This window comes from Nocardia sp. NPDC047038 (assembly GCF_040644075.1).
Taxonomy (GTDB): Bacteria; Actinomycetota; Actinomycetes; order Mycobacteriales; family Mycobacteriaceae; genus Nocardia; species Nocardia sichangensis.
The window spans coordinates 1-57,671 of record NZ_JBEYVQ010000019.1; the positions used below are offsets into that span (position 1 = coordinate 1).

The window sequence follows — 57,671 nt, forward strand, 5'->3', positions numbered from 1 at the left end:
CCCGAACCACTCACCACCACACCAGCAACAACCAAAGCCGAGACCGTTATCGGAGCAGATACACGCATTCGGCCACACCCAATCCTCGACGTCGTCCGCGTCTCGGGACGGATGCACCGCACGGGACGACGGAGTCCTGCTGCCGGGCCGTAACCACGACCCAGGCCCGCTCCCTCTGACGAAGCGAACCTTCGATAACATAAGGTACACAACACCGAGAACATCGCGGGTGGGATCACGGAAATTCGCAGTAACTTAGCGCTTCTGGCGACAACCCCTGGAACCAGGGTACCGGCCCGAGCCGCCCCATGCCCGTGCCCGTTTCGTCCGTTGCCATCGCAGGCTCGATGAGGTGATCCCTTGGCGCACCGCACTTGTCGGCCGCGGCGGCGTCGCTCGAGCTACTTCTTCGCGAGTCTCCGGCGGCGTGATGCGCGTCGCCTGCACCGAAGTCAGTCTCGCGCCATTCCGGTTCGCGCGACCTCGCTCGGCGCCGCCGCGGTCGCCACGGTGGCCGCGGCGGCACGCTCGGCCTCCTCGACAGTGCAGCGGCCGAGGCCGCACGCCGTCGCCACACCGTAGGCGGATCGACCGGCGGCCGCTTCGAACAAGGCCAGGCTTCGGATACCGTCTTGCGCTTCCGCAGGCGACACGACCCCGGCGATGACGCGCCAGTCCGGGTCCAGCCGGCGCAGCGGCCGGTAGAACGCAGGCTCCAGCGGGGCAGGATGAGCACCGTAGGCACAGGGGATGTGCGCGGGCGGCAGCGGCACGGCGCGAGCGCGCAGGTCTCGTGCGACGGTGTTCAACAGCCGCACCGCCGGCGCGAGACTACGCGGGGCGAGAAGTTCTTTGTGCTGGTAGTCGCCGTAGCACAGATGCAGGACGGTTCGCGCGCCGAGATCGTGTGCCCGCGCGAGGAAATCGGCCAACTGTCGCGCGACCAGACGCCCGACCGGAGCCTGCGCACCGAATCGCGCCGCCTTCACCAGTGCGAGCTGGGCGATCGGCGACTCCACCTGCCAGGTGATCATGTCGCCGTGCTCGGCGGTGACTCGGGCCATCTCGGCCAGCACGGCCTCCACGAAAACCGGCAGGTTGCGCAGCGCGGGAGTCACCGTCCGGAGGTGGCGCAGCGCGCGCCCGAGCGGAAGACCGTCGGCCACCGCGGCGCCTCCGAACACGAACAACGCCAAGTCCAGCGGATTCGGTTGACTGATCTGCAATCTCGTGTCGGCGAGTTCCGGATGTCGATCCCGCAGCGCGCGAAAGGCGGTGACGGCCGCGCCGATACGGTCGGCGCGATCCATCGCCACGTGCCGGGGTTCGAGGGTGGCGCCCCGGCGAATGCCGTACACGCGCATGTCGGCGTAATCGGCGAAGTCCCCGCTGCGCACCACTTCGAAGACGTCGTCGTGTTTCTCCCGCTCCCGCAGGTACTCCACGACCCAGGTGGGATCCAGTTCCCGCGGTACGCCGGTGAGCCGGTGGCCCTGGCTGCGCTGGACGAACCACTCCAGCACGTCACCGTCACCGGTCGTCAATGGTGCGGGCAAGCTGCCCACGAAGTGCACGAGTCGGGTCATCGCCTGTCCAACACGTAGTCCACCCGAACGGATCAGGTGTTCACCTACCGCTCAGGGCCCCGATCCGGCGGCCGCCAAGCAGGATAGGACGATCGATAGCCAGAAGTTCGCCACTGCTGGGAAGCCGGCGCTGGACTACTGCGGCGGCATTTCGGAAACGCACCGCGTGGTGCAATAGCGTCTGCCGGAACTACCTGGTAGAACTCGGCCATGGTCGATCGAACGCGGTTCGCGCGGTTGGCGCTGGACCAGGTTGCCGCCGAGTTGGACGGCACGGCTCTTCGCGGCGGCTACCTCACCTCGGAGCGGATGCGATTCCTCGCGACAAAGGTCCGCGACGCCGGACAGGCCTACGACAAAGCTCTCGAATCGAACGCGGCCCCGGAATAAGCTCCGAAGACTTGCCGACCGCCGATTACGGGAGGCCGGAAGAACGATCCGGCCGCCCACCCCTTCCCCGCTACCCGTGCCCGTTCGGCGGAATTCGAGACCCGGTGGCCTGCGCCCGACCGCTCGGCGCTCGGTCGACGTGGATCCGGCGTCGCCAGATATCGGAGGGATTCCAGTCCGGCGCGGTCCGCCCACGCGTAAGGGGGAACGCGGCCAGCCCGATCAGCAGCGCCGAAAAATGCCCGATGCCGGTGAAGGTGGGGTGGATGAGCAGCGGGATGGCGAACCACACCAGGATTCCGCCGAGGTACAGCCACCGCCACGGCCGGGCGACATGGTAGGTCAGGACTCCGATGATCGCGGCGAGGAAGTAACTGACGCCGATATCGCGGACATCGATCATCCCGGGATCGGCGTAGCCGTGGCGAATCGCCAGGGCCAGGATGCCCTCGCTGAGGTACGTGGCTCCGACGTGCGCGCCCAGACCGACGATCGCCCAGCGCAACGCGCCGAGCCACCGTTCGGCCGGCGCGTGGAAGACGCAGAACAGCACGAAGTAGGGCAGCCAGAAGTAGCCGTCGATCCACAGCAGACTGGTCACGAGGACGTGCACCGGATCGGACTCTAGGTGACGCAGGTTGGTGGAACGCTCACCCAGCAGTCGCTCCAGATCGCCGCGCGGCACCAGGTGCTGGATGATGGTGGTCCCCAGCAGCACAGCCAGCCAGGCGAAGGTCCACGGGGCGGTGCGGACATACTGCCAGATGGACGCCGTGCGGCTGGATCGCGTGCCGCCGACGTCGGCTGCTCGAGTCATGGCGCGGCCTTCCCTGTGGAGTCCTCCGCCCGGAGGACGCGACCGCCCGGCAGCATTGCCGACTCGAGACGCGCGCTCCTGGCTCTGCCAGGTGAAACACTACTCTCGGACCGGCTGGAGATCCCGCCGATGACCTGTCCGCGCCCGGGGAACCCGCCGAGCGAAGTCAGCCCGCCGCCCGCACGGCGGCGCTGCTGAAATCGTCGACGTCGGCGCAGGCATCGAACGGGAGCGGCGGATAGCTGCCGTCCGTCGGGTGATCGGGATCGCCGTATTGGGCGCCGGGGAGCGCGGTCCAATCGATCGCGAGCCTGATGAGATGACCGTTCAGGCGGCCGTCGCTACTGGGCCGGTAGGTCAGGCTGACGGCACACCGCGACGGCACGGGACCGTACACGGTCGAACGGAGAATTATCCCGCTCAGGCCCGCGGCCCGGTAGGGGCCGCCGTCCAGTCCGGCCGATACCTTCTGCTCCGCGTCCAAGCGGTACTCCAGGTCGACCTGCAAGCTGTATTTCGCGCCCGACTCGGCGAAACTCAACTGGCAGTGATACGGAGCGATCCACCCGACCGAGTTCAGCGTCCAATCGTTGTACCGAGCCTGCACGGCGTCTCTGGCCGCACACGGATCCTTGCCGTACAGCGCCTTCCCATCGGCGGGCTTGTCGCGGGGCGCGAGGGTGTCCAGCCGATCGATGATCTTGCCGACGTAACTCTTTTCCACATCGCATTTCTCGGGCCACGGCGTATTGGCCGGCGCACCGTCGGGCGGTACCTTGCGCAACCGCAACCGGTGCGCGTAGCCGGTGGTCCCTGCGGGCACGTAGTAGTAGCAGGTGTCGGCGGCAGTACGCTCGTCGGCCAGCAGGGACCGGTAGATCGTATGACCGTTGACCGTTTCAGCCTTGTCCCGCGCACGGTCATCGTCGTCGTATACCTCGCCGAGTGACAGTTCGAACAGGTAGAGCGCTTCCTTCGAGCCGGGTTCGCCGACGTGATCGCCCACTCTGAGTTGGCACCCGGCGAGTCCTGGTCCCTCGCGCAACAGCGACTTCGTTCCCAGGTTCATCGACTTCAACGGCTCGGGGTCCAGCATCGAGCACGGATCGGTGGCCCGGATCGCTGCCATCAATGGCTCGGCGCCGGGGCTGGTGACGATACGGTCGTGTTCGCCCACCGAACTCACCGTGATCGAGGGCGTGGATGTCGTCGTCGTTCCGGTCGGCGCGATACTGGTGCTGCTCGGCGCCACCCGATCCTCGGTGACATTCTTTCCGCAACCGGTCACCGCGCTCACCGCGCAGACCATCGTCAACACGGTGGCCGCGGCCAAGCTACGGAGTGTCATCACGTCCCGTCGTAATCTCGCCCAGCTCGGAGCTTTTCATTCTGTCGGTGCTGGGTTACGGCCATCCAACCCTACAAGCTGTTTCCGAACAACCGACGAGCCGACTGTCGCCGTCCCGTCCGCAGCGCTGCGGACGATCCCGCGATCATGAGCGTCCCGTCGGCAACGAAGGCCTCCACCACGATGTGCGACACTGGAGATATTCAGCCGCAGAGCTTTCCGCGCACTGCCCGACCGTCTAGGTCGACGAGCAGCCGTCCTCGGGCGACTCCGGGGCAAGCGGCCCGGTGCGGTTGGCGGTGAGCATTCGGACGGCCGTGATGCGCAGGTCCGGACGGGGTCGCCGGGCGGTGAGCTCGGCCAGGCAGATCTCGCCGACCATGGCCACCTTCATCCGGGAGGCCGCGTCGGGGTCCGGCCATCCGGCGGCCACCATGTCCGGTCGTCCCACCGCGATGAACAGCTCGTGGCGACGGCGGATCTCCTCGCGCAGATCCGGGTCGGTGCGCGCCTGCACCATGAACGCCTCGGTGCCGCGGGCATCCAGGCAGGCGTCCAGGAATGCGTCCAGGCTGGGGCCGATCCGTTCGATCCCCGGCGGAATCCCGGCCAGCGCCGCGGCCACCGACTGCGACAGCGCGTCGAAGAAGCGGCGGTGCAGCGCGATGACGTAGCTGCGGCGGTTGACGAAGTGGTGATAGAAGGTGCCCTTGGCCATCCCGGCCTCCTCGACCACCGCGTTGATCGAGAGACGGTGCAGCCCTTCGCGTTCCGCCACCACGGTGCCCGCGATGAGCAGCGCCGTGCGACCGGGGTCGGCAATGACTGTCATGTTTCCGAATTCTCCCCACTCTTTCTGAAAAGCCTAGTGTCGTGCACCGGCCGCACCTACGCTGTGACCGATCGGTCGGTCGAAGCCTAGCTGGGTTCCGGATGGGCCATCGGGTCATCGAGGACCGATCTGATTCCGGGCGACCCTGGGGGTTCGAAATGTCCGCTGAGTTTAAATTGGTGAGCGGCGATGTGGTGCCGCTGGCGTCGAACGCGTGCTATCTCGTATCGATCGACGACCTGTTGCCCGCAGATTCGCCGCGGTCCAACGGAGAGGATCGCAGGCATATCGCGCGACTGGCCGAGAGCGATACCGAATTACCGCCGATTCTGGTGCATCGCAGCACCATGCGCGTCATCGACGGAATGCATCGGTTGCGCGCCGCGCAATGGCTCGGACGCGAGCACATCGACGTCGTGTTCTTCGACGGGACACCGGCCGAGGCCTTTCTGCGCGGAGTCGAGCTCAATACGACACACGGTCTGCCGCTGACACTTTCGGACCGCAAAGCGGCGGCCGAACGGATCATCGAGGCGATGCCGGAATTGTCCGATCGAGCCATCGCGTCCACCGCGGGACTGTCCGCGCGCACGGTGGCCACGATTCGCCAACGTTCGAGTGCGGAAATTCCGCAGTCGAACATCCGCGTCGGCGCCGACGGCAGGCGCAGGCCGCTGGACCGCGCGCAGCGCAGGCGCCGGGTCGCCGAGCTGCTGGCGGCCTCGCCGGACATGCCGCTGCGCGCGCTGGCCGCCGCGGCCGAGGTATCCATCAGCACGGCACACGCGATCCGCAAACGCCTGCGCGAGACCGGGTCCTGCGATCGCGACAACACCGCGGAACAGCCCGAGGGCAGCGCGCTGCTGCTGCAACAGCTCACCCGCGACCCGGCCATGCGGCACAGCCAGCAGGGCCGTGACCTGCTGCGCTGGCTGCACACCCATTCGATGCAGCGCGAAGTGTGGACAACGCTGGTGGCCATGGTCCCACCGCATTGCATCCCGGCCGTCGCCGAACTCGCCAGCCGCAATGCCAAGGAATGGCGAGCGCTGGCCAGCTACATCGATCCCGGCGCCGCCGAATAGCGCCCGGCCGCATCGGCATTCGCCACCGCCGGAGTTCGAGAAAAGGTCATTCATCATGCTTGTTGGTCTCGCACGCCTGGCAACCCGGCGCCCGCGATCCATCCTGTACGGCGCGCTGCTCATCGGGATCGTCTGCGTCGGGCTCGGCTGGTCGGCGCCCGCCCACCTGAAGTCCGGCGGTTACATCCCGTCCGACACCGAATCCACCGAGGTCGCGGCGTTCCTCAATCGCGAATTCCCGGGTGCGGCGCCGAACCTCGTGCTGCTGGTCACCGCGCCCGACGGGCTGGACAGCCCCGCGGCCCGCACGGTCGGCGAGCGCCTGGCCGCGGATCTGCGCGTCCGCGACGAGGTCGACGCGGTCCAGTCCTACTGGGAGCTCCCGCCGGATCTGCGGCAAGGGCTGCGCGGCAACGACGGCCGCGCCGGCCTTGTCCTGGCTCATGTCACCGGCGACGACACCGACGCGCCGAAACGGGCGGGCGCGATCGCCGAACACGTGAGCGGCGACTTCGACGGCGTCTCCGTGCGGGCGGGCGGCCAGGCGGTGGCGTTCGACGAGATGAGTCATCAGATCGTCACCGATCTCCTGGTCACCGAGGCGATCGCGATACCGCTGACCGGCTTGGCCCTGATCCTGGTCTTCGGCAGCCTGACCGCCGCGCTGATCCCGCTGTCGGTCGGCGTGTTCAACATCTTCGCGACGCTGCCGATCCTGCGGCTGCTCACCGAGGTCGGCGACGTGTCGATCTTCGCGCTGAACATGATGAGCGCGCTGGGTTTCGCGGTCGCGATCGATTCGAGCCTGTTCATGGTCAGCAGGTTTCGTGAGGAACTCGCCGCAGGGCACGACACCGGCTCCGCGGTCTCGCGCACGGCGCGCACCGCGGGCCGCACCGTGCTGTTCTCCGGTGTGGTGATCGCGCTGTCGCTGTCGACGCTGCTGGTCTTCCCGCTGTATTTCCTGCGATCGCTGGCCTATGCGGGGCTGGCGGTGCTCGGCGCGGCCGTATTCACCACGCTGCTGCTGGTGCCCGCCGCCCTCGCGCTGCTCGGCCCCCGCGTCGACGCGTTCGACCTGCGGGTGCTCCTGCGCCGCCGACTCCGGCGGCCGCAACCCGAGCCCGTCGAGGTCACCGCAGGCAGGTGGTACCGCCTGGTGCAGTTGGTCATGCGCCGCCCGGTGGTGGCCGCGCTCTCGGTGATCGCCCTGTTGCTGGTGCTGGGTTCGCCGTTTCTGTCCATCCGGTTCGGCGCCGCCGACGACCGGGTCATCGCGGGGGCGTCCAGCCACGTGGTCGGCGACGCCTTGCGCACCGGTTTCCGGGAGAACGCCATGGCCGGTGTGGTCGTGGCCATGCCCGGGTACCGGGGCGGCGACGCCGACATCGCGGCCTACGCGGAGCGTTTGTCACGAGTGGAGCACGTGACGTCCGTGCTCTCCGCGGCCGGCGTCTACGCAGGCGGGCTGAAAGTGGCCTCCGCGCCGCCCGGGATGCGCGACGACGCGGGCACGTACCTGCGGGTGGGCACCCGGCTCGACCCGTACTCCCCTGCCGCGATCGATCAACTCGACCAGGTGCGCGCGGTCCCCGCACCGGGCCGGGCGCTGCTCGGTGGCGCGGCGGCCGAAAGTGTCGACTCGCTCGACGCGCTCGCGGCGAAAGTGCCGGTGGCCGTCTTCGTGATCGTGCTGTCGACGCTGGTGGTGCTGTTCTTCTTCACCGGCAGCGTGCTGCTGCCGATCAAAGCGCTGCTGCTCAACACGCTTTCGCTGGCGGCGACCTTCGGCGCCATGGTCTGGATCTTCCAGGAAGGGCACCTGGCGGGCCCGCTCGGCTTCACCCCGACGGGCTACCTCGTGCCGACCATGCCGATCCTCATGTTCTGCATCGCCTTCGGCGTCTCGATGGACTACGAGGTGTTCCTATTGTCCCGGATTCGCGAGGAGTGGCTGTCCTCCGGCGACAACACCCGCGCGGTGGCGACCGGCGTCGCGCGCACCGCGCGGATCTTCACGGCGGCCGCCTGCCTGATGGCGATCGCCTTCGCGGGCATGGTGACCTCGCACGTGTCGTTCATCCAGCTGTTCGGCCTCGGCCTGACCCTGGCCGTGCTCAGCGACGCGACATTGATCCGCGGCGTGCTCGCGCCCGCCCTGATGCGCCTGCTCGGCGCGGCCAACTGGTGGGCCCCGCGTCGGCTCGCCCGGTGGCACGAACGTATCGAAATCACCGAGACCAGCGCAGCTCTCGAGCCAGTACCCAAGTAGTGCGATAGGAACAACATGGCGAAATTCCGCACAGGCGTGATGGATTCCGGCGTCTACACCCGGTTCGCGCCCGATCTGCAATTTCGCGGCAGCCGCTCGGTGGCGATGGCGGGCGGGGCGGACTCGCTCTGGGTGACCGACCATTTGCCCTCGATCCTGCCCGCCTCGATCTGGAAACCGCGGCACGTCGGCATCACCCGGCTCGCACCACACGCCGACGGCATCTACGAACCGTGGACGGCGCTGGGCTATCTCGCCGCGCAGAACCGCTTCGCCCGCCTACGGCTCGGCGTCGGCGTCACCGACGCGGGCCGCCGCAATCCCGCCGTGACCGCGCAGGCCGCGGCCACGCTGCACCAATTGAGCGGGGGCCGCGCCATTCTCGGCATCGGCACCGGCATACGGGACAACAACGAGCCCTACGGCGTGGACTGGTCGGCTCCGGTCGGACGGTTCGAGGAGGCGCTGGCGACCATCCGGGCCCTGTGGGATTCCCACGGCAGCCTGGTCACCAGGGATTCCCCGTATTTCCCCTTGCGCGACGCGGTCTTCGACGTGCCGCCGTACCGGGGCACCCGTCCGGAGATCTGGGTCGCCGCCGGGGGCCCGCGCATGCTGCGGGCCGCCGGGCGCTACGCCGACGTGTGGTTCCCCGGCTTCGCGCAGCGCCCACACGAATACCGGCATCGCCTCGACCTGGTTCGCACCGCGGCCTCCGACGCGGGCCGCGACCCGTCGTCGGTCGCGCCGGCCGCCGTGTTCAGCGTGCTCACCGCCGCCCGTCCCGGGCAGGTGGACGCGCTCGTCGAGAGCGTGGGCGCGCGGGCGCTGACCCTGTGCGCCCCCGGGGAGATGTGGACCAGGCACGGCGCGACCCACCCGCTGGGCGAGGACTTCACCGGCCTGCAGGACTACCTGCCGCAGACGTTGGACGAGCGCACCGTCCTGGACTACATCGAGAAGGTCCCGGCCGCACTGGTACGGGAATTCTGTCTGGCCGGAACGCCGGACGAGATCGTCGAGCAACTCGCGCACTGGCGCGACCACGGTCTGCGCTATGCCGTGCTCATGAATCTCAGCGCAATTCATCCGAGCATCACACGAGGGATGTTTTCGAACGCGCCCCTGGTGGCGACGTTACGTAAATTGAAACGTCTGTAACACAAGACAATTGACGGCCGAGCCGCCCGAGCAATAGCATGCATTCGAGCGAAGGAGCTCGTCACAATATTTGTGCTGCTGCGGTCGGGGGGCTCAGCATGGTCCCGCATTCAAGGCCAGGAGAAATAATGGTCGACATTGCAATAGTGGGTATCGGCTGCCGGTTTCCAGGCGGTGTATTCGATGCGGAAAGCTACTGGAATTTTCTGTTGAACAAAGGCGACGGGATCGTCGATATCCCGCCGGACCGTTGGAGTATCGAAAAGTACTACGACCCGGATCCGGACGCGCCGGGTCGTATGTACACGCGGCGCGGCGGATTTCTCACCCAGCCGCTGTGGGATTTCGACGCCGACTTCTTCGGCATCGCCCAGAAGGAGGCCGCGATCCTCGACCCCCAGCAGCGGCTGCTGCTCGAGGTGACCTGGGAGGCGCTCGACGACGCGGGCATGGCCGGCCGGGTCTCCGGCCACCGGGTCGGCGTCTACGTCGGCGGCTTCATCCTCGACAACGTGCTCGGGCGCAGCGGTCCGCTGGTCCGCTCGGCGATCACCAGCCACACCGCGATGAGCGCCTCGCACACGTTGTTGTCCAACCGCATCTCCTATCTGCTCGACCTGCACGGCCCGAGCCTGACGGTCGACACCGCCTGCTCGTCCTCGCTGGTGGCCACGCATCTGGCGGTGCAGGCGATCGCCAACGGCGAGTGCGAGATCGCGCTGGTCGGCGGGGCGAACGCGATGCTGCAGCCGGAGACGTTCATCTCGATGTGCAAAGGCCGGTTCCTGGCGGTCGACGGTCGCTGCAAGACCTTCGACGCCGCCGCCGACGGCTACGGCCGGGCCGAGGGCGCGGGCGCGGTGCTGCTCAAGCCGCTGGACGTCGCACAGCGCGACAACGACCGCGTCTACGCCGTCATCCGCGCGACGGGGGTCAACCAGGACGGCCGCACCATGGCCATACCGGTGCCGAATCCCGTTGCGCAGGAACAACTCGCTCGCCAGGTGCGCGACGACGCGGGGGTCGCGGCGCACGAAGTGAGCTACCTCGAGGCGCACGGCACCGGCACCGCGGTCGGCGATCCGATCGAGCTGTCCGCGCTGGGCGCGGTGTACGGCGCGGTGGACGGCCGCGGCGAACCGGTGCCGGTCGGCTCGGTGAAGAACAATTTCGGGCACACCGAGGCCGCGGCCGGGGTCGCGAGTCTGATCAAGGCGGCGCTCACCCTGCACCACCGCACGGTCGCGCCCCAATTCGAGCTGATCACGCCGAATCCGGCGATCGAGTTCGACGAGCTACGACTACGGGTGCCGCTGAGCGCCGAACCGCTGTCCGCGGCGCCTGGGAAGGGTGTGGTCGCGGTCAACGGCTTCGGCTACGGCGGCACCAACGCCCACGCCGTACTCGTCGAAGCGCCGCCGGCAGCCGCACGAACCGAGGACGAGCGCCCGGTACCGCGGGTGCTGCCGATCTCCGGCCGCCACGACACCGCCGTGCGCACGCTCGCCGGTGAACTCGCCGACGCGCTCGACCGGCATCCCGCCGAGTCGGTGACCGCGGCCGCCTGGACCCGCCGCGCCCACCACCCGCTGCGGGTCGGCTTCGCCTACGACGACGCCGACGATCTGCGCACCCAGTTGCGCGCCTTCGCCGCCGGAGAGGGTCGCGCCCCGTCCCGGATCATCGGCGACGGAGAGGTCGAACCCGTCTTCGTCTTCAGCGGAATGGGCCCGCAGTGGTGGGGCATGGGCCGCGAGCTGCTCACCACCGACAGCACGTTCGCCAAGGTCGCCAGGGAGATCGACCGTGAGTTCGTCTCGATCGCGGGCTGGTCGATCCTGGACGAGATGCTCGCCGACGAGGACGGCTCGCGGATCATGCAGACCGCGTACGCCCAGCCCGCCAACTTCGTGCTGCAGGCCGCGCTGACCGCCGAACTGGCCGAGTACGGCGTGTATCCGGCGGTGGTCGTCGGGCACAGCGTCGGCGAGGTCACCGCCGCGTACGTGTCCGGCGCGCTCTCGCTTCGCGACGCGCTCACCGTCAGCTATCACCGCGCGCGACTGCAGGCGACCACCGCGGGCACCGGCGGCATGCTCGCGTTGGGCATGTCCGAGAGCGAAGCGCGCGAGTTGCTCGCCCGCACCGACAGCATCTCGATCGCCGCGGTGAACAGCCCCGGCGCGGTCACCCTCGCCGGCGACAGCCAGGACCTCGAACTGCTGCGCGACACGCTTTCTGCCACCGGCACATTCGCGCGCAGCCTGCGGGTCGAGGTGCCGTACCACAGCCATCTGATGGACCCGATTCTCGACGATCTGCGGGAGGCGCTGGCCCAACTGGCGCCGCGAGACGCGAAACTCACCACGTACTCCACCGTGACCGCCGCCGAGATCGCGGGCACGGACTGGGACGCGGACTACTGGTGCCGCAACGTCCGCGAGCCGGTCCGGTTCGCCGACGCCATCGGAGCGCTGGTCGACGCGGGTCACCGGGTCTTCCTCGAGGTGGGCCCGCATCCGGTGCTCAGCGGCAACATCCGCGAGATGCTGATCCATCGTGGCGTGATCGGCGCCGCGGTGACCACGCTCTCGCGCGATCTGCGCGATCGCAACAACGTGCTGCGCGCCGTCGCGGACCTGTATGTCGCGGGCTCGCTGGACGGTTCGGCAGTGCCGGGCCGTCCGGACTCGATCGTCGAGCACCTCGACCTGCCCGCCTACCCGTGGCAGCGCAAGCGGGTCTGGCACGACGAGGCGGTGACCCTGCTCGATCGCCTGGGCAGGCCGGACGGCTACGCGCTGCTGGGCGATCCCACGACGGCGGGGAGCCCGGAATGGGAGGTGCAACTCTCGGTGTCGCGGCTGCCTTGGCTACGCGACCACGTCGTGGCGGGACATGTCGTGCTGCCCGGCGCGGCCTATCTCGATGCCGCGCTCAGCGCCGCCGTCGAGCGCACCGGACGCACGAGCCTCGGCCTCGAGTCGGTGGAATTCGTCGCGCCGCTGGTGATCGACGAGCACGACATCCCGGTACTGCGGGTGAGCGTGGAGGAGTCGACCAAGCGCTTCCAGATCCGCTCACGCTCGGCCACCGCCGCCACCTGGACGCTCAACGCCCACGGCAGGCTCATCGAAGCCGATTTCACCGCCGCGGTCGAGGATGTCGACGCCCCCGAGCACGCCGTCACCGTCGCTGGCCCGGATCTGTATCGCGGTCTGGCGGCGCGTGGGCTGGACTACGGTCCCGCCTTCCAGCGCATCGTGTCGGCCGTCGTCGGCGCGGACGCGGTGGTCGCCCCGCTCGCGCCGATCGAGGAGGAGACGCCGATCCGGCACCTGGCCCACCCGGCCCTCGTCGACGCCGCGTTGCAGTGCGTCGCCGCGCTGGCAGCGGACTCGGACACCGACGTGGCGATCGTGCCTGCCGCCATCGCCGGGGTGCGCAGGCTGGGCCCGCTGCCGGAGCGACCTCGTGTCGTGGTGACCCGGCGCGGAGTCGACCCGCTGCGCGCCGACATCGCGATCGTCGGCGAACAGGGCGAGGTGGCCATGCGGCTGCTCGGCGTCGAGTTCCGTCCGGTCAGCGCGGCGATCGATGTCACCCATCAGCTGGATCGCGTTTTCTACCAGCCGCTCTGGGAGATCGTCGAGACACCGTCCGGTGCGCGGCCCGCCGAGGAGGAGGCCGTGGTCGCCGTCTGCGTCGGCGCGGACGCCGCCGACCGTGCGGCGTCGCTGCTGGGCGAGCGGACCGCCGTCACCGTCGTGCTCGCCGACCCCGAAGCCGACGACAACGACGAGCGCCTGCGGCTGGCGCTGCGCTCATCCGAGGGCGTACCGATCGCCGAACGGATCCGGGTGGTCAGCGTGTTCGGCGACGCGTTCGACGGGTCGCGCAACGTCTACTGGCTCGCGCGTGTGGCCAATGCGGTCGAGCATCTGCTCGCCGACGCGCCGCAGGTCCGGGTCCGCAGCGTCGTCGTCACCGAGGACGCGCTGTGCACGCCCGCCGACAGCGCCGCCAAGGTGGCGCACGGCGCACTGGTGGGGGCGCGGCGCGCGCTGCTCAACGAACAACCCGCGGCGGGCTGGCGGCTGGTCGACGCGTCCTCGCGCTCGGGAACGCCTCTGGCGGATCTCGTCTTCGCCGACGACGTGCTCGACGAGATCGGTGTGCGGGGAACCGATCACTGGGCGGTGCGGCTGGACCGGAATTTCGGCACGTATCTCGACGAGCGCAACCGGGCCACCCCGCTGTCGGATCCGGAAGCCTCGTTCGTGGTGGAGATTCCCAAGTCGCGGCTGATGTCGGATCTGGCGTTGCGCGAAACCGAGCGGGTCGCGCCGGGACCCGGCGAGATCGAGATCCGGATGGAAGCGGCCGGGCTGAATTACAAGGACGCGATGAAGGTCATCGGCGTGCTCACCGAAAAGGAGATCGCGGGCACGTATTTCGGCACGACGGTCGGCATGGAGGGCTCCGGTGTGGTCGAGCGTGTCGGCCCCGGCGTCACCGATGTCGCGGTCGGCGACCGGATGATGGTGTGCGCCCGCGACATCCTCCGCAAGTACGTCACCATGCCCGCCGACGCGGGCGCGACCATGCCGCACCGGCTGCTACCCGGCGAGGTCTACGATCCGTTGACCTGCGGATCCGGGTTGCCTTATCTCACCGCCGAATTCGGATTGCGGACGCTGGCGCGCCTGCGGCCGGAGGAGACCGTGCTCGTGCACGGCGCGGCGGGCGGCATGGGCATGGCCGCGGTGCAGGTCGCGCTGGACATCGGCGCCACCGTGATCGCGACGGCGGGCACGCCCGAGCGGCGCGCGCAGGTGCGCGCGCTCGGCGCGCACCACGTGTTCGAGTCGCGGTCGGCCGACTTCGTCGACCAGATCGCCGATCTCACCGGCGGCCGCGGCGTCGACGTCGTCTACAGTTCGGCGCCCGGCGAGATCCTGCGCCAGAACTTCCGGGTGGCCGCGGAATTCGGCCGCGTCGTCGACATCGGCAAGGCCGACATCTACACCGGCGGCGTCATCGATTTGGGGCCGTTCGACCGCAACCTCACGTTCTTCTCCGTCGACATGGACCGCGCGCTGGCCCACGATCCCGAACTGCTGCGCACGCCGATGCGCGCCAGCCACGCGGCATTGCGCGCGGGCGCCTACCGATACCTGCCGCACACGGCCTATCCGGTGTCGGAGCTGGCCGCGGCGTTCGAGTCCGTCGCACGATCCGATCAGATCGGCCGGGTTGTGCTGGACCTGCGCGAGGACCAGCCGATGGTGCGCCCGAGACTCGCCCACCCTCGGATCGACCCGGACGGCTGCTATCTGGTGACCGGCGGCTTCGGCGGCTTCGGCCTGGCCACCGCCCGGTGGCTGGTCGCCGAGGGCGCACGGAAGCTGGTGCTGGTCGGCCGCAGCGGCGCGTCCACCCCGCAGGCCCGGCAACAGGTCGCGGCGTTCACCGCGGCGGGCGTGACGGTGCTCGAGGAGCGGGTGGACGTCGCCGACTACGCCGCGACGGCCGCGTTGGTGGATCGCATCCGGTCGGTCGCGCCGCTGCGCGGGATCTTCCACGCGGCGGGAGTGGTGAACAACCTGCCGATCCCGCAGATCACCCGGGAATCGCTCGACGAGCTGTTCGCCAAGGTGCGCGGAGCGCAGCATCTGGACCGGGCGGTCGAGGAGGCGGGCATCGAGCTGGACATGTTCGTGCTGTACTCCTCGATCAGCGCGCTGGGCTGCATCACCCCGCAGATCGGCTATGCCGCCGCCAACGCCGCCCTGGACGCGCTCGCCGCCGACCGCCGTGCCCGTGGCGCCGCGGCACTGTCGGTGAACTGGGGCTTCATGAGCGGCGGCGGCATGGCCGACAAGACCGAGGCGCTGGTGGACTACGTGAAGTCGATCGGTTTCCTGCCCATCGACATGGACCGGGCGACCGCTCTGCTGCGCGAATGCCTGGCGCTGGACACCACCCAGGTAGCGGTGGCGGACATCGACTGGACGGTGTGGTCGCGGGTGGCCCGGCCGTCCACCGACACCCGTCGCTTCCGGCAGCTGCTCGCTGACATCGGCGTCGGCGGCGAGGCCGGCGGCGCGCTGCGTACCGAAATCCTCACGCTGCCCGCCGAACAGCGCGCCGACTTCGTCGCCCAGCGCCTCGCCGATCAGCTCGCGGTGGTGCTCGGCGTGAACACCGACGCCATCAACATCGACGAGCCGGTCACCGACCTCGGCATGGACTCGCTCATGGCGATGGAATTCGGGGCCCGCACCGAGAAGGAACTCGACGTCAAGATCTCCGCGCTCGAACTCAGCCGGGGCCTGTCGCTGCGCGGCATCGGCGCCAAGGTGGTCAGCCAGTTCGCCGAGCCCGCCCAGGCGCAGGCCGCGGCATGAAAGGCACCCACATGTCCACCGAACTCATCGCTTACGCCGATATCGACACCGTGCTGGGGCACCGCGACGGGCGCTTCTTCGGCGAGGGCTACAAGCGGATCACCCACCGCATCTTCGACATCACCCTCGACCGCGACGCGCAGGACCGTCCCCGGCTGACGGCGACCGCGGGAGTGCACTATCCGCTGGACTGGTCGCGCAAGAGCACCCGCGTGCTGGTCCCGCACGTGAGCAGCATCGATTGCTCGATCTTCGGCTACCGGCTGCTCGAGGTGATCCTGCGCGAGTGCTACGGACTCACCGACAGCGAGATCCGTTCGTGCTGGGTTCCTTTCGTCCAGTTCAGCAGTGGGACCATCGCGACGGAGTCGCTGGAGGAGTTCCCGATCAGCGCGACGGTGGTCGCGGTGGAGGGCGACACGATCAGCATCACCGGAGCCCTGGGCGGCGGTATGAGCCTGGAGGCCACCGTGGCGTTGCCCGCGCCACCGCGTCCGGCCCAGGCCGCACGGCACACCGTGCACGAGACGGGCCGGGGGTACTTCCACGGCGGGGTGTACGCCCGCGGACAGTACCTGCGCAATGTCGTCGTCTCCGACGGCGGCAGCCGGGCGCAGGCCGATTTCGCGCTCGCGGAACCGGATCCGGCCGGGCCGTGGCACGGTGTGGCCGACGCCTACCAGCCCTCGGTCACGCTGGTCGACGCGACGGTGATCCTGGCGCAGCTGTCCCAGGTCGTGCTCTACGAACTGGACAACATCGCCCGCAAGGACAGCGAGACGCTGTGGATGCGCCGGATGACCGCCCGCGCGTCCGCTCCCCCGGCACCGTTCACCTCGGGCACCGCGACCACGCACATGGCGCGATCGATGGTCCTCGCCTTCGGCGGCGGCGACTGGCGCATCTCCAGCTGGGCGTCGGACTTCGCCGGGTGCGAGATCCGATACGACCTCGCGCACCGACTGCCCGCCTAACCCGCGCAATTCCGAACGTTCAGAAAGGCACCCCCATGTCGGGAAACAATTATCGACGCATCGTGATATCCGGGACCTACTCGACCGGAAAGACCACGACCTCCACGGCGCTGTCCCTGCTGACCGGGATTCCCCGGGTGGACGCCTCGTCCGCGCGCGAAGTGGTCACCGAACTCTATCCGGGCATGCGGTTCCAGGACCTGAGCACCACCGAACTGATGGCGCTCGGCTTCCGCAGGCTGGAGTTGCGCATCCAGGCCGAGGCGATCCTCGATGCCCAGGGCGGATTCATCGCCGACGGTTCGGTGCTCAACGAGTGGGTCTACGGCACCACGCGGCTGATCACCGGCCCGAACCCCGGGTCGACCCGGTGGCACAAGGCCGTCAAGAACACCCTCACCCTGCCCGGCCGGCCGTTCTACCGCCGCTACCTCAACGCCTACGGCGATATGGCCCGGCAGCGGGCCCGGCAGAACTACGACATCTTCTTCCACCTCCCGGTGGAGGTGCCGATGGATCCCGACGGCCACCGGCCGGTCGACGAGCGCTACCGCGCCATCTCCGATCGGCAACTGCTGCACGCGATCAGCGAGCTCGGGCAGCCGGTGGTGACGGTGCGCGGCACCCCCGAACAGCGCCTGGAATCCATCGTCTCGATGCTCGACATCCCCACCGTGATGGACATCGACGTCGCGGTGAAGGAGGCGATGGAGATCGTGCGCAGCAGCCGCGAGCGGGTTCAGGAAACGATCATCTCCCAGGCACAACCGAACACTCTCGGCCGCAAGATCAAGTTCGCCACCCGCGTTTAGGAGCACGCCATGACCGTCCTGCTGGACAAGACCAAACGCTACAACCCGATCGACTCGTGGTTCTACGACAACTTCATCTCCGATGCCGTACGGGAGATGACCCCGACCCTGTTCGACGACATCGTCGCCCAGCTCGACGACGGCGCCCAGGTGCTCGACGTCGGTTGCGGCGGTGGGCAACTCGCGGTCGGGCTGGCCACCGCCGGGACCACGTTGCGGCTGACCGGCATCGATCTGTCCCCGCAGCAGGTGCGCAGGGCACGCAAGCGCGGCGCGGCGCTGGGCAGCCGGATCCAGTTCCGGGAAGGCTCGGCGATGGACCTGCCGTTCCCCGACGCCGCCTACGACGCGGTGATCAGCTCCGGCTCGATCAAGCACTGGCCGAATCAGCGCAAGGGTCTCGCGGAGATGATCCGGGTGCTGCGGCCGGGCGGTCTGCTGCTGGTGATCGAGGCGGATCGGGGCTGCACCTTCGAGGACGCGCGGTCGTTCGTCGACCGCTGGAAGCTGCCGCAGCCGATGGCGCGCGCCTGCCTGCCGTTCTTCCGCACCTACATCGCCGGCTACGGCATCGACCTGGAGGACGGCCGCGAGCTGGTGGCCGATCTCCCGGTCACCGAGGCTACGGTGCGGCGCATCTCGGGCGAGCCCGGTATTCAGATCACCGCGCGCAAACTGGACGAGTGAACACGGCTCCCGTCGGCGAATCCTGCCGGTGATCGAGCCGGGCGGCGGCACGGCCGAGACGCCGCCCGGCTCGACTCGGTGTTCTCACGAGCGCCGGCCGCGCTGGGGCTTGCGTGCGGCTTCGTCGGCTACCTGAGCCTGCCGTTCGGCGGGCACCAAGGCGCGGATGTCCTCTCGGGAGCCGATCATCAGTTTCGCCAGGATCGAGCTCATCTGGGCGTCGACGGTCTTGAACGAGCTGCCGCGCCGGGCGGCGATGGCGGTGTTCGTCCAACCGGCCGCCGCCAGCACGGCCACTTCCTGTTCGGCCGCCGACAATTCCTCCCAGTGCGAGGGACGGCGCTGCCGGACCGGATGTTCGACAGGTAGCCGGTCCAGCGACAGCTTCCCCAAAGCCAGGTGCACCACCTCGCCCAGCTCCGGACGCAGCAGCGCACCCTCGCGCTCGGCCTCCGCGAAGGCGGACTCGCCCAGGACCGCCCGGGCGGTGCCTGCGGCGATCTCGGTCTCGATGGCGAACGGGCCGAGATTGGACATGTTCACGCCGATTCTGTCGCGCAACGTGGCGCCGCCACCGACCAGGCGCGCGATATCGCGCGCCCGCGCCGTCACCGTGCCGGAGCCGCCGCCGGTGTCGGTGTCGGTGTCGCGGATCGAGCGCGCCAGTGCCCAGGCGGTGATGTGGACGGCCCACACCACGCCCCACTGATCGCGCATCGCCAGCTGAGTGGTCAGCGCGGCCCGTATCACGGTGAGCGCTTGTTCCGTGTCGCCGTGTCCGGTCAGCGCGATCCCCCGCGCCAAACCGGCCCACGACGCGGCCCATCGCGCGCCGGAGCGCTCGGCGTGGTCCAGGTGCCGCCGGGAGGTCTCCAAAGCCTGCGCCGGTGTGCCGAGCAACGCCGCGGCCAGCGCTTCGAACAGTTCGCTCATCGCGGCCCCGCCGCGGTCGCCGTCGGCCAGGAACCGCTCCCGAGCACGGGCCAGTACGGCGATCGCGCGCACATCTCGGCGCACCAGCATCAGCTCGGCGCCTCTGGCGAATTCCACCGGGGCGGGCAGCTCGATGTCATCGAGCCGCTCGCGCCACCCCGCACGAGCCGCTGGGTCGAGCAGGCAGAGTGCGACGCATTCGTCCAGCATCCGATCGGCGTCGTGGTGCATGCCCTGGCACAGGCTGATCCACGTGATCAGCGACATCGCCGTCACCTGCAGCGGCACCGGCTGCGGGTCCAGCGTCCGGCTGGCGGCCAGCGTGCGCTCGGCCCAGCGGCGCGGTTCGCGCAGCGAACCGCTGAGGAACGGGATGCGCAGCGCGATCAGCCCGGCGGCGATCTCCAGCCCCACCACGGCCTCCTCCGGCACCGCGAGGCTGCCCGCTATGGCGCACAGCAGGTTGTCCCAGGCCGCGCGCGCCCAATCCAGCAGATCCTGCTCGTCCGGGCCGAACCATACCGCTCCGGCCGCAACGACCTTGTCGCGGTAGTAGCGGCGGTGCCTGCCTGCCAGCCGGGCCGGTTCGCCGTCGCGTTCGGCCAGTCGCTGCTGGGCGAACAAGCGGACGCTCTCCAGCAGTGAGTACCGCACCGTTGTCGCGGTCAAATGCACCGTGACCAGTGATTGGTCCGCGAGCCGTTCGAGCAGGCCGTCGATCTCCGCGCGAGCCAACCCGCCCGGCTCGTCGTCGGCGCAGACCGCCTCGATCGCCTCCAGCTCCGCGCCGACGTCCGACTCCGCCGGGTCCGCGTTCTCCGGGTCGACGTCGTACCCGGCCGCGAACACCGACAGCCGGTCGAACAGCAGCCGCTCTTTGTCCCGGCACAGGTCGTACGACCAGGCGATGACGTCGCGGATACCTTGATGCCGTGCCTCCGCGCCGATCCGGGGACCGGGCGACCAGCGCAGCCGCCGGTCGCTCGCCTCGCCGGTGAGGTCACGCAGGATCATCCGCAGCGGCTGCCGCAACAGCCGTGCGGCGGCCAGACGGATGTAGAGCGGATGGTTGTGCACATGGCGGCAGATCTCCACCGCCAGGTCGGTCTCCTCCTCGGCGACGGTGTGCCCGGTCAGACCGGCGCGCGCACGGAACAGGGTGAGCGCCTGTTCCCGCGACAGGGCGGGCACCGGCACCAACTGCTCGTCGACCCAGCCGATCGCCTCGCGGCTGGTGGCCAGCACGGTCAGCCCCGGCGCCGCCTCCAGCAGGTCGGCGATCACCCGCCCCGCGCCGTCCAGCACGTGTTCGCAGTTGTCCATCACCAGGATCGTCTGCAGGGTGCGCCCGACCGCGTCGCGGCGGCGCAGCGTGTCCAGCACCGCCTCCCACGCCGACCGCCCGGAGAAGTCGGCGTCGATGAGCGAGCGCGCGAGCAGTTCCTCGACCGCCGCAGCGCCGGAGTCCCGGGACAGCAGCGCCAGGCGCACCCAGTGCACCGGCACGCGTCGCGCCTTGTGGAACCGCTGTGCCGCCTCGGTCGCCAGCCTGGTCTTGCCGATGCCACCCGCGCCGATCAGCGTGACCAGGCGGGTTCCGCCCAGCAGCGCCATGCCGATCTTCTCCAATTCGCGCTCACGCCCGACGAAGTCACTGGTGGCCACGGGTGCAGACCCCAGACCCGGCGTACGTCCTTCCGACACAACAGGGCAGCGTAGTCGGGTCGCGGCGGCGGATACGCGGGTCTCTACCGATGCGCGGTGTCCACCTATACGCGGACGATTGCGCTGTCACGGCAGTCGATCGCACGACCGGAAGGACACGATGGTGGGACGGATACTGGTACTCGGGGCGGGCGAATGCGGGTTACCCCTCGCCCACCGTCTGCTGCGCGGCGGGCGGACGGTGACGCTGGTGACCGATCGGGACGCCGACGCGGTCCTCGCGGGCACCGTGACCAGCACCCAGGTCAAGTTCCCGCCCACCCTGGACCTCGAATCGGATATCGGCCTGGGCTTCTGGCGCTCGACCGCGCCGAATATCGAGGGCATCCGGTTCACCATGGCCATCGATCGCGCGGCGGTGGTCGGCTGGACCGGACGATTCACCCGCCCGGCCCAGAGCGTGGATCAGCGGACGGTGTTCGCCCGCTGGCTCGGCGAGTTCCTGGCCGAGGGCGGCGACTTGCGCATCGCCGAGCCCTCGGTGCCGGAGCTCGACCAGCACGCCGCCGACCACGACCTGACCGTGGTGACCCGTGCGGGTCGTGAGCTGGCCGGCTGCTTCGAAGCCGATGCGGCGTGGCCGGTAGCCGCCGCACCGATGCGGCGACTGGCGGTGCTCTATCTCGACGGCGTCCAGCCGGACCCGGAGAACCTCGGCTACTACACCACGCTGCCCGAGCACGGTGAGGTGATCTCCTATCCCGGGCTGACCGGACGACCGGGGCAGGAACGCCGCTGCGAAATCCTGCTTTTCGAGGCGCGGCCTGGCGGCGTGCTGGATGTATTCGACCAGCACGGCACGCCCACGCAACGCTGGGCGCAAGCCTGGGAACTGCTGGACGCGCACCTGCCCGCCGAACTCGCCGAGCGCTACCGGCACGCTCAGCCGACCGATGCCGGAGCGACGCTGGTGGGCGCGGTGACTCCGGTCATGCGTCGTCCGGTGGGCACCCTGCCGTCGGGCAGGCCGGTGCTGGGCGGAGGCGACGTCGTCTGCCGGATGGACCCTGGCGGCGCACAGGGCGCCAACAACGCCGTGCACTGCGCGGTCCGCTACGGCGAGGCGATCCTGCACGATCCCGACGGCCCCTACGACCGCGCGTGGATGGAGTGGGCGGCCGCGCCGTGGCTGACGGCCGTCGCGCACCCCGCCGCGCGGTGGACGGCCACGGTGCTCGATCCGCCACCCGCCCTGCGCGAGATGATGCTGGCCGCCCAGCACGACACGACACTGGCGGACGCCTTCGCCGATACCTTCGCCCGGCCGGCGAACCTCACCCGGCTCGCGGCGGCAGCGCCGTCCTGACCGACTGCCGGATTCAGGATTGCCAGGGCGGCGTTTCGGGAAAGACGACCGGCAGCGCGGTCAGAGCGCGGTGAAAAGGCCCCGGCCGCCAGGTCAATTCGTGCACCGGCACGGCGGGCCGCAGTTCCGGCAGCGCGTCCAGCAACTGGTCCACCGCGTCCTGGCCGATCAGGTAGGCCGCGCTGCGGGCCGGACAGGCGTGTGGCCCGGCGCCCCAGGCCAGATGTGATCGGTTGCCGCTGTGGTCGTGCCCGCTGATCGCCGGATCGTTGTTGCAGGCGGCGAAGCTGATGACGACCGGCTGATGCGCGGGCAGCCAGACGTCGTCGATCAGGATCGGCTGGCGCGGATAGGTGACCGAGAAATTCGCCATCGGCGGGTCGGTGAACAACACCTCGTCGAGGGCGTCTCGGGTGGACATGCTCCCGCCGAGGACGTCGCCGCCGAACCGGTCGTCGGTCAGGATCAGCACCAGGGTGTTGATGATCAGGTTCTGCAGCGGCTCGATGCCCGCCCCGTAGAGCACGACGAGCTGATGGATCACCTCCGCGTCGTCCAAACCGGCCGGATGCCGCAGCAGCCGCGTCGTGATGTCCTGGCCGGGCTCGGCGCGCTTGAGTTCGAGCAGCCGCAGCAACGCGGTGACGAGCAGGCGATTGCCCTCCTCGGCGTCCACCCCGTCGAACACGGCGCGGGTCGCGGCGGCGACTTCCTGCCCGATCTCCGGCGGGCAGCCCAGCATGGCGTTGATCGCCTCGAAGGCGAGCGGAAAAGCGTACTGCGACACCAGATCGGCGCTGCCCGCCGCGCAGAACGCGTTGATCAGCGGGACCGCGATCCGCTCCACCGTCTCGTGTAAGGCGTGCAGATCGACGGCATCGATGCTCGCGGTGTTCGCCTGGCGGTAGCGCGCGTGCTCCTCGCCCGTGCTGCGCATGGCGTTGGGGCGCCACTCCAGCACCGGCAGCACCGGGCAGTCGGTGGGGACGTTCGCCTGCCAGGCGCGCGGGTCGGCGGGAAAGTGGGCCGGATCGTGCATGATTCGCACCGCCGTGTGATAGCCCAGTACCAAGGTCGCCGACACGCCCGGCGCGAGCTCGACCGGCGCCATCGAACCGTAACGGGCGCGCATGTCGCGGTAGGCGGCATGCGGATCGGACGCGAACTCCGGGGAATACAGCGATACGCGCTCGATGTCGTGGTCGATCGGCGAACCATGGTGTACGCCGGAGTTGTTCGCGGTGCGATCGAGGTCTCGGGACGTGGTCAACGCGTCACTCCCACGGTAGAAGCGTGCACGGCGAGCGCGGGCGCACTCGGCGCGGATCGTCGCGGCGTCGTCCGGTCCATACGGCGCACCACTGCGACGCATCGTCCCGACCGCGCAGCGGATCGACACACAGGATGGTCGCGTAGGTAGAACGCGGGCATCGGTAGCCGCGCGTGACCTGCGGCAATGCGAGCGCTTCCGCTGCACCGCAACCGGATTCGAGACCGCTCGTCGCCCGGTCGCCCTCCACCGATCGACACGGTCACCGACGAATGCTCACCGGCAGCGCCGTGGGCCACGCGAATCCCTCAGGGACGCTGGTTATTCGCTACAGAAGGCAGGACCGACGGACGCGTCCGCTCCGAGACGGCCGCCCGGCCGCGCGCCCGCATCCCCGGGAGCACAAGCACTTCGACGTGCAAGTGGCTGGTGTATAACTTCCATCGGCCCGGTCGACTCCACCGACAAGCGATAGCGAGAAACGATGCACGGTTACCTGAACCAGGTGTCCCAGAGCACGACCCCCTCCGGCTATCCCACCCGCGAGCCCGAGACCCGTGCCGTCACGCCGCCGCGCACCGCGGATCTCGTCGTCAGCGCGCTGTTGTGGTTCCTGCCCGCGACGCTGGCGGCGATGTCGACGATCCTCGCGCCGTGGTTCCTGATGGCGGGCGGCATCTGCGAGTCCAAGCCGGAGTGCCGGGTCGACACCAGCGCGGGCGTCTGGATCATGGTCGGCGGCGGAATCGTGGGCTTCGCCCTGGGCGCGTTGCTGTCGGTGCTGGCGGCCCGGCAGGGACGGGCGATGTTCCCTGGCGCGTTGGTCGGTGCGGTGCTGGTCCTGCTCGCGTGGTTCGCCGCCTCGTTCCTCATGGGCTGAGCCGCGCGCGGGCAGCAGCCACGACAGACCCGTGACCGCGCGGCGCTCGGGGAAGTCAGTGCGCGTCGTAGATGCCCTGACAAGGGGCCGGCGCGGTGGTGCGCACCCGCTCGTCGGGTCAGTGCGCGAAGCGATCCGGGGCCATAGGAACTCGCCACTGCGCCGCGGACCTCGGGCCGCTTTGTTCTCGTTCCCAACTCACGAAACTGGCGCGGGTGTACTATTCGCCGGAATCACCCCACCGCGGGAGCTCGGGCACGGCCGGGCTGAGAGGGCGGACCGCACGCGTCGCCGACCGCATGAACCTGTCCGGGTAATGCCGGCGTAGGGAGAGCGTTTCCGTCATGTCGTCGACCCGCGCGAGCGCGGCGCAAGAAGCCCCGCTCACCCTCGACCAGCCCGCGCCGAAAGTGCTCTCGTTCTGGGACCAGAGCGCGTTCTGGGCCAATCTCGGCGTCAGCCTCATCGCGTTCTCCGGCGCGTACACGGTGCTCGCGCCGAATGCCGAGGGCGCGGCGCAGATCTCGATCGCGGCGGGCATCCTGGCGACCGTCCTCGGCACCCTGGTGGGCGGACTGATGCTCGGCGCCGCCGCGCTGACCGGCGCGCGTACCGGACAACCCGCCATGGTGCTGCTGCGTGGGCTGTTCGGCGCGAAACTCAGTTATCTGCCGACCGTCCTCAATATCGCGCAATTGATCGGTTGGGGCACATTCGAGCTGATCGTCATCGGCGACGCGGCCGGGGAGTTGTTCGGCGGCGGCCCGCACTGGCTCTACGTGGTGGTCGCGGGCCTGCTCACGACCGTCCTCACGATATGGCCGCTGAGCTCGGTCCGTCTGCTGCGCAGGTTCGTGACCGCCGGTGTCGTGATCGCCCTGATCTGGTTCTACGCGCAGTTCTTCCGCGCCGGTCTGCCCGATCTGCGGGCGAACCCTGGACCGAGCGGGAGCGGGCCGTTCGGCGTCGACTGGAACCTCTTCTGGGTCGCCACCGATGCCGCCTTGGCCGTCTCGATCTCGTGGGTTCCGGTCGCCGCCGACTACACCCGGCACTCCCGCACCGGCCGCTCGGCGTTCGGCGCGGCCAGCGGCGCGTACGCGCTCACCCAGATCATCGCCTACGTCCTCGGCCTGTTCGCGCTGTCGCTGGCAACCGGCGCAGGCGGGCCGTACGCACCGTTCCTGCAGGTGAGCCTCGGTGCGCTGTTCTTCTTCGTCTTCGTGCTGCGGGAGGCGGACCAATCGTTCGCCAATGTGTACTCCACCGCCGTGTCGATCCAGAACCTCGCGCCGCGCGTCGACCGCAGGGTGCTCTCGATCGGCCTCGGCGCCCTGATCACGGTGCTGGCCCTGCGGTTGGACATGAGCAACTATTTCGGCTTCCTCGGACTCATCGGTTCGGTGTTCGTGCCGCTGCTCGGCGTGCTGGTCGCCGACTTCTTCCTGCGTGCCCACCGCGAGTGGAACACCGCTCCCGACGCGCCGGCGCGGTGGGGCATGGTGGTCGCGTGGCTGGCTGGCTTCGCGGTGTATCAACTGATCAACCCGGGTGACGCCGGAGTGTGGACCGAGTTCTGGGATCGGGTTCGGCAGGCTCTGCATTTCACCGCGCAGGAGTGGATGAGCGCATCGCTGCTGTCGTTCCTGGCGGCGCTGGCGGTGGCCTGGCTGGTCGGCAAGGTGGCGGCGAGGACCGCATCGGCGTAGCGAATGCGCCACCATGGAGACATGGGCCAGATCAGGATCGGCACGTCGGGCTGGGTCTACCCGCCCTGGCGCGGGACGTTCTATCCGCAGGGCCTGGCGCACAAGCGCGAGTTGGCCTATCTCTCGGAGCAGCTCGACAGCGTGGAGATCAACGGCTCGTTCTACGCACTGCAACGCCCGTCCAGCTACCAGAAGTGGGCGGAGCAGACTCCGGACGATTTCCTCTTCGCGGTGAAGGGCAGCCGGTTCATCACACACATGAAGCGGCTGCGCGACGGAGACGATCTGCTGGCCAACTTCCTGGCCTCCGGCCCGCTGGCGCTCGGGCCCAAGTTGGGGCCGATTCTGTGGCAGCTGCCGCCGACCTTCCGCTTCGACGCCGATGTGCTGGACGCCTTCTTGTCCGGGCTACCGCGCAGCACCGAGCAGGCCGCCGAGATCGCACGCCGGCACGATCACCGCGTCGATCCCGCGCATACGAGCACCGACGCCGACCGGCCGTTGCGGCACGCCCTGGAGGTCCGGCACGACAGCTTCGTGACCCCGGCCTGCACCGATCTGCTCGGCCGCCACCAGGTCGCCCTCGTGGTCGCCGACGCGGCGGGCAAGTATCCGCTGCTGGAAGAAGTCACCGCCGACTTCGTCTACATCCGGTTGCACGGGCACGACGAGCTCTACGTCAGCGGATACACCGACGAGGGTTTGGACATGTGGGCGGAGAAGATCCGCTCGTGGGCCGGATCGCTGGACGTCTACACCTATTTCGACAACGACGCGAAAGTGCGGGCACCGCGCGACGCGATGGCGTTGCGGGAGCGCCTGGCGTCGCTCGTGTCGCCATGGCCCGCGGGATGACGAAGGTGACGCGGCAGGTCGCCGTGTGCGGACCCAGGGAGTGCACGCGACAGGAAGCGGAGTGGGCGCGTGCGGTCGGCGAACTCTTGGCGCGGGCCGGGATCACCGTCTTGTGTGGCGGCGGGGCCGGGGTGATGGCCGCGGTCGCCACCGGTGCCGCCGAGGTCGGTGGACTGGTGATCGGCGTGCGTCCGGACACCGACCGCGACGCGGTGTGTCCCGGGCTGTCGGCGGTGCTGTTCACCAACATGGGTGAGGCGCGCAACGCGATCCTCGTCGAGTCGGCGGACGCGGTGATCGTCATCGGCGGTTCGTGGGGCACGCTGTCGGAGGTCGCGCTGGCCCGCAGGCGTGGTGGCATTCCGGTTGTCTCCCTGGGCGGTTGGCAGATTCGCGACGCGAATGGACGTCCGGTGGCGGCGACGGTGGGCGCGGCCGATCCGGCCGACGCGGTGCGCCGGGCACTGGACGGGATCGATTCCGCACCGGCCGAGCCGACCTGAGGCCACCGATCGATCCGGGGCGGACGGCGCGGTGCACAAGAGGAGCCGACCATGCCTTGGGCGGCATGCACCGCGGACGGTCGTTGCGCCAGGCGTGAATTCGGCTCAACCGCGCTGCGCCGAAAATCGGCGCTGCGATTGCCCTCTGTGGCCGGCGCGACACTGCCACAAGTTTTCCGGATTGCCGAATCGCCTGATGGGTGCGGTCGGACGTAGTCCGTCCTCTGCCCGCGCATGGCCGGAGCGAAGGTGGAGGTACGCCTAATCTGCGCTCTCCCAGATCTTTCCGATCACGCAATCTTGCGCATCACGCAAGTTTCGCTACCGTGGAGCCGTGGCATTCGTACTCGGCTTGCGCGAACGCAAGAAACTCGCCACCCGCGAGGCGCTCGGTTTCGCGGCGCTGCGACTGGCCGTGGAGCGGGGGCTGGACAACGTTCTCGTCGAGGACATCGCCGCGGCGGCCGGGGTGTCGCCGCGGACGTTCAACAACTACTTCGCGAGTAAGTACGAGGCCGTCTGCTCGGTGGCGGTGGACCGGGCCCGCCGGATCGCGGACGACCTGCGCGCCCGCCCGGTCGCCGAGCCGCTGTGGCCCGCGGTGATCCACGCCGTGCTGGCGGAATTCCGCGACGCCGAGCCACCCGATCCCGCCTGGACCGCGGGCGTTCGCCTGATCACCCGAGCGCCGCTGCTGCAGGGTGAGTACCGCAGATCCCAGGCGGTGATCGAGGGCGCGCTGGCCGAAGCCATCGCCGAGCGCACCGGCCGACCGATCGACGCCGACATGTTCCCGCGGATCATGGCCGGCGCTCTCACGGCAGCGCTGTGTGTGGCCATCGACCGATGGGCCGATGCCGATCCACCCGTTCCCGCGCTACCGGTCATCCGGGAGGCGTTGCGGCAGTTGTCCCTTCTCCCAGGAGCGTTTCCGATGGATGTCCCCACCCAGCACACTCTCGCCGTCCCCGGCGCGACCCTCTACTACGAGATCCGCGGCACCGGACCGCTGTTGCTGCTGATTCCCGGCGGCAACGGTGACGCCGCATCCTTCGACGCCGTCGCCGAGCGGCTCGCCGACCGCTACACCGTGGTCGCCTACGACCGGCGCGGCTTCACTCGCAGCCCCCTCGACGGACCGCCGCACGATCGCGTGATCACCGACGGCGCGGACGCCGCCGCGCTGCTCACGCACCTCACCGACCAGCCCGCCCACGTCCTCGGTAGCAGTTCCGGGGCGATCGTGGCGCTCGAATTGCTGCGCGCCCGGCCGGAACTGGTGCGCACGCTCGTGGCGCACGAACCACCGCTGGCCACGCTGCTGCCCGACGGCGAGAAGTGGCTGGCCTTCCTGGACAGCATCCACGAGCAGAGCAAGACCGAAGGCACCTCCGCCGCCATGGCCGCGTTCTCGGCGGGCATCGGCATGCGGCCCACGCCGCCTCCCCCGCTCGAACAGCTGCCGCCGGAAGCCGTCGCGACAGTCACCAGGATCCAGCAGAACTTGGTCTTCTGGATGGAACACGAGCTGAGACAGTATCCCCGGTACGCCCCGGACCTCGCGGCGTTGCGCGCGGCATCGGACCGGCTGGTACTCGGCGTCGGACGCGAATCGAGAGACACCTTTCCCGGACTTCCGAACGCCGTACTCGCGAAGGAACTCGGCCTGGACCTCGTCGAGTTCGCGGGCGACCACGTCGGCTATCGCATCGCCGCCGACGAGTTCGCCACGCAACTCGATCGCGTCCTGACCCGCGACACACCAGCCGCCGCGAACTAAGCCGACTGGCGCAGGGGATGCAGGGCGGCCAGCGCCCGCAGTGCGTCGGCGCGTGAGATGGGCTGGTCGTTCTCCAGGGCGGCCAGTTCCAGTTCGATCCAGTCGCGGATGAGCGCGGACATGGTCACGTTGCGCTGCTCGGCGGCCTTTTTGACCCGCTGGTGCAATTCCAGTGGGATGCGCAGCGACGTGGTGACGGTGACCGTGTCCTCGGCGCGCAACGGCGGGGGCAGCTCGGCCGCGTCGACCGGCGCGTCACTGTATTCCAGACCGGAGAGGAAGTCCCGGACGGCCTCCGGGTTCGTCGGATAGTCAGTCATCGGTGTGCTCCCAACGCTCGAGTTCGGCCACCTGGGCCTCGGTCATCTCGACCGCGCCCAGGATGTCCCACTGCCAGCCTTCGGTGCGGCGGACAGCGACGATGAGCGGCCGGCCCGCCTCGGTCCGGCCCCACACCGTCAGGACCGCGAGCTCGTTCCGGCCGTGCGCCTGCCGAGGCCATCGGCGGGCGCCCATGAGCACCTGCAGCACTTCACGCGGGTCGATTCCCACCAGCGACAACAGTGCCCACTCAGGCCAGTTATAACCCACGATCAGCGATAATACAAGTGTATTGCAAGGAAGCTCACCGCGCTCTCGCCCGGGACAGATTCCAGCTCTGCCAGCTGTCCTCGCCCAGGTCGGCGCGCAACCTGGCACGTACGTCCGCACGCAGCGGCTCGGGAAGCCGTTCGGTCGCGGGCATGATGTCCGGCGACAGCGTCACCAGGTATTCGGTGTCCAGCGCTTTGCCCCGCTGCCAGCGATCGATGTTCTCCTCGGCGATGAGTCGCTCCGGGTCCACCACGGCCAGCGCCAGCAAGGTCGCCATGGCGGTGCCGAGCACGGCGCGCGGCAACCATGCCCGGCGCAGTCGCAGCACCGCGACCAGGACCAGGATGTAGACCAGGCCGAGCCACAGTTCACAGACTTCCACCAGCAGGCGCAACACCGTGAAGCCGTAGGCTCGCTGATAGGTCCACATCCGGCCGAGCGCCGAGGCGACGATCACCAGCGCCAGCAGGCTCACCGCCGTGAGCAGACCGCGCAGCCACCACCGGTCGGCGGGCGTGTCCTGGGCCGCCCAGCGCAACACGACAACGAGCACCGCGAGGGTCAGGACGGTGACCGCCGACAGTTGCCAGAAGCCGGTGCGGGCGTACTCGGCGTAGGTCAAGCCCGACGTCTTCCGGACATGCTCGTCGCCGCCGAACAGCACGACGAACTGGGTCACGACGAAGGCCGCGAACAGGATCGCGAGCGCACCGACCGGCAGTGCCCATTCCGAACGGCGCAGTGTTCGCCCACCCGCGCGCGCGGTGGCAGGCGGCGGCGGGCCCGCGAGCACGAACAAGGCACTGACCGCACCGAGCGCGACCAGCGCGAACAGGACGATCCACCGCACCACCGAGGGGATGTCCAGGTCCGGCGTCACGGTCTCGAGCAGCGCGGCGAACATCGCGTCGGCGCTGCCGAGCAGCGGAACGAAGACCGCGAGCAGCGCGACGGTCACCGCCACCGACAGCCCGAGCCGCCGGGCCCGCGGCGTGTGCGAACCGCGCACCTTGGCGGTACCGGCGTACACCCACGGCACGGCGGAGACCGCCTCCAGGCCGAGCGCCAGGGTGTCGTAGAGGATGCCGTTCGCCGAGCGGCGTCCCACGACCGCCAGCGAACCGGCGACACACGCCGCGAGCACGCACAAGGCGAACAGCCAGCCCGCCGCGCGGACGGCGCCTACCGCGAGCAGGACGAGCGCGAGCGTCGCCCACCACGCGCGTCCCGCGAACCGCGCTCTTCGCGCGTAATGCGATGTCGCCGCCCACCCTTCGAGCGTTGGTTCCGCGTCCCCAGTGGTGTCTTCCGTCGTGCTCGCCACGTCCCTGCGGGCGTTCAGGTCGACGAGGACGACCGCCGTCACCGCGATCGCGGCGGCGAGAACCCAGCCGATGCCGGGCCGGTCCCAGTGGACGAGGATCGCCGCCGCCAGACCGGAGACGAGCGCGGCAGGCACCACGCCGGGAGGACAGACGACACGCCGCCACTTGGGTGGCCGCTGCCACGCAGTCGGGCGGCTTGGGAAAGGCTGGACGGACCCGCCGGTCGGTGTACCCGCAGCGGCGATGCCCGCCGTCCGCACCTCCGATCCGGCGACCGGTGGCTCGACCATCGCAGTCCCCGACGTTACTGTGGCGGAAGCATTTTCAGCGCTCCATGCGACAGAGTCCTGGGGTTCGGCCGTCGAGGCGGATTCGGGTTCGGGTTCGGGAGGCATGGTTCGTCCCTTCGATAGGCGTGCGGAATCACCCCGGAACCGTTCTGGTGGTCCGGGTCGGATGAGTGGCAGGTCAACGCCCGGGCAGAACGACCCGGATACGGGAGCCCGGCTCGGCGACCGCGATGGTGCCGCCGTGCAGGTCGACCACCCAGCGGGCGATGGCGAGGCCGAGCCCGGTGCCGCCGCCCGTGGTCCGGCCGCCCCTGGTGAACCGGTCGAATACCCGGGCGCGTTCGGCGTGCGGGATGCCGGGGCCGTCGTCGTCGACGTCGATGACGGCCTCGCCTTGCGAGACACGAACGGCCACGCGGACTTCCCCGCCCGCAGGTCCGTGGCGGGCGGCGTTGTCGAGCAGGTTGAGCAGCACTTGGTGCAGACGCGCACGGTCGGCGTACACGCGGGCGGCGCCGGGCAGCACGTCGGTGCGGAATCGCACGCCGCGCCCGAGCGCGGCGGTCATGACCTCCGCTTCGGCGACGACGTCGGCCAGCAGCGGCGCGATCGGCAACTCCTCGCGGTCGAGCGGGAAGGCGCCCGCTTCGATGCTGGAGAGATCGAGCAATTCGGACACCAGCAGGGTGAGCCGTTCGGTTTGGGCCAGTGCGGTGCGCAGGGTCGCCGGGTCGGGTTGGGAGACGCCGTCGACGAGGTTCTCCAGTACCGCCTGCAAAGCGGTGATGGGCGTGCGCAATTCGTGCGAGACGTTGGCGATCAGGTCGCGGCGTTGCCGGTCGGCCGCCGCGAGGTCGGCCGCCATCTGGTTGAACGCCTCGGCCAGTTGCCCGACTTCGTCCCGGGAACTCGCCCGCACCCGCAGGGTGTAGTCGCCGTGGGCCATCCGTTTCGCCGCCGCGGTCATCTCGCGCAGCGGCCTGGTGATGCCGTGGGCGAGGAACTGCGAAGTGAGCAGCGCGATCACCACCGCGGTGAGCGTGGTGCGCGGGGGCAGCCATCCGATCTTGAACCGGAAGAATCCGAACGCGACCCCGCCGGAGCACAACATGAGGATGGCGAGCTTCAGCTTGATCGACTTCACCGGGTCCAACGGCCGGGGCAGCAGCTCGGCGATCCGATCGCTCGCTCGGCGCACCCACCGCCGTTCGCCATATTCGGCTCCCCCGTCGAGTAATTCGCGTTCCACCTCCGGTGCGCTCTCGGGTTCGGTACTCATCGGGCATCCAGGGCGTACCCGACGCCGCGCACGGTGCGGATCAGGTCGGCGCCGAGTTTGCGACGCAACGCCTTGATGTGGCTGTCGACCGCGCGGGTGCCCGCCGCGTCGGACCAGTCCCAGACGTCTTCGAGCAGCCGCTCGCGCGCGAGCACCGTGCGCGGGCGGCGGGCCAGCCGGGCGAGCAGATCGAATTCCAATGGCGTGAGCAGGGCCTCGACTTCCGCGCGCCAGACCCGGCGCTGGTCGACGTCGATTCGCAGGTCACCGACCAGGATCGTCGCGCCGTCGCGGTCGGCGGCCCGGTCCAGCCGGCGCAGCAGCGCGTGCACCCGGGCCGCGAGCACGCGCAGTGAGAAAGGTTTCGTGAGGTAGTCGTCCGCGCCGACACCCAACCCGACGAGCTGGTCGGTTTCCTCGGCGCGCGCGGTGAGCATGAGTACGGGCACCGGGCGGCGCGCCTGAATACGGCGGCACACCTCCAATCCGTCGAACCCCGGCAGCATGACGTCGAGCACCACGAGGTCCGGTCCGACGGCCTCGGCGGCGGCGACGGCCGAGGGACCGTCGTGCGCCAGGTCGACGGTGTACCCCTCCGCCCGCAGGCGAGCCGCGACGGATTCGGCGATGGTCATCTCGTCGTCCACCACCAGGATCCGCCGTGCGGCCTGCGCCGGTGCGCTGTGTTCCATGCACCGAACCCTAGCCACCGGCTGTGGAGAGATCCTGGCTCGATTGTGGAGATTTCGTGTGCATCCGCGCGGGCGCGCCCGCGTTCAGGGCCGGGGCCACGGACGCTTGTCGATGCGTTCGATGTCGGTGTTGAACCGCTTCAGGAATTCGGCGAACGCGGCGATGTCCTGCGCCGTCCAGTTCGCCAGGACGTTTTCGAGAGCGCGGACGTTGTAGGCGCGTTCGGCGTCGAGCTGGCGCCCGCCCTCGGCGGTGATCCGGAATTTGCGCGCCATGCCGCCGTCCGGATCCGGAATACGTTCGATCAGACCGGCTCCGCGCATGGCGGTGGTCTGCCGGTGCAGCGTCGAAGTGTCCAGGCCGAAGGCATCGCTGAGTTCTCCCACGGACATCGGGCCCTGTACCCGCAGCCTGCTCAGCACCGTGTAGGCGCTGCGGTCGAGGTGGCCACGGCCCCGGCGGGCCTTGGCGCTGAGGCTGTGCCGCCCCAGCAGCATGGTCTCGAACTCCACCGAAGATACGGGCTTGTCCACACAACGCTCCTGCCGATATTCGCCAGCTACGGGCTCATCTCCGCACCTATACCACACTCCTGCGGCCCGACCAGCACATTTGCATAGTACAACTCTTGTGCATCATGCAATTCATATGTACTGTGCACAAGAATCGCAAGAGAGGGAGACCCGCGTGACAGCACCATCGGCAGCTCGGTCCGAGGGCATCGTCGGCGTACTCGCGGCGGCAGGCATCGTCGCCGCACTGATGCAGACCCTGGTGGTGCCGTTGATCGGGGACCTGCCCCGGATCCTGGACACCACACCGTCCAACGCGTCCTGGGTGATCACGGCGACGCTGCTCGCCGGCGCGGTGGCCACCCCGATCACCGGACGCCTCGGCGATCTCTACGGCAAGCGCCGCATGCTGCTGGCGTGCACGGTTCCGCTCATCGCCGGATCGCTGGTCTGCGCGCTGGCGAGTTCGGTGGTGCCGATGATCGCCGGTCGCGGCCTGCAGGGCATCGGCATGGGTGTCGTCCCGCTCGGCATCAGCGCGTTGCGGGACGTCCTGCCCGCCGAACGACTCGGCACGTCCATCGCGGTGATGAGCGCGTCGATGGGAATCGGTGGCGCGCTGGGTCTTCCGCTGGCCGCGGCGGTGGCCGAGAACGCCAGCTGGCGCGTGTTGTTCTGGGGCTCGGCGGTGCTGAGCGCTGGTGTCGCCACGCTGATCTGGCTGCTGGTGCCCGCCATCCCGGCACGCGGCGGCGGCGGTTTCGACGTTCCCGGCGCACTCGGTCTCGGCACGGCGCTGGTGTGCCTGTTGCTCGCGGTGTCCAAGGGCGCCGATTGGGGCTGGACGAGCGGAACCATCCTCGGCCTGTTCGCGGTCGCGGTCCTGGTCCTCGCGGTGTGGGGCTGGTGGGAACTGCGTACCGCGGACCCGCTGGTCGACCTGCGCGTGACCGCGCGCACGCAGGTCCTGCTGACCAACGCGGCCTCGATCGTGGTCGGGTTCGCCATGTACGCGCAGTCTTTGATCATCCCGCAGCTGCTGCAACTGCCGGTGGTCACCGGGTACGGCCTCGGGCAGTCCATGCTGGCGATGGGATTGTGGATGGCTCCCGCCGGCCTGGTGATGATGGCGGTCTCCCCGCTCGGCGCCCGGCTGTCGGCCGCGCGCGGGCCGAAGGTGACGCTCGCCGTCGGCAGCTTGGTGATCGCCCTCGGATACGGTTCGTCGGTCGTGCTGATGGGGTCGACCTGGGGGCTACTCGTCGTGACCTGCGTGTGCAGCGGTGGCGTCGGCCTCGCTTACGGCTCGATGCCCGCGCTCATCATGGGCGCGGTCCCGCTGTCGGAAACCGCGTCGGCCAACAGCTTCAACACCTTGATGCGCTCGATCGGCACCACGGTGTCGGCCGCGGTCGTCGGCGTCGTCCTCGCGCAGATGAGCACCCGCCTCGGTGGGCACACCATCCCCACCGAGGCCGGCTTCCGCACCGGATTGCTGATCGGTTGCGGTGTCGCGGTGCTGGCGGCGCTGATCGCGCTGGCCATTCCGGTTCGCAAGTCTGCCGCGACGCTGCCGGAGGCCGACCCCGAGCCCGCGGCCGCGCGCGCCTGAGCGCCGCGGCCCGCGCGGGGGTCAGGCGAACAGGCGGGCGACGAACGGAATGCTGTCGGACAGCGAAGCGGCCATCGTGGCGCTGTGATCCTTGCCCGGATACACGTGGACCTCGGGCCGGACGCCGTGCGATTCCAGATCGGTGACCAGCTTCGCGGTCAGGGGAGCCGGGACGTCGGTGTCGTTGGTGCCCTGCCCGATGAACAGCGGCCGGTCGTAGCCCGTGAGCGGAACGTCCATGACGGAGCGGGCGGTGGCGACGAAATCGCCGTCCGCCAGCGGGCGCGAGAACAACCGGTTGACCGAGATCCCTTGCGCCCGCTCGGCCAGCGGCTGGAAGCACAGCGATTCCGCGGCGGTGGCCAATTGCTTGCCGACCGGGCTGAGGTAACTGTCGAGATCGAAGCCCGGTCGCGCCGCCCGCAGTCCGTTCATGACATACGCGATATAGGCGGTGAGGTGCGAATTGTCGATCGGAGGGGCGTCGGGCCCGAGGAACGAGGCGGCCTCGACGACATTGGAGGCGGGGCCGGTGGCGACCGCGCCGCGGTAGTCCAGTTCAGGGGCGTACGCCGTGGCCAGCGAGGCGGTGAACACCGCGGCTCCGCCACCCTGCGACTGCCCGATGGCCACCCACTTCGACGACAGCGAATCCTCGACGGCGCGGGCCGCGCGCACCATGTCGATCCCGGCGTGCGCCTCGGCGCGTCCGTCCAGATACGCGTGCGGCCCCGGGGTGCCCAGACCGATGTAGTCGGTCGCGACGACGGCGTAGCCCTGGCGCAACCAGGTCGCCAGGTAATCCAGGTCGCGCTTGCTACGGCCGGCGGTCGACGGTGCGCATTCGTCGGCGAGGCCGACCGTCCCGTGCTCCCAGGACAGCACCGGCCAGCCACCGCTCGGCGGCGTCCCCGCCGGAACGAAGACCGCACCACCGGCCAGCGCCGGCCGGTCATCGGAGGTCCTGGTCCAATACGTCAGGCGGCGGGCCGCGCCCGCGCCCTCGATCCAAAGCTGTTCGGGCAGCGCCTCGTCGCCGGCGACCGCGCCCGGAGCCGCGCCCGGCCCCGTGGGGTCGGCCACGGCCGCCCCCACCGGCGGACCCGCGAAAAGCAATGCGGCCGCGGCCACGGTGATTCCTGCACGTCGCACCGACATGGCGCCACCTCTCGGTTCTCAAACTGGTGTCTCGTCGAGACACTGTAGCCCGATTTTCGGCTAATGTGTCACTTTGAGACACCAATGGGGATGACATCGCCGAGAGAGAATGCGGGGCATGACGGGTGTGAACGGTCCACGCGACCGCGAGAAGGCGCGGGTGCGGCGGGAATTGGTCGACGCGGCGCTGCGGCTGTTCGAGCTGCATGGGTTCGAGCAGACCACCGTGCAGCAGATCGCCGACGCGGTACAGGTCTCCCGGCGGACCTTCCACCGTCATTTTCCGTCGAAGCTCGCGGTGGTGTTCAGCCACGAGGAAGACCTCATGGCCCAGTTGCTCGCCGCCGTCGACCGACGCCCGGCGAGCGAATCGGTGCTGACCGCGGTGCGCGCGGCGCTGCGCGACTTCTTGCTCGACGAGCGGGACGCACCGTCGCGCGACCGCCAGGCGGAGACCGCGCGCCGAGCCAGGCAGCTGCTGGTCGGCAATCCGGAATTGCGCCGGGAGAACTTCATCGGGGCGCTGGGACGCCAGCGCGCGATGGCGCTGAACTTCGCCGCCCGCGCCGGGCTTCCCGCCGATGACCTGCGACCGCAGCTCACTGCCGCGGCCTGTTTCGCGGCCTTCGGTGTCGGCCTCGATCACTGGATGATGGGAGCGGACCACTCGATCCCGGCCTTGCACCGGGTCCTCGATCGCGCGATCGCGTCGCTCCAGCGGGGCATCGACATCCAGGGCGCCGGCTGAGCGCGCGCCGGATCGGCACAGCCCGCGCCGCAACCTGTTTCAATCGGTCGCATACCATCGCGAAGGTGATCACGGTGGCCACTTGGAACGTCCTGCATCGCGTCCACGCCGAGAACTGGTACGAGGACGTCGCCACCCGCTGGCCGGACGAGGGCGCACGGATCGCCGAAGTCACCGCGCGGGTGGCCGAACGCACCGAGCGGATCATCGCGTTACAGGAGGTCAGCGGCGATCAACTGGCCAGCCTGCGAATGGCGCTGCCGGATCGAACCTTCCACGCGATGCGGTATCAGCGGTTGCCGACGCCGCGGCGCATGCCCAGCTCCTTACTCGACGGCGGGGAGTACCTGGTGGTGCTCACCGCGGAGCCGAGCAGGGAGGTGACCGCCGAATCCTTCGCACACGACCACGGCAAGGGCGCCCTCGTCGTCGACGTCGGCGGGCTGACGGTGATCGCCACCCATGTCACCGGCGACCGGCGGCGCACCGACCAGCTCGCCCGCCTGGCCGAACTCGCCACCGATGCCCCGGAGGACGCCGCGGTGCTGCTGGGTGACTTCAACATCGACCGCGCCACCGTCGCCGCCGGGTTGGGTGACCACTTCATGGTCGCCGAACACGTCGCGGGTGGGCTGCCCACCCGCCCGCGTTCCTCGGGAACGAAGTCGCAGCACATCGACCACGTGGTGGTCCACGGCGCGACCGTCACGGCGGCGTCGGTCGACGACATCGGCGGGGTGTCCGACCACAATCTCGTCCACGCGAGCGTCATGGTGTGAGTCGGCCGGGGTCCGCGTCGGTGCCGTCGTGCTGCCGATGCCGGGCGGGCCACGAGTTCGGTGCCGCGGCGATTCCGGTCGACCCGTGCCGGAGGTCGCAACGGAAGTTCCGGAAAGCGGGGATGCCACGGCATGATCGGCGAGTTCGGGGAGGGAGCCGGGATGTCCGCGGTCGCGAAATCTCCCGCGCACACAGCGGGTTCCGCAGCGGCGGCGCGTCTTCGACCGCACTGATTCGTTGCCGTGTCACGTGCGCCGCAACAGCACCCGGACTGGGTCACGCCCAGGTCCCGAATTCCGGGCAGCACGAACGACCTCGGCGCGTACGACGAACGTCGTCACCCGCCCGCGGCAGAGATACTCCACGCCAGAACGATTCGGCTCCGGTCTGTGGCCGGGACCCGTCGAGTCGAGTTCGGCGCGCGGGTCCGTCGGGCATCCGATCTGGCACCACCCCGCGCTACGACGGGCGGTAGTATGAGTCGGTGCGTAATCCGACGGTAGTGGCGGCGCGGCTGCGCGGCGCGTTCGTCGGATCCGCGGCCGGGGCGGTGAGCATCGCCGCGCACGCGCTCGGCGGCGGTGCGATGGCACCCGGCGCTGCGCCGATCGCCCTGCTGATCGCCGCGTGCGCGGCGGTCGGCGTGCTGGCCGGTGTGCGACCCCACCGGCACGGGCTCGGCGAGATGATGGCCACGCTGGCGGTGGCGCAAGCTGTCGCGCATTTCGCGTCCACCCTGTCGGCCGCTCATCACCACGACGCGGGCGCGACCTCGGTCATGCTCGGCACGCATCTCGCGGCCGTCCCGCTCGGCGCGCTGCTCATCCGCGCCGCCGAACACGCTGTCGTGCGCGCGGTTTCCGATGTGCGCCACACGGTGCGCGTGCTCGGTGAAGGCCCCAGCGCGCCGGCCCGGATCGGCTCGCCCGCGTTCGGGCATGTTCTCCCCCATCCGCGCCGCCCGCTACTGAGTTCGGGCCCCGGCTTGCGCGGCCCGCCAACGATCCGCTGACCCCTACATCGCGCCGACGAGCATCGCCGAAGTGCCAGCCGCGCTCGACGACTTTGCCGACGATGCGCTTCGGATCATGGCTGCCCGCTCCGGCTCGCGAATGCCGTTCCGACCTCGGGAATCACGGCGGTACAGCGCCGGAGAATCGACTCGCCGTGAACCGGATTGCGAAGCGGGCGTTTTCGGCGCCTCGCAGTGCGGCTTCAGGGCCAGATCGGCTGCCGCCGACTCGGATACCCGGCCTCGTCGCGGCGGGCCGGATGTGACGTGTCCACCGACCGCACCCGAGTGACCCGGGCCCGCCGACGGATCGGTCGATGCCCGGAACTCCCGAGGCCTTCGTCAGCGCGCACCATACCGAATCTCACGACTTGCGGAGTTCTCATGACCGTCAACCTTTCCGTCGCACCGCGCACCGCTCGCCTCCTGCGTGGCGCGCTCGCCGCCGCGGCGGTGCCCCTTCTGCTGACCGCGTGTTCGTCGGCCGACAAGACCGGCACCGTCGCATCCGCCGATGCGGTGACCGTCTCCGACCAGTGGGTCAAGGCCGCCGACAGCGGGATGTCGGCCGCGTTCGGCGACCTGACCAACAGCGGCGACACCCCGCGCACCATCGTCTCGGCCACCAGTCCCGCCTCCGGCCGGATCGAGTTGCACGAGGTGGTCACCGACGCGAACGGCACCAAGGCGATGCGGCCCAAGCCCGGCGGCTTCGTCGTTCCGGCGCACGGCCGCACCCAGCTGCGGCCCGGCGGCGACCACATCATGTTCATGGACCTGCACGGGCCGCTGCGCACGGGGTCGGAGACGTCGGTCACGCTGACCTTCGACGACGGCTCGACCACCACCTTCACCGCTCAGGTGCGCGACTTCGCGGGCAACCAGGAGAATTACGCGCCCGATCACACGGGCGGCGAGGCACATGCAGGCGCGCAGACCCCCGCGCACGGTGGCTGACCGCAACGAACCGCGTCCCGCACGGATCAACCGGCGGCGTCTGCTGGGCGGCGGAGCCGCCGCGGCCGGCGTCGCCGGTGTCGGGCTCGGCGCGGCCGCGCGTACCGGACGGCGGGAATCCGGTCCCTCGGCCCGGGAAGCGACGGTGCCGTTCTACGGCCCGCACCAAGCCGGGATCGACACCCTCCCGCAGTCGCACGCGGCATTCGTCGCCTTCGATCTGCGACCGGGTGTTCGGCGCGAGGACCTCGTCGGACTGCTGAAGATATGGACCGGGGACGCCGCCCGGCTGACCGAGGGGCGGCCCGCGCTCGCGGACACCGAAGCCGAACTCGCGCTGCGCCCGGCGCGGCTCACCGTCACGGTGGGTTTCGGGCCCGCGGTGTTCACGGCGGCCGGGCTCGAGCATCGCAGGCCGTCGTGGCTGCGGCCGTTGCCCCCTTTCGCCATCGACCGGCTCGAATCCGCCTGGACCGGAGGCGATCTGCTCCTGCAGATATGCGCCGAGGAGGCGACCACGGTGTCACACGCGGTGCGTGTGCTGTGCCGGAGCGTGACCTCGCTGGTCACCGTGCGCTGGGTGCAACGCGGATTTCGCGATGCCGCACCAGGCCGGACACCGCGCAACCTGATGGGCCAGGTCGACGGCACGGTGAACCTGGCGCCCGGCACACCGGAGTTCGCCCGTCTGGTGTGGGACGACGGGGCCACGCAGCCCTGGCTGCGCGGCGGAACCTCGTGCGTACTGCGGCGGATCGCGATGACGCTGGACACCTGGGACCGGATCGACCGAGAGGAAAGGGAACTCACCGTCGGCCGCACCATCGCCGACGGCGCGCCGCTGACCGGAACCGGCGAGTTCGACGAGCCGGACTTCGCGGCCGTCGACGCGAACGGGATACCGGTCATCCCACCGTCGTCGCACATCGCTCGCGCCCATCACACCCACGACGGCGAGCGTTTCCTGCGGCGCGGCTACAACTACGACGACGCCCCCACGCCGGGCGGGACCTCCAACTCGGGTCTGCTGTTCGCCGCCTTTCAGCGGGACGTGGACACCCAGTTCCTTCCGGTCCAGCGTCGGCTCGCGGAATTCGACGCGCTCAATGTGTGGACCACACCCATCGGTTCCGCGGTGTTCGCGATCCCGCCCGGGGTCGCGTCACCGGGCGGCTATCTCGGGCAACCGCTGTTCGAGGCGTGAGAAGTGTTCGGCGCCCATGCGGCGCCGGACACCTCAGGTCCACAACACGGCCACCAAGACGTTCACGATCGCCAGCACGCCCGCGGCATCGGTCAGCCACGGCACCGGCTTGCCTCGCTTCTCATCCGCGTGCCCGATCTCCGCGAACGCCGCCACCGCCACCGCGACGACCAGCTTCACGCCGATCTTCACCATGTTCGGGTCCTTGCCGAGCGAATCGATCGACTCGGCCATGCCGACCAAGATCAATCCGGTGACCACCTGCAACCGCGCACCCCAGACCATCACCTCCGAGACCCGAGGCCGCCCCGCCACATAACCACCCACTACCGCCGCCATGCCGAGCAGGTGAGCGACGACTACGACGTTGTAGATCAACTCTGACACGTTCACGCAGCAAACTTGCCATGGTTCGGGCGCGAGTGCACTTCGCGATTTCGCTGCCCGATGGGACGAACTCGCCCGCACCGGTGCAGCGCACTCGAAGAGCTCGGTCGCCGAACTACGTCGCGTACAGCGTCACCTGACGGATGTGGCGGGGATGCCGCACGACCCGGCAGTGGACCACACGACTTGCATCACACCTGCTCGAAGGACGAACCACATGGTCGAAATCCGACGCGTCGCACACGGCGGCGAACCACCAAGACTGTCACCACAATCGCGGCCGCAGTCGCCGCGGGCGGACCCGCCGCCGCGACCCTACCGAAGCGAACTGCCGGGCCGGCTACGACACCGACCAGCCCGCGGAGAGACGTCGGCGTCCGTGTAGCGACACGACCGGCCGCGCGACTATCGTGACGAGTCGATCTGTTGGTGGACTTGGCTTTTCACCCCACGGTGGGAGTATTCGAGGTTGACGTATGAGCAGTACATCGGCCACTGTCACGCTCGACCGGCTGCGCCGGGATCTGCGCGAATTCGCGCGCTTGGCCGAAGCGCGTTACGACCCCGCGGTGGTGGATCCGGCGCTGGACGCTCTCGCCGATCTGTGGACCGGCTCGGTGGTCGGTGTGCGCACCACGACCCATCCGGTGCCCGAGCGCGAGGTCAACGCCAGAGTGCAGCACTCGGGCCCACCGGCAGAACTGGTCGAGACCCTGCGCGGTGCCGGACTGATCACCTTCACCGGACATCCCATGGAGCGATTGCTGGCGGAGGTCTGTGCCGAGGTCCCGGCGGGATCGGCCGTTGACCTGTCCCTCACCGGTGGTGTGCAGAAGGTCTGGCTGTTCTTCGCCGATGTCCTCGAGGTCGAGCGGATGCTCGCGTTCCCGGGGATTCCGGACGCGGCGCGCTCGCACGCCGAGCACTTGACCCGCTACGGCGGCAAGGTCGGCATTCTGGCGCTCGATTTCGCCAGTCGCACCATGAACTTGTACTCCCAGGTGCTGCCGCCCGGTGCGATCACTTCCGACGACATCGCCGCGATCCTGACCGACCTGGATTTCGTCGCGGCCACCGACGAAGAACTGACGCTGTTCGACGGCACATTCAACGTCTACCGCACCTTCTCTTGGACCTCGCCGCGCATGCGACGCATCTGCTTCCCGCAGCGTTATCAGGAATCGAATTTTCCGCGCGACCTCGATCCGGTGCTGGCCCGTTTCGTCGACGGGGCGCCGCGCGCCTTCGAAGGGCCACGCGGCTTCACCCTCTACGCCGCCTACGGCCCGCACTCGCGGTACTACAAAGTGCAAGCCGAATACACGACCGTCCATCGTGCCGTCATCCCCGGCGGCGGCGCCGCGCCGCGAGCGAAATAGGCGCGGCTCGTAGTGGCCGCCGCTGACGAAGATGGCCTCGAGGTGCGGCGGACGTTCGGCCGCGGCGAGCACCTGCATCGAGTGCGCGCAGACGATGGCGCCGTCGACCGGGCGCACACGTTCGTGACGTGACCTCGAGCCGTGCGCACGCCGAGGCGGGGTGATCCACGCGACAGTACAATCTGGAATGATTCCAATAAAGTCGGAGTTGTTCTCCGTGAAGACCACGAGAGGAGTGCAACCATGACTACCGCACACAAGACTCAGCACCGAACCAATCGCCGTCTCGCCGACGAGGTCCGCAATTTCACCGGTTCACCCCGCCTGGCCGCGGATCTGCAGCGCGTTCTCGTCGATCTCGTCGAACTGCACTTGCAAGGCAAGCAGGCCCACTGGAACGTCGTCGGCGCCAACTTCCGCGATCTCCACCTGCAACTCGATGAGCTCGTCGATGCGGCACGGGAGGGCAGCGACACCATCGCCGAGCGGATGCGAGCCCTCGACGTGGTCCCCGACGGACGCTCCGACACCGTCGCCGCGACGACGAGCCTCCCGCCGTTCCCCGCCCAAGAGGTGAACTCCGCCGACGTCGTCGACTTGATCACGACCCGCACCTACGCGGCGATCGACACCATCCGTGACGTGCACGACGCGGTGGACGCCGAGGATCCGAGCACCAGCGATCTGCTGCACCAGATCACCGCGTCGCTGGAGAAACTGGCGTGGATGATCAAGTCGGAGAACCGCAAGGTCTAACGCACGAGCGCCATACGCCGAGTGGAAGCACCCGCCGTTCCGTTCCAGGGGTCCGAGCGCGATCATTGAGGCGTGCACGACCTGATCCGCTCGGTGTGGCACGAGCCGCACGCCCCCGACGCTCCACCTCGGTCATGGCGGGATCGGGCGCTCGTGGGAACGTTCATCGCGCTCGCGGTTCTCGAAGGTTCGCTTCGACAAGACATCTCGCACCGGTCCGTGTGGATCGCGGTCGCGGTCGCGATCATGCCCACGCTGTTGTGGCGCCGGAGCCGACCACTGGCGATGGTCGGCATCGCCTTCGTCGGCTCGACCTCGGTGACGGTGCTGCTGGGTGGCGATCAGTCGGACATCGCCGCCATGGGGGCGATGCTGCTGCTGCCGTACGCGTTGTACCGGTGGGGGTCCGGCCGCGACATCGTGATCGGATCGGCGATCGTCTTACCCAGTGCGGGCATCGCGATGCTGACCGGTGGCCTCCCCGCCGCCGATGCCGCCGGGGGGATCTTCGTGCTGTTCGCGGCCGTCGCGCTGGGCCTGGCATTCCGGTACCGGGCACGGGCGAAGGCTCGGGAACTCGATCAGGTCAAGCTGGTCGAACGCGAACGACTGGCCCGCGATCTGCACGACACCGTCGCGCATCACGTGTCGGCCATGGCCATTCGCGCCCAAGCCGGTCTGGCGCTCGCGGAGTCCACGCCCGGCGCCGCCGTCGACGCGCTGCGGCTGATCGAGGCCGAAGCCGCGCGCACGCTCGCCGAGATGCGCGCCATCGTGCGTGTGCTCCGGCGAGACCAGCCGATCGACGAGGGGGACCGCTCGCCCAATCCCGGCATCACCGATTTGGAACAGCTCGCCGGTCCCACCGGCAACGGTCCTTCTGTGGAGGTGGAGATCAGTGGGGATGTCGCCGATCTGCCCGCGACGGTAGGCACCGCGATCTATCGCTTGGCCCAGGAGTCGATCACCAACGCGGTGCGTCACGCCCGGCACGCCACCCGCATCGACGTGCGTGTCACCACCGACGACACCGCGGTCCGGCTGCTCGTACGTGACGACGGCGACGGCGGTCCCGCACGCCCGGCCGGATCTCGGGGTTACGGGCTGGTCGGCATGTCCGAGCGCGCCGACCTGCTCGGCGGCACCTGCGCGGCGGGCCCGAACTCCGACCGCGGGTGGACCGTGACGGCGGTGCTGCCCCGGCAGGGTACGGCGACATGACCGCAGGCGAGCCGATGACGCCGAACCTGCGGGTGGTCGTCGCCGACGACCAGGAGATCGTCCGCACCGGACTGATGATGATCCTCGACGCCCAAGCGGGTATCGAAGTCGTCGGCGCGGCCGCGGACGGGGCGCAGGCCGTCCGGCTCGCTCGCGATCTGCGTCCCGATGTGTGCTTGTTCGATATCCGCATGCCGGGCGTCGACGGCATCGAGGCCACCCGCCTGCTCGCCGGGCCTGCCGTCGACGACCCTCTCGCCGTGGTCGTCATCACCACCTTCGACCTCGACGAGTACGTTTACGCGGCGCTGCGTGCCGGCGCACGCGGATTCCTGTTGAAAGAGGCCGGACCCGCGATGCTCGCGCAGGCCGTCCATGCCGCCGCACGAGGCGACGCGCTCATCGCCCCGAGTATCACCGCGCGTCTGCTCACCGCCTTCGCAGGCACCGGACGCGCCGCATCGCCTGCCCGGCCCGCCATGGAACTCACCGAGCGCGAAGAGCAGGTCCTGGCCACTGTGGCCCGGGGGCGAACCAACAACGAGATAGCCGCGGAGCTGCACATCAGCCTCAGCACGGTCAAGACCCACATCGCGAGCCTCATGGCCAAACTCGGCGCGCGCAACCGGGTGGAACTCGTCATCTGGGCCTACGAGACCGACCGCGTCGGGCGCTGACCGGAGCACCTCGGCCGAAAGTATCAGCGGACCACGTTCTATCGGCCGACTCGGATCGAACCGCTCGTCCGATGTGGTCCGTCGGCTGGTTCGCCAGGATGGACGCACCACCGACGCCGCTCGCGGCCCGGCGTGACCATTCGAGGGAGAAAACCATGTCGGCATCGACGAACGCGACCACGCCCGAACGCGACGCCACGATGAAGGCGATCGTCCAACGCGGCTACGGTTCACCGGAACAGGTACTCGCACCGGACGACATCGCCCGCCCCACTCCCTCCGACGACGAGGTCCTGGTCCGCATGCGCGCCACCAGCGTGAATACTCCGGACTGGCTCGCGGTGACCGGTGTGCCGTACCTCCTCCGACTGGAGTTCGGACTCCGCCGGCCCGCGACGCCGGTGCGCGGAAGTGACATCGCGGGAACCGTGGAGGCCGTCGGAAAGAACGTGACCGGCTTCCGGCCCGGCGACGAGGTTTTCGGTTCGCTCTGGGACAACAGCGCGAAATCGCGGGCAGGCACGTTCGCCGAATTCACGGTGGTACCGGCGTCCCAGCTGATCGGCAAACCCACCGAACTGTCGTTCGCGGAGGCCGCGGCGTCGGTCATGTCGGGCATCACGGCGCTGCTGGCCATGCGCGACGTGGGCCGGGCCGGGCCGGGGAAACGGGTCCTGATCAACGGCGCGTCGGGCGGTGTCGGAACGCTCGCGGTGCAGATCGCAAAGTCACTCGGCGCTCAGGTCACCGGCGTGTGCAGCACCGACAACATCGAGCTCGTGCAGTCGTTGGGCGCCGACCACATCATCGACTACACCCGGGAGGACTACACCCGCGGCACACAACGCTACGACGTGATCCTCGACAACGTGTTGAACCATCCACCCGCCGCGACAGCCGAGCTGCTGACACCCACCGGAATACTCATCCCCAACAGCATCGGGAGCGCCAGAGGACTTTTCGGGAGCCTGCCGAGGATCGCCCGAGCGAAGATGATGGGTTGGGGTTCCACCGACGTCCGCACCGTCACCTGCCTCCCCGGCCAGGACAATTTGAACGATCTCGCCGCGCTCTTGGTGTCCGGCGACGTCAAGGTGATCATCGAGAGGGCCTATCCCCTCGGCGAAGCCGCGCACGCGGTCGCCCACATGCTCGGACACCACGCCAGAGGCAAGATCGTCATCACCGATTAGCCTGCCCGGCGACCGCGGTCCAGCCTTCGCCGCACCTGTATCGGAGAGGCCTGGTTGGTCGAACCGCGCTGTCGGCGGAGTGGCTTGTGCGCCACCGGGGAAGTTGCTCAGCCACCCGTGAACTCGGGGGGTCTGCGCTCCAGCACGGCCGCGACGGCCTCGCGATGGTCCTCGGTGTGATGCGCGGCGGCCTGCATGGCCGCCGACAGCTCGAGCAGGCTTTCCAAGGTCTGGTGTGTTCCTTCGCGCAGCAGCCGCTTGGTCATTCGCAGCACATGCGGCGGATTGGCGCACACGCGGGCAGCGAGCCGGTGGGCCGCGTCCAAGAGTGCGCCGGGCTCCACCACCTCCGAGACCAACCCCCAGTCGAGTGCGGTGTGCGCGTCGATCGGCTCACCGGTGAACGCCATTTCACAGGCCCTGGCCATGCCGATCGCCCTGGGCAGCAGCCAAGCTCCGCCGTCGCCGGGGACCAGGCCGATCTTCACGAAGCTCTCGGCGAACACGGCGGTGGCAACGGCGATCCGCAGGTCGCACAGCAGGGCCAGGTCGCAACCCGCGCCGATGGCCGGGCCGTTGACGGCGGCGATGGTGGGTATCTCGCAGTGATACAGCGCTCTCGGGATCCGCTGAATCCCGTGACGGTATTCCTGACGTAGCCGCGCCGGTGTGCCGCCGAACATTCCGGCGCGGTCGCGCATGTGCTTGACGTTGCCGCCGGAGGAGAACGCCGAGCCGGCACCGGTGAGGATGGCCGCCCGGAGGCTGTGGTCCCGGTTGGCCGCCGCCACCGCGTCCTCGAGGGCGCTTATGGTGTCCGCTTCGGAGATCGGATTGCGGGCTCGCGGGTTGTTCAGGGTCCAGACGACCACATCGCCGGTCCGGTCGATCAGGATCGGGTCACTCATCGCGACCTCCGGACGCCGACTCGGACAGGACGATTCGCACATCCACCGGCGTGAGGTCGTGCCCGGACGCGATCACCGGATTGAGATCGAGTTCGGCTATCTCCGGGTGCGCGGCGACGAAATCCCCGATGCGCACGAGGAATCGCGCGAGCCCGTCACGATCGACCGCAGGAAGGTGCCGGTAGCCGTCGAGCATGCGGGAGGCGATGGTCTCCTCGATCATCTCGTGAGCTTCCGATTCGGTGAGGGGGACGGCTCGGAACGCGACATCCCGGACCGCCTCGACCAGCACCCCACCGGTGCCGAAAGCCAGCACCGGCCCGAAGATCGGATCCCGGGTCGCGCCGACGAGCAACTCCACACCAGCGTCGGCCATGGGGGTCACGATCATTCCGTCGATCCTGGCGTCGGGCACCTTCGCGGTCACCGCGTCGACAATGGAGTCGGCGTTCTCGGTCGCGGTGGAGGCCACCACTCCCAGCCGGACGCCACCGACGTCCGACTTGTGGATCACCTGTGCTGAGACGACTTTCAGTGCACACGGTCGCCGGTACGCGGCGACTGCCGGAGCCACCGCATCCACGTCGCGCGCGAAGGTCCACATGCCGACCTCCACTCCCCCGTCGGCCAGCACCCGCCGCGCGGTCGGCTCGTCGAGGATCCCCGAACCCGGGATGGGCGGGGCGGGCGGCGGCAGTGTCAGCGGGGAGCGCCGGGCGCGTTCGGCCATCAGGCGGCCGCGCCGGTGCAGAGCCGCCGCCGCTCGCACGGCGTGCTCGATCGAGCCGAGCACCGGTACGCCGCCGGCGCGCAGCCGGTCGTGATTGGCGATATCGAGACCGGCGTAGCAGCTCTGGACCACCAAGGGCACATGGTATTCGGCCGAAAGCGCGAGCAAGACGCCCGCCGTCGCGTCTTCGCTGTCGCGCAATCCCGCGTCGAAACGCAGGTGGTAGCCACCGAACAGCCCGATGATCAGCACGAGGCCGACCGCGGGATCGCGCATGAGGATCTCGGCGGCTTCGGCGAAGACCATCGGGTCGGTATCGGTGGCGCCGGCCACATCGACGGGGCCCGAAACTGCGGCCGCCGTGCCGAGCACTTTCCGCAATTGTTGCCGGGTGTGCTCCGCGAGCCGCGCGGATTCGATCCCGTGCGCGGCCAGGCCATCCGCCGCCAGTGCGGCGTGTCCACCGCCGTCGCTCAGAATCGCGACCGTGCGCCCCGGGGTGATCGGAGCACACACGGCGAGGGCTCCCGCGACGACCGCGAGTTCGTCGGAGCGATCGACCAGTTCCACCCCGGCTTGGCGCAGGACGGCGGTCGCCACCGCGTCCGAGCCCGCTATCGAGCCGGTATGCGAGGCCGCGGCGCGCCGGCCCTCCTCCGAGCGGCCGCCGCGCAGCAGGACGACGGGCGTGTCCGGCACGGTCCGAGCGGCCGCCACCAGGAACGACCGCCCGTCGGCGAATCCCTCGGAATGGATCGCCACGACACCGGTTTCCGGATGACGGGCGAGTTCGACCAGGCATTCGTCGTAACGGACATCGGCTTGGTTGCCCAATCCCACGTACGCGTGAAAGCCGGGACCTCTGAGGACGTTGTTGTCGTTCACCAGCGACAACAGCATGTTCCCGCTCTGCGTGATGACGCTGATCGGTCCGCGCGGAACACCCTGCAGCCCCACCAGATTCGCACCCGAAGTGAGGTTGAGCAGGCCGGAGGTGTTGGGACCGATGACGCGAATGCCGGTCTCGTCGATCGCGGCTGCCAGCTCGGCGGCGAGATCGGCGCCGTCCACGCCGATCTCACCGAAACCGTTGGCGAGCACCACTGCTCCGGCGATGCCCGCGGTCGCGCATTCACGCAACACGCCGGGCACGGCTGCGGCGGGCAGGGCGATCAGCGCGACGTCGGCGCCGGGAGGAACCTGATCGAGCGATGCGCAGACATCCAGGCCGAGTATTTGCACGGCATTGGGATTGACCGGGTAGACGGGGTTTTCGTAACCGGCCTCTTGTAGAGCGCGAATGGCCTGGTGACCACGCTTCGCCGGGTCGGAAGACGCACCGACCACCACGACGGAGCGTGGATCCAACAGACGTTCGAGCGCGGTGCGGACCGAGGCGTCGAGTGTGGGCACGTCACTTCCCTTCGAACACAGGGGTGCGGCGTTCGGCGAACGCCGCGACGCCCTCGGCCCAGTCCCTGGTCGCCATCAACTCCAGGATCTGGCGCGGCTCACCGGCGAGCGCGACTTCCAGGGGATCGTCACGGCGCAGCGCGGCCTTCATCCGCGCCAGCGACAACGGCGCTTTCCCCGCCAATGCGTCGGCGAGTCCGCGCGCCGTATCGAGAAGGACGTCACCGGGCACCGACGCGTAGGCCAAACCCCACTCGAATGCTTGTGTGCCGGTGCAGCGCTCGCCGAGGACGAGCAGATCGGTGGCGCGGCGCAGACCGACCAAACGCGGTAACCGATGGGTGACTCCGCCGCCGACGAACGTCCCGATGCTCACCTCGGGGAAACCGAGCTGCGCGTCCTCGGCCATCACGAGGAAGTCCGCGCTCACCGCCATTTCGGCGCCTGCGCCCAGCGCGTATCCGCCGACGGCGGCGACGACCGGCGTGTCCATTCGCTGGATCTGCTCGCACGCCCGCTGGGCGAGATCGAGGTAGTGCGCTTGCTCGGTGGGCGTGCGGGAGCCGGCGTGATGCGCCTTCAGGTCGGCGCCGGCACAGAACGCGCGGCCCGCACCGTGCAGCACCACGCAGCGCACCGCCGGATCGGAATCGGCGACCACCAGATGGCCGATCAACGCTTCGTAGAGCTCTTCGCTGACCGCGTTGAGCCGTTCCGGACGGTTCAACGTCAGCGTCGCTATCGGACCGGACCTGCTCACCAGCACCATGGACATTCGCTCATCTCCTCCTGCTCGGGTCGACGTCACACTATGCCATAGCAGTTGCATTCCCATCTCTGAATGCAAATCGATTTGCACGCACGGGGGCGCGGGTGTTGCATGACCGACCATCAGTTACCCGGGTCACAGCCCACGGTCCTTGGGAGGCATCGTGCCCACCTCAATTCCCCCTACGCGAAATCTCCAGCACACCATCACCACTCGTCAGCTCACGATGATCGGGATCGGCGGCGTCATCGGCGCCGGGTTGTTCGTCGGCAGCGGCACCGCGATCGCGGCCGCCGGACCCGGCATTGTCCTGGCCTATCTGCTCACCGGCCTGGTCGTGATCCTGGTGATGCGCATGCTGGCCGAACTGGCCACGGCGCGCCCGGAGACCGGTTCGTTCTCGAGTTACGCCTCACGCGAACTCGGGCCATGGGCCGGACTGTCGGTCGGCTGGGTGTACAGCTACCACTGGTCGGTGACGGTCGCTTTCGAGGCCGTCGCCGGTGGCGCGATCGCCAACCAGCTGGCGCCCGCGGTGCCCGCCTGGGCGTTCGCCCTGCTCTTCCTGAGCGCCCTGACCGGAGTGAACTTGGCCGCGGTGAGCTCGTTCGCGCGTTTCGAGTTCTGGTTCGCCTTGATCAAGGTCGCCGCGATCGTCGTCTTCATCGGCGTCGGCATCGCGGCGATCTGCGGCGCGTTCGCCCACTACACCGCACCGGGCACGACGAACCTGCTGGGACGAGGCGGGTTGCTGCCCAACGGATTCACTCCCCTGCTGGCCGCGTCGCTGACGGTCTTCTTCTCCTACTTCGGCACCGAATTGGTCACCATCGCCGCCGGTGAGGCCGACGATCCGGTCAACGCCGTGCGGGCGAGCATGCGCAGCGTCGCCGGGCGCATCCTCGTCTTCTACGTGGGCTCGATCCTGGTCGTCGTGACCTTGCTGCCGTGGGACAGCGCCGAGATCACCGAAAGTCCGTACACCGCGGTGCTGAATCTGCTGGGGATTCCCGGCGCCAGGACCATCATGAACCTGATCGTGCTCACCGCGGTGCTGTCGTGCCTGAACTCGGGGCTCTACTCCGCGTCGCGCATGCTGTTCGCGCTGTCCCAACGCGGAGAGGGGCCGCGACCGCTGGGCCGCGTCACCCGCTCCGGTGTGCCGACGGCCGGGGTTCTCGCCGCCGCGAGCGCCGGATTCCTGGCCGTGGCCGCGAACTACTTCCTGCCCACCGGAGCGGTTTTCAGCTTCCTGCTCAGCTCGTCCGGCGCCGTCGCGGTGGTGGTCTACCTGTGCATCTGCGCCACGTACATCGCCGGCCGACGCAACCGCGCCGCCGTGGAATCCGCCGCGCCGGCCGTACGGATGTGGGGGGCTCCCTATCTGCCGTACCTGGTCTTGGTCACTCTGCTGGGCATCGTGGTGGGGATGGTGTTCGGTTCCGATACCCGAACGCCGCTGGCGCTCACCCTGGTGGTCACGACCCTGGCCGTCGCCGCGGGCCTGCTGCACCAACGTCGCGCCGACCGGGTCGCGGCGATGACGCCGGTGAAATAGCCACCGGCAGAACAGGTTCAGACGCCGTCGGCGGCGTATACGCCGAATTCGCCCAGCAGTCTCTCCTCCTCCAACAAGGTCTCGCGGACCTCACGGCCGAGGAGGTGCGCCACCGCGCCGGACAACGCCTGGACGATCGACGTGAAGGCGGTGATCGAGCGCAGCACGCTCGCGCTCGACGCCTCGACGTAGAAGGTCTCGTGCGCCGCCGCCGCCAGCGGCGAGGCCGGGGTGTCGGTCAGGGCCACGACGTGGGCGCCACGCTGGCGAGCCCACCGCGCCGCACGGACCGTGTCGGAGCTGTAGCGATGGATCGATATCGCCACGAAGCAATCCCCCGCGCGAACACGGCGCAGTTCGTCGGTCAGCGACCCCCTGGTCCCCGTCACGGTCGCCACGTCCTCACGCAACAGACCGAGCAGGTAGCCCAGCAGATAAGCAGGCGCGTGGCACTTGCGCAGGCCCATCACGTGGACGCGGGACGCGCGCGCCAGCTGGGCGGCCACCGCGTCCCAAGTGGTGTCCGCGATGCCCGCGAAGGAACGCGCGATGTTCGCCTGGTCCAGCACCACCTGGCTCTCCCGCAGGCCCGCACCCTGCGCCACCAAGTGTTCGAGGTTCTCGAAACGGCGCAGCAACTGCGCCCGCTCCTGCAGCCGCTCCTGACACAGGCGGGCCAAGCCGGGATATCCCTTCAGCCCGAGGCCATTCGCGAACCGCACCACCGTCGCCTCGTTGACGCCGACCGCGCTCGCCAGATCGGACACGGTCATGAACGCCACCGCCTCGGGGTCGGACAGCACGCGCTCGGCCAGCTTCTTGTGCGAGGCCGACAGCGAATCCCATCTGGCGCGGATCTCGGTGACCAGATCGTCGAATGTCGCCGGACCAGTCGCCGACTCCGCACTCGCGCCCACCGCGCCTCCTCCACCACTTCGACCACCACGGATTCTTTCCCAATCTATCCGACCGAGCCGAGCGGCCCCCCGGGGTCGGCCCCCGATCCGGGACGCAGGAAATCGGTCCCGCTGGAGCGCACATCCCGTCCCCACCGCCCGGCTCGCACCGGATTTCGCGCCATTGTCGCGTTCGCCGTCTGAGGCACACCACGAACACGACTTCATTGGTGATGCCAATCAAAGGTAGGTATAGTTGGCACCGCCAATGTTAGTGGCGCCAACGAAAGAGGCTCTCATGTCCACGAATACCCTGATCGCCGATCGGATCGAGATCGCCGATCTGTTCGCGCGCCTGGCGCGCCTGCTCGACGAGAAGCGATGGGAGGACGCGGCCACCGTCTTCGCCGACGATGTGGCGATCCACTCGCCCCGCAACGGCGACCTCCAGGGCATCGACGACCTGGTCGGCCTCATGCGACAAGCCGAGGTCGCGGAGGAGCACACCCAGCACGTGACCACCGACCTGCTGGTGGACGTCCACGGCGACCAGGCGGCCGCCTCGGCGAACTCGCTCGTGTACTTCTTCCGTGAAGGCCGAGCACCCCATCGAACGAGCGGCCTGCGCATGGCCTGCACCGTCGTACGGACGCAGGCGGGCTGGCGACTCAGGGAGTCGCGGACCACACTTGCCTGGATGCACGAGGAGTGATCTCTCCCCACCCCGCCGGCTCGGCCCGGCGGGCTCCGGGATCGTTACCGCGTAACCGGATCAGGACGCGGTCAGCTCGGCGGCGAAGAGCTCGCGCACCCGCTGCCAGGAATCCTCGGCGGCTTGCTTGTCGTACACCTCACGGCCGGGGAAGAAGAAGGCGTGCCGAGCCTCGGGATACACCACCACGTCGTGCCGGACACCCGCCGCCGACAACGCCGCACCGATCCGCTCCCGCTGATCGGCATCGATGATGTGATCCTGCCCGCCGAAGAACAGCGCCAGCCGAGCGGTGATACCAGGCGTCGCCGCCGACAGCGGATCCGGAACGCTCAACGCCATACCCGAGTCGGGCACCCATCCCGGGTAGTAGATGGCGGCGGCGCGCAGCGGCAGCCGGGTCGCCGCGAAATAGGTGACGTGGCCACCGAGGCTGAAGCCCAGCATGCCGACCCGGTCACCGGCCCCGGCATGCTCGCGGGCATGGTCGGCGGCGGCGCGCAGGTCCGCCTCGACACCGTCGCGGGTCAATCGGCCCAGCAGTTCGAACGCGCGGGCCCGGTTGGCATCGCTCTCCTCGAACCCGGCAGAGGTCTCGGGACCGGCGCGGTGGTACAGATTCGGCGCGATCGCCACATATCCCAGGGCGGCGACATCGCGCACGACGGCCCGGACCTCATCGGTCAACCCCCACAACTCGGCTCCGACCAGGACGAGCGGGTAGTCGCCCGCCCCCTCCGGCCGGGCGAGATAAGCCGCCATGGGTGTCGCGTCGTCCTGGGGGATTTCGATCTGCTCGGCCGTGATCTCGTATGTCACGAGGCCACTCTAACCGCTTCGGATCTCCACCGCGCCAGAGGAAATCGCGCACCGGCTCTCCGGATTCACGGGCACTGCGCCAGGACGCCCAGCGGACCGCACCCGGGCGGCGGATCCGGCCCGACGTCCTCGGCTGCGCCGGGAACCGCCTATCCGATGCGTCGCGGCTCCCGCCCCGGACCGCGAGAGCCCCGACTCGAGCGGCGAGGGTTCGCGCCGCACACCGTCACAGGTGGTAAGTCGTCCGGTTGCGGCGAGGTCGCTGCTGGGCCTGTAATGAGCGCGAGCACCCGCTGAGGCGGGCTGATACCCAGGTGGACGGCGTGGCGGTCCGCCGACCGCGAGGAGTGCACGATGACAACCGGATACGTGTGGAACACCCTCTACGGGTGGGCCGACACCGGCAGCGGCAGTTTGTTCCCGTCCGACGTCACGGTCGGTCTCCAGCCGATCGGCCACCACCTCGCGCATCCCGACACCAAACGACGCTTCCACGAATTGGTCTCGGTGTCCGGACTGCTGGACGAGTTGCACTCGATCAAGGCGGAACCGGCCGACGAGGCCGACATCTTGCGGGTGCACACCACGCAACATCTGGAGCGCATCAAGACCGAGAGTCTGCAGCCGAAGGGCGGGGATGCCGGCGACGGCGTCTCGTCCTTCGGCAAGGGCGGATACGAGATCGCCGCGCTTTCGGCGGGCGGTGCGATCGCACTCGTGAAACATGTGCTGGCCGGGACGGTCGACCATGGTTACGCGCTGGTCAATCCACCTGGGCACCACGCTACCCGCGCTACCGGCATGGGCTTCTGCGTCTTCAACAACATCTCCATCGCCGCCGCCTACGCGAAAGACGTACTCGGCGTGCGACGCGTCGCCGTCGTCGACTGGGACGTCCACCACGGCAACGGCACGCAGGACATCTGGTATGAGGATCCGTCGGTCCTGACCATCTCGATCCACCAGCATCTGTGTTTCCCACCGGATTCCGGCTACCGGGAGGAGCGCGGCACGGGCGACGGACACGGCTACGCGATCAACGTGCCGCTCCCGCCGGGTAGTGGAGACGCCGCGTATCTCCATGCGATCGACCGAATCGTCGAACCCGCGCTGCACGCCTTCGCGCCCGAGCTGATCATCGTCGCGTCCGGTTTCGACGCGAGCATCCTCGATCCGCTGGCTCGGCAGATGGTCACCAGCGGCGGCTTCCGGCACCTGACCCGCCGGATGCTGGACATCGCCGCCGCGACCTCCGCGGGCCGGATCGCCTTCGTGCAAGAAGGCGGCTACAGCCCGCACTATGTTCCGTTCTGCGGGCTGGCGGTGCTCCGCGAACTGCTGGGCGAACCGTTCGTGGACGACCCGTACACACCGATCGTCACAACGCAAGGCGGCGACGTCCTCCTCGACCACGAGGCGGCCGCGATCGAAGCGGCCGCCGCCTTGGTCGCCGATCTCTGACCCCAGTCGGCCCATGGCGACACCTGCTCTCCGGCGCAGATTCAGAACGGCTCGGCGGGACGCGGTTTCACCGAACCGCCGCACCGGGATTCGCTGGACAATCGCTACCGGTGACGACGACAACTGCACCTCCGCTGGCGACATCGTTCAGTTCGCGGCGAACGCTTCGCCACGAATCCACTTCAGCAGGGTCGGATTGTCCACGGTGGTGATGACGCTGACCTCGTGCCCGGCATCGAGCGCCTGGCCGGTGAGCAGACGGCCGGTGCGACCATTGGCTCCGAACACTGTGATACGCGTGGCAACTGCTCCTTAGGCCGTCCACAGCCGAGTGACGCCTATGCGCCCGTGCCCGAAAGGCTTCGGTCACAGCCACGGCGACGATCTCGACCGTCACGACCAACCGAGCGACCGCAAGACGCCGGTGACGGCGCCCGCGTGACAGGTACGGACGCGTGCATGTGTCACCTGAAGGGGCGACACGGTTTGGCCAGGTCCAGCGCCTGGCGCATCGGTCGGTCTCGGCTCGGAGTCACCTATGCCGAGGAGACGAGGACGCCCGGGTTCACACCGTGCCGGCGTGCACCAGGTGCGGCACCGAATTCGCCGGCCGAGCGGCGGCTCCGACGCCATACGCGCTCAACAACTCTGTCGCAGTACGGTCTTCGATCCGCGTGAAGCCGAAGGACAGCAACGCATCGCGGATCTCCTCCGCGGTGAAGAAGCTGAGCCATGGCTCACCGACCGCGGCGACGCGATCCGCGCGTGCCTGCCTGTCGTCGGCCGCGACGTCATGCGGCGCCGAGGAGGGCGGGTACAGATAGTCGAAGACCACCTCTGCGGCGGCGCCGTGACCGGCGATGTAGCGCAGTGTGTCATCGATCGATGCCCTGGTCAGGTACATGACAACACCCAGCCAGACGAACAACGCGTCGCTGCTGCGGTCCAGACCGGCCGCGGCCAATCCGGCGGCGAGCGTGGACTCCTCGAAGTCGATCGGGGCGAACGTCAGCGATGGCGGGACGGCGATTTCGGCCTCGGCAAGCCTGCGCCGCTTCCATTGCTGGGTGTCGGGATGATCGACCTCGAAGAATCGCACGTTCTCGTGGGTATTGCGGTAGGCGCTGGTGTCCAGCCCCGCACCGAGGACGACTACTTGGTTCGTCCCCCGGGCCACCGCGGCCGCCACCACGTCATCGGCGAAGCGGCTGCGCGCCGCGATGAACAAGCGCCGTCGACGAGCCAGATCCTGGTCGATCCCTCGCTCGAATTCGCTGGCGCCTATGGCTGCTT

At 69.2% G+C, this 57,671-nt stretch carries 49 protein-coding genes and 1 riboswitch (1 of these 50 running past the window's edge); of the genes, 28 read left to right on the forward strand and 21 right to left on the reverse strand.

What is annotated here, in order from left to right; all coding sequences use genetic code 11:
• Window positions 1-452 precede the first annotated feature (452 nt).
• Window positions 453-1,586, reverse strand: a complete 1,134-nt coding sequence (locus tag ABZ824_RS34275; RefSeq protein WP_356968370.1) for a hypothetical protein — start codon at window positions 1,584-1,586, stop codon at window positions 453-455.
• A gap of 210 nt (window positions 1,587-1,796) precedes the next feature.
• Between ABZ824_RS34275 and ABZ824_RS34280 the strand changes: the two genes are divergently transcribed.
• Window positions 1,797-1,976: a hypothetical protein gene (locus ABZ824_RS34280; RefSeq protein WP_355081194.1), complete on the forward strand. Its 180-nt coding sequence runs from the start codon at window positions 1,797-1,799 to the stop codon at window positions 1,974-1,976.
• Between the two features lie 70 nt (window positions 1,977-2,046).
• Here ABZ824_RS34280 and ABZ824_RS34285 read toward each other — a convergent pair whose 3' ends face one another.
• The 3 genes from ABZ824_RS34285 to ABZ824_RS34295 form a co-directional block, all read right to left on the reverse strand.
• Window positions 2,047-2,793: a rhomboid-like protein gene (locus tag ABZ824_RS34285; protein WP_356968372.1), complete on the reverse strand. Its 747-nt coding sequence runs from the start codon at window positions 2,791-2,793 to the stop codon at window positions 2,047-2,049.
• Between the two features lie 166 nt (window positions 2,794-2,959).
• Entirely contained in the window at window positions 2,960-4,141 is a 1,182-nt protein-coding gene (locus tag ABZ824_RS34290; RefSeq protein ID WP_356968374.1) for a DUF3558 family protein, read from the reverse strand.
• A gap of 238 nt (window positions 4,142-4,379) precedes the next feature.
• Window positions 4,380-4,973 (reverse strand): TetR/AcrR family transcriptional regulator, encoded by a 594-nt coding sequence (locus ABZ824_RS34295; RefSeq protein ID WP_356968376.1) that lies wholly within the window; start codon window positions 4,971-4,973, stop codon window positions 4,380-4,382.
• Window positions 4,974-5,131: 158 nt separating this feature from the next.
• On the opposite strand from ABZ824_RS34295, the gene ABZ824_RS34300 reads away from it, so the two are divergent.
• The 7 genes from ABZ824_RS34300 to ABZ824_RS34330 all read left to right on the forward strand — a co-directional run bounded on the left by ABZ824_RS34300 (window position 5,132) and on the right by ABZ824_RS34330 (window position 18,374).
• On the forward strand, window positions 5,132-6,058 hold the full coding sequence (locus ABZ824_RS34300) for a ParB N-terminal domain-containing protein (RefSeq protein WP_356968378.1): 927 nt from the start codon (window positions 5,132-5,134) through the stop codon (window positions 6,056-6,058).
• Between the two features lie 55 nt (window positions 6,059-6,113).
• Entirely contained in the window at window positions 6,114-8,330 is a 2,217-nt protein-coding gene (locus ABZ824_RS34305; protein ID WP_356968380.1) for an MMPL family transporter, read from the forward strand.
• A gap of 15 nt (window positions 8,331-8,345) precedes the next feature.
• On the forward strand, window positions 8,346-9,491 hold the full coding sequence (locus ABZ824_RS34310) for an LLM class flavin-dependent oxidoreductase (RefSeq protein WP_355081182.1): 1,146 nt from the start codon (window positions 8,346-8,348) through the stop codon (window positions 9,489-9,491).
• A gap of 128 nt (window positions 9,492-9,619) precedes the next feature.
• The gene (locus ABZ824_RS34315) at window positions 9,620-15,901 is read left to right on the forward strand and encodes an SDR family NAD(P)-dependent oxidoreductase (protein WP_356968382.1); all 6,282 of its coding nucleotides are present in this window, start codon (window positions 9,620-9,622) and stop codon (window positions 15,899-15,901) included.
• Between the two features lie 11 nt (window positions 15,902-15,912).
• Window positions 15,913-16,875: an AvrD family protein gene (locus ABZ824_RS34320; protein ID WP_355081178.1), complete on the forward strand. Its 963-nt coding sequence runs from the start codon at window positions 15,913-15,915 to the stop codon at window positions 16,873-16,875.
• 35 nt (window positions 16,876-16,910) lie between these two features.
• Window positions 16,911-17,687, forward strand: coding sequence for an ATP-binding protein (locus tag ABZ824_RS34325; RefSeq protein ID WP_356968384.1), 777 nt, complete (start codon window positions 16,911-16,913; stop codon window positions 17,685-17,687).
• A gap of 9 nt (window positions 17,688-17,696) precedes the next feature.
• A complete protein-coding gene (locus tag ABZ824_RS34330) occupies window positions 17,697-18,374 on the forward strand; it encodes a class I SAM-dependent methyltransferase (RefSeq protein WP_355081175.1) in 678 nt (225 codons plus the stop codon).
• An 84-nt stretch (window positions 18,375-18,458) separates the two neighbouring features.
• On the opposite strand, the gene ABZ824_RS34335 is transcribed toward ABZ824_RS34330, so the two are convergent.
• A complete protein-coding gene (locus ABZ824_RS34335) occupies window positions 18,459-20,972 on the reverse strand; it encodes an AAA family ATPase (RefSeq protein WP_356968386.1) in 2,514 nt (837 codons plus the stop codon).
• A 163-nt stretch (window positions 20,973-21,135) separates the two neighbouring features.
• On the opposite strand from ABZ824_RS34335, the gene ABZ824_RS34340 reads away from it, so the two are divergent.
• Window positions 21,136-22,338, forward strand: a complete 1,203-nt coding sequence (locus tag ABZ824_RS34340) for a styrene monooxygenase/indole monooxygenase family protein (RefSeq protein ID WP_356968388.1) — start codon at window positions 21,136-21,138, stop codon at window positions 22,336-22,338.
• A gap of 13 nt (window positions 22,339-22,351) precedes the next feature.
• Here the strand turns inward: ABZ824_RS34340 and ABZ824_RS34345 are convergent, their stop codons facing one another.
• The gene (locus tag ABZ824_RS34345) at window positions 22,352-23,608 is read right to left on the reverse strand and encodes a cytochrome P450 (protein ID WP_356968390.1); all 1,257 of its coding nucleotides are present in this window, start codon (window positions 23,606-23,608) and stop codon (window positions 22,352-22,354) included.
• A 484-nt stretch (window positions 23,609-24,092) separates the two neighbouring features.
• Between ABZ824_RS34345 and ABZ824_RS34350 the strand changes: the two genes are divergently transcribed.
• The 5 genes from ABZ824_RS34350 (at window position 24,093) to ABZ824_RS34370 (ending at window position 29,335) form a co-directional block, all read left to right on the forward strand.
• Window positions 24,093-24,488, forward strand: coding sequence for a hypothetical protein (locus tag ABZ824_RS34350; protein WP_355079285.1), 396 nt, complete (start codon window positions 24,093-24,095; stop codon window positions 24,486-24,488).
• A 233-nt stretch (window positions 24,489-24,721) separates the two neighbouring features.
• A riboswitch (TPP riboswitch) is annotated at window positions 24,722-24,836 on the forward strand.
• Window positions 24,833-26,197 (forward strand): cytosine permease, encoded by a 1,365-nt coding sequence (locus ABZ824_RS34355; RefSeq protein WP_356968393.1) that lies wholly within the window; start codon window positions 24,833-24,835, stop codon window positions 26,195-26,197. (Overlaps the previous riboswitch by 4 nt.)
• A 21-nt stretch (window positions 26,198-26,218) precedes the next feature.
• Complete coding sequence (locus ABZ824_RS34360; RefSeq protein ID WP_355079289.1) at window positions 26,219-27,052, forward strand: DUF72 domain-containing protein; 834 nt, start codon at window positions 26,219-26,221, stop codon at window positions 27,050-27,052.
• Window positions 27,049-27,555, forward strand: coding sequence for an LOG family protein (locus ABZ824_RS34365; protein ID WP_356968395.1), 507 nt, complete (start codon window positions 27,049-27,051; stop codon window positions 27,553-27,555). The genes ABZ824_RS34360 and ABZ824_RS34365 overlap by 4 nt, the downstream gene beginning before the upstream one ends.
• A 334-nt stretch (window positions 27,556-27,889) precedes the next feature.
• On the forward strand, window positions 27,890-29,335 hold the full coding sequence (locus ABZ824_RS34370) for an alpha/beta fold hydrolase (RefSeq protein WP_356968397.1): 1,446 nt from the start codon (window positions 27,890-27,892) through the stop codon (window positions 29,333-29,335).
• Here ABZ824_RS34370 and ABZ824_RS34375 read toward each other — a convergent pair.
• The 6 genes from ABZ824_RS34375 to ABZ824_RS34400 all read right to left on the reverse strand — a co-directional run bounded on the left by ABZ824_RS34375 (window position 29,332) and on the right by ABZ824_RS34400 (window position 34,049).
• Window positions 29,332-29,655 (reverse strand): CopG family transcriptional regulator, encoded by a 324-nt coding sequence (locus tag ABZ824_RS34375; RefSeq protein WP_356968399.1) that lies wholly within the window; start codon window positions 29,653-29,655, stop codon window positions 29,332-29,334. The genes ABZ824_RS34370 and ABZ824_RS34375 overlap by 4 nt on opposite strands.
• Window positions 29,648-29,926, reverse strand: a complete 279-nt coding sequence (locus tag ABZ824_RS34380; protein WP_355079297.1) for a hypothetical protein — start codon at window positions 29,924-29,926, stop codon at window positions 29,648-29,650. Before ABZ824_RS34380 ends, ABZ824_RS34375 begins: the two co-directional genes overlap by 8 nt.
• A gap of 34 nt (window positions 29,927-29,960) precedes the next feature.
• Window positions 29,961-31,391, reverse strand: coding sequence for a DUF4153 domain-containing protein (locus tag ABZ824_RS34385; RefSeq protein ID WP_356968401.1), 1,431 nt, complete (start codon window positions 31,389-31,391; stop codon window positions 29,961-29,963).
• Window positions 31,392-31,722: 331 nt separating this feature from the next.
• Window positions 31,723-32,823, reverse strand: coding sequence for an ATP-binding protein (locus ABZ824_RS34390; RefSeq protein WP_356968403.1), 1,101 nt, complete (start codon window positions 32,821-32,823; stop codon window positions 31,723-31,725).
• Window positions 32,820-33,515, reverse strand: a complete 696-nt coding sequence (locus ABZ824_RS34395; protein ID WP_356968405.1) for a response regulator transcription factor — start codon at window positions 33,513-33,515, stop codon at window positions 32,820-32,822. The genes ABZ824_RS34390 and ABZ824_RS34395 overlap by 4 nt, the downstream gene beginning before the upstream one ends.
• An 84-nt stretch (window positions 33,516-33,599) precedes the next feature.
• The gene (locus ABZ824_RS34400; RefSeq protein WP_356968407.1) at window positions 33,600-34,049 is read right to left on the reverse strand and encodes a MarR family winged helix-turn-helix transcriptional regulator; all 450 of its coding nucleotides are present in this window, start codon (window positions 34,047-34,049) and stop codon (window positions 33,600-33,602) included.
• A 154-nt stretch (window positions 34,050-34,203) separates the two neighbouring features.
• Here ABZ824_RS34400 and ABZ824_RS34405 point away from each other — a divergent pair, with 154 nt between their 5' ends.
• A complete protein-coding gene (locus tag ABZ824_RS34405; RefSeq protein ID WP_356968409.1) occupies window positions 34,204-35,640 on the forward strand; it encodes an MFS transporter in 1,437 nt (478 codons plus the stop codon).
• Between the two features lie 21 nt (window positions 35,641-35,661).
• Here ABZ824_RS34405 and ABZ824_RS34410 read toward each other — a convergent pair whose 3' ends face one another.
• On the reverse strand, window positions 35,662-36,798 hold the full coding sequence (locus ABZ824_RS34410) for a lipase family protein (protein ID WP_356968411.1): 1,137 nt from the start codon (window positions 36,796-36,798) through the stop codon (window positions 35,662-35,664).
• A gap of 118 nt (window positions 36,799-36,916) precedes the next feature.
• Between ABZ824_RS34410 and ABZ824_RS34415 the strand changes: the two genes are divergently transcribed.
• The 5 genes from ABZ824_RS34415 (at window position 36,917) to ABZ824_RS34435 (ending at window position 41,499) form a co-directional block, all read left to right on the forward strand.
• Window positions 36,917-37,546, forward strand: a complete 630-nt coding sequence (locus ABZ824_RS34415; protein ID WP_356968413.1) for a TetR family transcriptional regulator — start codon at window positions 36,917-36,919, stop codon at window positions 37,544-37,546.
• 65 nt (window positions 37,547-37,611) lie between these two features.
• Window positions 37,612-38,325, forward strand: coding sequence for an endonuclease/exonuclease/phosphatase family protein (locus ABZ824_RS34420; protein ID WP_356968415.1), 714 nt, complete (start codon window positions 37,612-37,614; stop codon window positions 38,323-38,325).
• Window positions 38,326-38,810: 485 nt separating this feature from the next.
• On the forward strand, window positions 38,811-39,338 hold the full coding sequence (locus ABZ824_RS34425; RefSeq protein ID WP_356968417.1) for a hypothetical protein: 528 nt from the start codon (window positions 38,811-38,813) through the stop codon (window positions 39,336-39,338).
• Window positions 39,339-39,722: 384 nt separating this feature from the next.
• Entirely contained in the window at window positions 39,723-40,295 is a 573-nt protein-coding gene (locus ABZ824_RS34430) for a copper chaperone PCu(A)C (RefSeq protein WP_356968419.1), read from the forward strand.
• Window positions 40,261-41,499, forward strand: a complete 1,239-nt coding sequence (locus tag ABZ824_RS34435; RefSeq protein WP_356968421.1) for a Dyp-type peroxidase — start codon at window positions 40,261-40,263, stop codon at window positions 41,497-41,499. Before ABZ824_RS34430 ends, ABZ824_RS34435 begins: the two co-directional genes overlap by 35 nt.
• 33 nt (window positions 41,500-41,532) lie before the next feature.
• On the opposite strand, the gene ABZ824_RS34440 is transcribed toward ABZ824_RS34435, so the two are convergent.
• On the reverse strand, window positions 41,533-41,838 hold the full coding sequence (locus ABZ824_RS34440) for a hypothetical protein (RefSeq protein WP_355079438.1): 306 nt from the start codon (window positions 41,836-41,838) through the stop codon (window positions 41,533-41,535).
• Between the two features lie 524 nt (window positions 41,839-42,362).
• Between ABZ824_RS34440 and ABZ824_RS34445 the strand changes: the two genes are divergently transcribed.
• The 5 genes from ABZ824_RS34445 to ABZ824_RS34465 all read left to right on the forward strand — a co-directional run bounded on the left by ABZ824_RS34445 (window position 42,363) and on the right by ABZ824_RS34465 (window position 47,112).
• A complete protein-coding gene (locus ABZ824_RS34445; RefSeq protein WP_356968423.1) occupies window positions 42,363-43,265 on the forward strand; it encodes an aromatic prenyltransferase in 903 nt (300 codons plus the stop codon).
• Between the two features lie 243 nt (window positions 43,266-43,508).
• Window positions 43,509-44,021, forward strand: coding sequence for a DNA starvation/stationary phase protection protein (locus ABZ824_RS34450; RefSeq protein WP_355079322.1), 513 nt, complete (start codon window positions 43,509-43,511; stop codon window positions 44,019-44,021).
• A gap of 72 nt (window positions 44,022-44,093) precedes the next feature.
• Window positions 44,094-45,242 carry a sensor histidine kinase gene (locus tag ABZ824_RS34455; RefSeq protein WP_356968425.1) on the forward strand — a complete coding sequence of 383 codons (1,149 nt, stop codon included), beginning with the start codon at window positions 44,094-44,096 and terminating at the stop codon, window positions 45,240-45,242.
• The gene (locus ABZ824_RS34460) at window positions 45,239-45,919 is read left to right on the forward strand and encodes a response regulator transcription factor (RefSeq protein WP_356968427.1); all 681 of its coding nucleotides are present in this window, start codon (window positions 45,239-45,241) and stop codon (window positions 45,917-45,919) included. The genes ABZ824_RS34455 and ABZ824_RS34460 overlap by 4 nt, the downstream gene beginning before the upstream one ends.
• Before the next feature lie 155 nt (window positions 45,920-46,074).
• A complete protein-coding gene (locus ABZ824_RS34465; protein WP_356968429.1) occupies window positions 46,075-47,112 on the forward strand; it encodes an NAD(P)-dependent alcohol dehydrogenase in 1,038 nt (345 codons plus the stop codon).
• 107 nt (window positions 47,113-47,219) lie between these two features.
• Here ABZ824_RS34465 and ABZ824_RS34470 read toward each other — a convergent pair whose 3' ends face one another.
• Genes ABZ824_RS34470 through ABZ824_RS34480 form a run of 3 tightly spaced genes read right to left on the reverse strand, consistent with a single transcriptional unit; the run spans window position 47,220 to window position 50,938 of the window.
• Window positions 47,220-48,020: a crotonase/enoyl-CoA hydratase family protein gene (locus ABZ824_RS34470; protein ID WP_356968431.1), complete on the reverse strand. Its 801-nt coding sequence runs from the start codon at window positions 48,018-48,020 to the stop codon at window positions 47,220-47,222.
• Window positions 48,013-50,163 (reverse strand): acetate--CoA ligase family protein, encoded by a 2,151-nt coding sequence (locus tag ABZ824_RS34475; RefSeq protein WP_356968433.1) that lies wholly within the window; start codon window positions 50,161-50,163, stop codon window positions 48,013-48,015. Before ABZ824_RS34475 ends, ABZ824_RS34470 begins: the two co-directional genes overlap by 8 nt.
• A 1-nt stretch (window position 50,164) precedes the next feature.
• Window positions 50,165-50,938: an enoyl-CoA hydratase/isomerase family protein gene (locus ABZ824_RS34480; protein WP_356968435.1), complete on the reverse strand. Its 774-nt coding sequence runs from the start codon at window positions 50,936-50,938 to the stop codon at window positions 50,165-50,167.
• Between the two features lie 157 nt (window positions 50,939-51,095).
• On the opposite strand from ABZ824_RS34480, the gene ABZ824_RS34485 reads away from it, so the two are divergent.
• Window positions 51,096-52,490, forward strand: coding sequence for an amino acid permease (locus ABZ824_RS34485; RefSeq protein WP_356968437.1), 1,395 nt, complete (start codon window positions 51,096-51,098; stop codon window positions 52,488-52,490).
• Window positions 52,491-52,507: 17 nt separating this feature from the next.
• On the opposite strand, the gene ABZ824_RS34490 is transcribed toward ABZ824_RS34485, so the two are convergent.
• Window positions 52,508-53,407 (reverse strand): MurR/RpiR family transcriptional regulator, encoded by a 900-nt coding sequence (locus ABZ824_RS34490; protein WP_356968439.1) that lies wholly within the window; start codon window positions 53,405-53,407, stop codon window positions 52,508-52,510.
• Window positions 53,408-53,684: 277 nt separating this feature from the next.
• Between ABZ824_RS34490 and ABZ824_RS34495 the strand changes: the two genes are divergently transcribed.
• The gene (locus tag ABZ824_RS34495) at window positions 53,685-54,098 is read left to right on the forward strand and encodes a nuclear transport factor 2 family protein (protein WP_356968441.1); all 414 of its coding nucleotides are present in this window, start codon (window positions 53,685-53,687) and stop codon (window positions 54,096-54,098) included.
• A 60-nt stretch (window positions 54,099-54,158) separates the two neighbouring features.
• Here ABZ824_RS34495 and ABZ824_RS34500 read toward each other — a convergent pair whose 3' ends face one another.
• Complete coding sequence (locus tag ABZ824_RS34500; RefSeq protein WP_356968443.1) at window positions 54,159-54,917, reverse strand: dienelactone hydrolase family protein; 759 nt, start codon at window positions 54,915-54,917, stop codon at window positions 54,159-54,161.
• Window positions 54,918-55,271: 354 nt separating this feature from the next.
• Between ABZ824_RS34500 and ABZ824_RS34505 the strand changes: the two genes are divergently transcribed.
• Window positions 55,272-56,378, forward strand: a complete 1,107-nt coding sequence (locus ABZ824_RS34505) for a class II histone deacetylase (protein WP_356968445.1) — start codon at window positions 55,272-55,274, stop codon at window positions 56,376-56,378.
• A gap of 147 nt (window positions 56,379-56,525) precedes the next feature.
• Here the strand turns inward: ABZ824_RS34505 and ABZ824_RS34510 are convergent, their stop codons facing one another.
• Window positions 56,526-56,666: a hypothetical protein gene (locus ABZ824_RS34510; RefSeq protein WP_356968447.1), complete on the reverse strand. Its 141-nt coding sequence runs from the start codon at window positions 56,664-56,666 to the stop codon at window positions 56,526-56,528.
• A gap of 277 nt (window positions 56,667-56,943) precedes the next feature.
• On the reverse strand, window positions 56,944-57,671 hold the 3' portion of the coding sequence (locus ABZ824_RS34515) for an SAM-dependent methyltransferase (RefSeq protein ID WP_356968449.1). The gene runs 118 nt beyond the window's last position; 728 of the gene's 846 nt are visible here — the last part of the coding sequence; its start codon lies off the right edge, out of view; it ends in the stop codon at window positions 56,944-56,946.

Coding starts and splice junctions, on each gene's coding strand:
- ABZ824_RS34275 (WP_356968370.1), bottom strand. CDS start 1,586: ATGACCCGACTCGTGCACTTCGTGGGCAGCTTGCCCGCACCATTGACG.
- ABZ824_RS34280 (WP_355081194.1), top strand. CDS start 1,797: ATGGTCGATCGAACGCGGTTCGCGCGGTTGGCGCTGGACCAGGTTGCC.
- ABZ824_RS34285 (WP_356968372.1), bottom strand. CDS start 2,793: ATGACTCGAGCAGCCGACGTCGGCGGCACGCGATCCAGCCGCACGGCG.
- ABZ824_RS34290 (WP_356968374.1), bottom strand. CDS start 4,141: ATGACACTCCGTAGCTTGGCCGCGGCCACCGTGTTGACGATGGTCTGC.
- ABZ824_RS34295 (WP_356968376.1), bottom strand. CDS start 4,973: ATGACAGTCATTGCCGACCCCGGTCGCACGGCGCTGCTCATCGCGGGC.
- ABZ824_RS34300 (WP_356968378.1), top strand. CDS start 5,132: ATGTCCGCTGAGTTTAAATTGGTGAGCGGCGATGTGGTGCCGCTGGCG.
- ABZ824_RS34305 (WP_356968380.1), top strand. CDS start 6,114: ATGCTTGTTGGTCTCGCACGCCTGGCAACCCGGCGCCCGCGATCCATC.
- ABZ824_RS34310 (WP_355081182.1), top strand. CDS start 8,346: ATGGCGAAATTCCGCACAGGCGTGATGGATTCCGGCGTCTACACCCGG.
- ABZ824_RS34315 (WP_356968382.1), top strand. CDS start 9,620: ATGGTCGACATTGCAATAGTGGGTATCGGCTGCCGGTTTCCAGGCGGT.
- ABZ824_RS34320 (WP_355081178.1), top strand. CDS start 15,913: ATGTCCACCGAACTCATCGCTTACGCCGATATCGACACCGTGCTGGGG.
- ABZ824_RS34325 (WP_356968384.1), top strand. CDS start 16,911: ATGTCGGGAAACAATTATCGACGCATCGTGATATCCGGGACCTACTCG.
- ABZ824_RS34330 (WP_355081175.1), top strand. CDS start 17,697: ATGACCGTCCTGCTGGACAAGACCAAACGCTACAACCCGATCGACTCG.
- ABZ824_RS34350 (WP_355079285.1), top strand. CDS start 24,093: ATGCACGGTTACCTGAACCAGGTGTCCCAGAGCACGACCCCCTCCGGC.
- ABZ824_RS34355 (WP_356968393.1), top strand. CDS start 24,833: ATGTCGTCGACCCGCGCGAGCGCGGCGCAAGAAGCCCCGCTCACCCTC.
- ABZ824_RS34360 (WP_355079289.1), top strand. CDS start 26,219: ATGGGCCAGATCAGGATCGGCACGTCGGGCTGGGTCTACCCGCCCTGG.
- ABZ824_RS34365 (WP_356968395.1), top strand. CDS start 27,049: ATGACGAAGGTGACGCGGCAGGTCGCCGTGTGCGGACCCAGGGAGTGC.
- ABZ824_RS34375 (WP_356968399.1), bottom strand. CDS start 29,655: ATGACTGACTATCCGACGAACCCGGAGGCCGTCCGGGACTTCCTCTCC.
- ABZ824_RS34390 (WP_356968403.1), bottom strand. CDS start 32,823: ATGAGTACCGAACCCGAGAGCGCACCGGAGGTGGAACGCGAATTACTC.
- ABZ824_RS34395 (WP_356968405.1), bottom strand. CDS start 33,515: ATGGAACACAGCGCACCGGCGCAGGCCGCACGGCGGATCCTGGTGGTG.
- ABZ824_RS34410 (WP_356968411.1), bottom strand. CDS start 36,798: ATGTCGGTGCGACGTGCAGGAATCACCGTGGCCGCGGCCGCATTGCTT.
- ABZ824_RS34415 (WP_356968413.1), top strand. CDS start 36,917: ATGACGGGTGTGAACGGTCCACGCGACCGCGAGAAGGCGCGGGTGCGG.
- ABZ824_RS34430 (WP_356968419.1), top strand. CDS start 39,723: ATGACCGTCAACCTTTCCGTCGCACCGCGCACCGCTCGCCTCCTGCGT.
- ABZ824_RS34435 (WP_356968421.1), top strand. CDS start 40,261: ATGCAGGCGCGCAGACCCCCGCGCACGGTGGCTGACCGCAACGAACCG.
- ABZ824_RS34440 (WP_355079438.1), bottom strand. CDS start 41,838: ATGGCGGCGGTAGTGGGTGGTTATGTGGCGGGGCGGCCTCGGGTCTCG.
- ABZ824_RS34445 (WP_356968423.1), top strand. CDS start 42,363: ATGAGCAGTACATCGGCCACTGTCACGCTCGACCGGCTGCGCCGGGAT.
- ABZ824_RS34450 (WP_355079322.1), top strand. CDS start 43,509: ATGACTACCGCACACAAGACTCAGCACCGAACCAATCGCCGTCTCGCC.
- ABZ824_RS34460 (WP_356968427.1), top strand. CDS start 45,239: ATGACCGCAGGCGAGCCGATGACGCCGAACCTGCGGGTGGTCGTCGCC.
- ABZ824_RS34465 (WP_356968429.1), top strand. CDS start 46,075: ATGTCGGCATCGACGAACGCGACCACGCCCGAACGCGACGCCACGATG.
- ABZ824_RS34470 (WP_356968431.1), bottom strand. CDS start 48,020: ATGAGTGACCCGATCCTGATCGACCGGACCGGCGATGTGGTCGTCTGG.
- ABZ824_RS34480 (WP_356968435.1), bottom strand. CDS start 50,938: ATGTCCATGGTGCTGGTGAGCAGGTCCGGTCCGATAGCGACGCTGACG.
- ABZ824_RS34495 (WP_356968441.1), top strand. CDS start 53,685: ATGTCCACGAATACCCTGATCGCCGATCGGATCGAGATCGCCGATCTG.
- ABZ824_RS34505 (WP_356968445.1), top strand. CDS start 55,272: ATGACAACCGGATACGTGTGGAACACCCTCTACGGGTGGGCCGACACC.